Source organism: Bacillus silvicola (assembly GCF_050524305.1).
GTDB lineage: Bacteria > Bacillota > Bacilli > Bacillales > Bacillaceae_G > Bacillus_A > Bacillus_A cereus_AT.
In genome coordinates, this window is the sequence record NZ_JBNGVC010000001.1 from 979,832 (window position 1) to 1,037,502 (window position 57,671).

The window sequence follows — 57,671 nt, forward strand, 5'->3', positions numbered from 1 at the left end:
ATACTTTTATGTTATCAAGATGAGCTATTATATCAAATAGCTCCGAACGAACGGCACTTTCAACTGTAGCGAAAAACGTATGATATAAAGTATGTAACTCATGCTTACCAAAATACTCTTTCGTATCTGGATTATCAAATCCCCATCCCTCTATAAAATGGACTGAACCGATTACATAATCAAAGTCTCCTAATGCTAGTAACTCTTTTAACTCTTGTTCGCCGCCGATAAAATAATCCGCTTCAATTCCAAGTTTGAGCGTTACCCCTCGTTTACTCCATCGCTCTTTTGCCTCTTCAATCGCCTTTGTAAAATCATAAAGAGACGTTACTCTTACTTGGTCTAGCCACTCCTTCTGTAAACGACCGAGTTTCGAATCACTAATATCTACATATTTTTCATAATATCCTTTCGCCTCGTGAAAACGATATAAATGATCGACAATGCCAACTTCTTTTATCCCTTTTCGCAATGCCTCTTCTAAATATAAATCAATCCATTTCGATGTAAATGGGCCTTCCTTCACACGTTTTTGCAGGCGTTCTTGTGTTTTCATAAGCCAGCCTATTGAATGTTTATCCTCTTTAAGCGGTTCATAATATTGTAGTGCATCATTTATTTTAGCAAGCCAGCCTATTGAATAAGGCCCTTCTTCTAAATGAAGGTGATAGTCCACTTTCATCCATATTCCCCCTTATAATGTATCTATTTCTTTTCGATCTCCTACTCTCGAAAGCTTTCCATGTCTTTCTTTCACTTCTTGCATGACATCTTCTAATGAAATATTTTTTTCAGCTAATAGAACAAAACAGTGATAGAACACATCAACCATTTCTTTTACTAGTTCTTCTTTATCATTATTTTTAGACGCGATAATTACTTCGGTGCACTCCTCACCAATTTTCTTTAAAATTTTATCTTCACCTTTTGAAAATAAATAATTCGTATATGATTCAGAGAGTGGATTTTTCTTTCGTTCTTCAATTGTTTCAAATAATAACTTAAGGATATCTTCCATATGTACCCCCCTATATAATTTTATAGTGAAAACACGTTTTTTCTCCCGTATGGCAAGCAGGCCCTATTTGCTTTACGACAACAACGATTGAATCTTGATCGCAGTCTAAATAAAGTGACTGAACATATTGGACATTACCTGATGTTTCTCCTTTATTCCATAACGACCTTCTTGAACGAGAATAAAACCATGTTCTTTTCGTTTCTAGCGTCTTTTCATACGCTTCTTCATTCATATAAGCTAGCATCAAAACTTCTTTCGTATCCTCTTCGATGACAACTGCCGGTATTAATCCTTTTGAAAAGTTAGGTTTCATAACCGCACCTCAACATTTGCATTTCTTAATTTTCTCTTTACGTCCTGCACTGTCGCCTCACCATAATGAAAGATTGATGCCGCAAGTGCTGCATCAACTGTTGTCTTTTGAAAGACTTCTATAATGTGATCAGCATGACCACATCCGCCTGACGCAATGACTGGTACGGAAACACTTTTTGAAATTTCTTCTGTTAAACGAAGGTCATATCCGTTTTTCGTTCCATCTGCATCCATACTCGTTAATAAAATTTCGCCTGCGCCTAGCTCGGTAACGCGCTTTGCCCACCTGATTGCATCCATTCCCGTATCAACTCTTCCGCCGTTCACATATACATTCCACTTACCTTCTGCTACTTTTCTAGCATCAATTGCTACGACAATACATTGTGAGCCAAAGTGTTCTGCCCCTTCTTCGATTAATTTTGGATTTCGTACTGCTGCTGAGTTGATTGAAACTTTATCTGCTCCAGCTCTTAGTAAATTGTACATATCTTTAACACTTGAAATCCCACCGCCAACTGTAAGAGGAATAAATACTTTTGAAGCTGTTTTTTCTACAACATCTATAATGGTTTTTCGTCCTTCATTCGTTGCCGTAATATCTAAAAATACAATTTCATCTGCTCCCGCATCATTATATAAAGCAGCTATTTCAACAGGATCACCGACGTCTTGTAACCCTATAAAATTTACCCCCTTTACAACTCGCCCTTCTTTTACATCTAGACATGGAATAATACGTTTCGCTAACATAACTTTGTTACCTCTAACACTTCTTCTAAATCAATCGTTTTCTCGTAAAGAGCCTTACCAATTATGACGCCGTATATATTCATATCATTTAACTTTTTCACATCTTGAATAGATGCCACTCCTCCAGAAGCAATAAGACGAATAGCAACGCTTTTTTGTAGTAACCCCAATTGCTCTATATTCGGCCCTGCAAGTGTCCCGTCTTTCGAAATGTCTGTAAACACAATCGTTTGAACACCTACATTCTCCATTTGCTTTGCTAAATCAATGTAAGAAATTTCAGACACATCAAGCCAGCCTCTCGTTGCTACGAAACCATTTTTCGCATCAATACCAACAATGATTTTTTCTTTATATAGAAAAACTGCTTCTTCTAAAAATGCCTTATCATAAAGAGCAGCTGTTCCTAAAATCACTTTATCTACACCTACTGACAATAACTTCTCTACCGCTACAAGTGATCGAATTCCTCCTCCAACTTGCACAGGAATACGTACTGCCTTGCAAATTCTTTCAATAACGAGCAAATTTACTGACTCGCCAGCAATTGCACCATCTAAATCAACAATGTGTAGTGTTTTCGCTCCCAATTTTTCGAATATAATCGCTTGCGCAACCGGATCTTCATTCATTACTGTTTCTTTACTAAACTCTCCTTGATAAAGTCTAACGCATCGCCCCTCTTTTAAATCGATAGCTGGGAAGATTTCCATGCTTCTACCACCCCTTTGAAATTTTTCAACATTTGCATTCCTATGTCACCGCTTTTTTCAGGATGAAACTGTGCGCCGTATATATTTCCTTTGGCTACAAAACCAGGTACTTTCACTCCATATTCACTTATCCCATACACAATTTCATTCGAACAATCTGCATAATAAGAGTGGACATAATATACGAAAGAACCGTCCTCTACTCCATTCCAAAGCGCTATTTCTCCCTCTTTCTTTAACTCATTCCATCCCATATGTGGAATTTTATAAGGAACTTTTAATTTCCGAATGATACCTGGTAATAAATTCAATCCGTTACAGTCTTGTAACTCCTCACTTTTTTCAAATAAAAGCTGCATTCCTAAGCAAATGCCTAGAAGCGGTTTTCCTGAACTCCCAACTTCTTGTAACACACGCACTAAATCTTTTTCTTCCAATACATCCATCGCTTTTGGAAATGCACCTACTCCTGGTAAAATCACTCCATCACTTCTAAAAATCTCTTCTTTATCACTCGTTACGATGTACTCTGCTCCAATATATTTTAATGCTTGTTCTACACTACGAATATTTCCCATTCCATAATCTATAATAGCAATCAATTACAACATCCCTTTCGTTGAATTTACACCAGTAATGTTGGCATTTCTTTCGACAGCTTCTCTAAGCGCTCTACCAAACGCTTTAAATAACGCTTCAATTTTGTGATGTGTATTGCTTCCGTATAACATGCGAGCATGTAATGTAATATTGGCAGCATGAGCAACAGCTCTAAAAAATTCTTCTGTTAGTTCTGTATCAAAATCCCCTAGCTTCGGATTCGTTAATTCTCCTTGAAATACAATATATGAGCGCCCGCTAATATCAATTGCGACAAAACCTAAAGATTCATCCATCGGTACATATGCGGAGCCATAACGATTAATCCCCTCTTTATTTTGCAATGCTTCTTTCAAACAATTTCCGAGTACAATTCCAACATCTTCAACTGTATGATGCGCATCAACGAATACATCGCCTTCCGCCTCCACTTGTAAACCGAATCTTCCATGCCTTGCAAATAAAGTTAGCATATGATCAAAAAATCCAACTCCCGTTTGTACAGAAACGCTCTTGCCTTCATCAAGCTGCAAACTTAATTTTATTTTTGTTTCTGTCGTCTCACGTGTTTGACTGGACTCACGCATTATTCTTCCTCCTCAAATCTTATTTGAATTGCTCTCGCATGTGCATGTAGCCCTTCTTTATTGGCAAGTTCTACAATATGATGTTGTACATCTCTTAACGCTTCCTCCGTATAAGACAGAAAGCTTGATTTTTTCACGAAATCATCGACTGATAACGGTGAGAAAAACCTTGCCGTTCCACTTGTCGGTAACACATGATTCGGTCCTGCTAAATAATCACCGAGCGGTTCCGGTGCATATGGTCCAAGAAAGATAGATCCTGCATGTTTCACACAAGCCAGAGCATTCATCGGTTCTTTTATATGTAACTCTAAATGTTCTGGAGCGATTTCATTCGATAATTGAAGTGCCTCATCTAAAGAAGGAACGATAAAGATAGCTCCATTTCTATTTATCGATTCACGAGCGATTTCACTTCTTGGTAATGTCGCTAGCTGTCTTTCTACCTCTCTTTCTATTTCTTTTGCTAACCCTATACTCGTTGTAATGCAAATTGCTGTTGCTCTCTCGTCATGCTCCGCTTGTGATAATAAATCAGCAGCAATATATTTTGCATTGCCGGTTTCATCAGCAATAACTACAATTTCTGATGGTCCAGCAATCATATCGATATTTACTATTCCGTATACTTCTCGTTTCGCTAGAGCGACGTACAAATTTCCTGGTCCAACTATTTTATCCACTTTCGAAATCGATTCCGTCCCGTATGCTAAAGCAGCAATTGCTTGCGCACCACCTATCGTATAAATTTCATCTACTCCTGCAAGGCTTGCAGCAACTAAAATATGTGGATCAATTCCTCCTTGCCTTGGTGGTGTTACCATTACAATCTTTTTCACACCAGCGAGTTTTGCTGGCAATACATTCATTAATACTGACGAAGGATACGAAGCAGTTCCGCCTGGCACATATACCCCTACATTTTCTAAAGGCCGAATGATTTGTCCTCTAATGATGCCTTCACTCGTGCAGTCGAATATTGATTGCCTTTTTTGCTTTTCATGATACGAAATAATGTTTTTCTTCGCCTCTTTTAACGCTTCTAAAAATGAATTCTCTACAAACATACTCGCTTGTTTTATTTCTTCCTCACTTACACGAAACTCTTTAATCTCCACACCATCAAACTTTTTTGTATAAAAAGATAGGGCCTTATCTTTACTCTCCCTTACATTTTGAACGATTTCGCTTACACTTCTTTGAACAGTTCCTTCTATTATATTAGCGTTTTCTCGTAGCAATTTTATTTTCGATAACGCCTTTTGAAAATCTTCACAAACTATCTCCATTACAAGTCCCCCTATTTTCCTGACAAAATTTCTTGCTCCATCATATTTATAATACTGAATATTTCGTCTTTTTTAGTTTTTAATGCAGCCTTATTTACAATCATTCGAGCAGATATAGAACACATTTCCTCAAATACAATGAGTCCGTTTTCTTGTAATGTTTTTCCTGTTTCAACAATATCAACAATCGCATCTGCCAATCCAAGAATAGGAGCGATTTCTACAGAACCTTCTATTTTTATAATCTCTACATCCTCCCCTTTATCATGAAAATAGTTAGAAGTAATATGTGGATATTTCGTAGCAATGCGTTTCTTCCGGTAGCTCTTCGGATTATAAGTAGGAATAGAAGCAACACAAAACTTACACACGCCTACTCCTAAATCCAACATTTCATAAATATCTTTCTCGTTTTCCATTAAAATATCTTTTCCAACGACCCCAATATCAGCTACTCCATGTTCTACATAAGTAGCAACATCTACTGCTTTCACTAAAATAAATGAGATATCTGTATTTCTACTTTGAAAGACAAGCTTTCGTCCTTTATTTTTGAGCTCCGAACAATCAATTCCAATCTGCTCAAACAATGGAATCACATGCTTCTCTAATCTTCCTTTCGTTAACGCAATTTGAATGTTACGCATGAAGTTTCTCCCTCTTTCTGGAATACCCATTTCTCTTTCCATACATATTCCACTAATGATTCGTTCTTTGCCTCTACGACCGTTACTATTTTATTTTTTCTGGCAAATTGAAAGGTGTCGTTTAAATTAGGGAATAAAGATAGCTCTACTTTTTTCCCGTCCTTTTGAAGTAAATTTCGTAATCTTTCCGCTTCTGCTAATCTATTTAACTCATAATGAATCATAATATCTATTCTCTTTCGTTCATATGGTTCTTGCTGCTCTTGCAGCGCCTTCACAATTTGATTGACTTGCACCGCGAGTCCAACAGCCGGCAGCATCTCTCCAAAATTCCCAATTAACTCATCATATCTTCCTCCACTAACAATTTCTTCTCCAATTTCATATATATACCCTTTGAAAATAACACCTGTGTAATAATCCAAATGTTGAATCATACCTAAATCAATTGAGATGTAAGATCCATAGCCTAGTTTTTCAATTGCTTCATATATTTCTTTCACTCTGGCAATCGCCATTTTCATTTCATTACTTGAAGCGAGTTTTTCTGCTTCCTCAATAACTTCTAAATTTCCAAATAGCCTTGGCAATTTCTCAAGTAATCTTACTGTTTCATCACATCGATCTAATTTCTTTTCTCTAATAAAATTTGATAGAGCAGCATAATTTTTACTTTCAATATATGTTCTAAGCACACTCTCTTCTTCATCACGAATGGAGAGTTTTTTTACAATACATTTATATAACTGTACTTGCCCAATCTCAATTGTAAAAGATTGCACCTTTAACTTTTGAAGTGCCTGAATAACACTTATTACGCATTCAATTTCAGCTCTTACATTATCAATCCCGATAATTTCAATACCACTTTGTACGATTTCATTATATTTTCCAGAATGGGACTCATTCGCCCGAAATACATTCCCGCTATACGTCAGTTTAAGCGGAGTATCCCACCTCTGCGTTCCCATCACTCTCGCTAAAGGAATTGTCATATCTGGGCGTAATACGATAATCCGCCCCTTTTCATCAAAAAATTTATACATCTTTTCCTCATCTATCGGCCTGCTTTGAAATGCAAAAACATCATAAAATTCTATTGTCGGTGTCCTTATTTCTTCATAACCTCGCTCTAAAAAAGTACGCCTTAATTTTTGTTCTACTTCTTCAATTAACGTACATTCTTCGAATAAATAGTCTCTCGTTCCATTTGGGTTTGCCCGTTTCCATTTTGTCATCTAAATTCTCACACCTTTCCCTTTCTAATGTATGCCTATTTCATTCACCTAAACCGAAAATAAAAAGAGCCTTGTAGACAAAATACCTACAAGGCTCTTTAGTAGAGTGTAGGTACAACGGGAATAACCCTTGTACCTACACGTTTTCACGCTAGGTTCAAGGGTTTTATGTATGATGATGTAGTTGTGTAAGCATTTTAATAGATTGCACGATATTCATAATACTTACTCCCTTTCTCCTCTGATTTTTACATAGTATATAACACTTAATTCTGAATGTAAATACTTTTCGGAAATTCCGTTATTTCTTAATATAAAGCTAATTCCCTTTCATACTCTCCAATTTCTTGTTCATATTGCATCGTAATACTAATTTCGTCTAGACCATTTAATAATTTTTCTTTCCACATTTTCTCGATTGTAAAATGAAACCTGTGCGTATTCGTTGTAATTACCTCATTCTCTAAATCTACTTCTATTTGTTCTCTCACATCAGTTTTGGCAAGTTGTTCTCGCATTACTTTATCCATTACAATTGGTAACATACCATTTTTCATACAATTCATATAAAAAATATCTGCAAACCCTCCGGCGATAATAACGCGGAAGCCATAATCAACAAGTGCCCACGGAGCATGTTCTCTTGAAGAACCGCACCCAAAATTATCACCTGTAATTAATATACTTGCCCCTTTTCTTTCTGGGGCATTAAGAGGAAAATTAGGATTTTCCTGGCGCTCATTATCGTAACGCCACTCATCAAATAAATACTGTCCAAATCCCGTCCTTTCAATTTTCTTTAAATATTGCTTCGGAATAATTTGATCTGTATCAATGTTGTCATTCATAAGTACTGCGGCAGTGCCTTTATGAATACGAAATGGCTCCATCGTAACTCTCCTTTCTAATATCAACAAAATGACCATATAACGCAGCCGCTGCTGCCATTGCTGGGCTAACTAAATGCGTTCGTGCTCCTTTTCCTTGTCTTCCTTCAAAGTTACGATTTGAAGTAGATGCACAATGTTCCCCTTCAGGCACTTGATCCGGATTCATTCCAAGGCACATTGAACATCCAGGCTCCCTCCATTCAAACCCCGCTTCTTCAAATATGCGATGTAATCCTTTTTTCATTGCTGCTTCTCTTACCCTTTTAGACCCAGGCACAACGAGGGCTCGCACACCGTCTTTTACCTTTTTCCCTTTTACAACAGATGCGGCAATTTCTAAATCAGATAGCCTGGAATTTGTACAAGATCCAATGAAAACATGCTGAACTGGAATTTCAAAAGTGCTTTGTCCAGGACTCAATCCCATATACGAAAATGCTCTTTCATCATTTTCATCATGCTTTTCTGGTAATTTTTCATCAATGCGAACACCCATACTAGGATTTGTTCCCCAAGTAACATACGGTGCTAAATCCGTAACATCTATCGAAATATGTAAATCATAAATTGCATCTGAATCTGTATAAAGCTCCGACCATTTTCCCGTAAAAGTTCCATAGTCTTTCGGTGCATATTTACGCCCTTTTACATAAGAAAATGTTTTTTCATCCGGTGCAATGATACCAGCTTTCGCTCCTCCTTCAATTGCCATATTGCAAAGTGTCATTCTCTCTTCCATTTCCATAGCATGAATCGTCTCACCGTAAAATTCCATTACATATCCGGTTCCAACTGCTACGCCGTACTTTGAAAGGAGATGCAAAATAATATCTTTTGCGTAAACACCTTTCTGTAATTTCCCTTTTAGCTCAATGCCCATCGCTTTCGGTTTACGTTGCCATAACGTTTGCGTCGCCAATACATGTTCCACTTCACTCGTACCAATGCCAAATGCTAGCGCTCCGAAAGCACCGTGGGTTGCTGTATGACTATCACCACAAACAATCGTTTTCCCTGGTTGCGTGAGTCCAAGTTCCGGCCCGATAACATGAACGATTCCTTGCTCTTCATCACCAATATCAGCTAATCGCACCTTAAATTGTTTACAATTATCACGAAGTGTATCCAATTGCTGCTTCGCAATACGATCGGTAATATTCCAAACATCTTTCGTTGGAATATTATGATCCATCGTTGCAAATGTTAATTCTGGTCTCCGAACAGTTCTATTTGTAAGCCGCAAGCCTTCAAAGGCTTGCGGTGACGTTACTTCATGAACGAGATGAAGATCGATATATAATAAATCCAATCCATTTTCGTTTGTCGCAACTACATGTCTCTCCCAAAGCTTATCTAGTAATCTTTTTCCCATTATCGTCCCCTCCCTACTAGTGCTTGCTCTTCCATCTCTTGAATAACTGCCTTCGTAAATGAAGTTGTCGTCTCATCTCCCCCAATATCTGCTGTATATTTTCCAGATTGAAGAACTGCAGATATTGCGGATTCAATTGCATACCCTTCTCTCGTTAATCCAAATGATTGCCCAAGCATCATTGCAACAGAACGCATCATTGCAATTGGGTTCGCCTTATTTCTCCCCGCAATATCCGGTGCTGATCCGTGAATAGGCTCATATAACGAAGGACCATTTTCAGCGTGGCTTGCTGATGGAAGCATTCCTAACGATCCTGCTAATACAGAAGCCTCGTCACTTAAAATATCACCAAATAAATTTTCTGTTACGATAACGTCAAATCGACCTGGATTACGAATTAATTCCATAGCGGCTGCATCGACTAGAATATGTTCTAATTCAACATTTGGATAGCGAAGAGCTACTTCTTCCGTAACAGTTCTCCATAGTTTACTAGACTCTAAAACATTCGCCTTATCAATAGATGTAACTTTTTTCTTCCGTTTGCTCGCTAATTGAAAAGCATACGAAACGATACGTTCAATTTCATGACGATGATACGTAAGTGTATCGGTTGCTACTTCATCCGTTCGTTCTTTCGGATAAGAGAAATAAATACCGCCTGTTAATTCACGAACAACAACGAAATCAATTTCATCAGCATTTTTTAATGGCGATAAATGTGCAGTTGCGCTTTCTACCGTTACAGGTCGAACATTCGCAAATACACCAAGTCCTTTTCTTAAAGCTAATAATCCTTTCTCTGGCCTTTCTTTCGCACCATCCCACCGTGGACCACCAACCGCTCCAAGTAAAACCGCATCACTTGCTAAACAAGCGGCAAGTGTTCGCTGTGGTAATGGTTGCCCGGTTAAGTCGATAGCACTCCCGCCGAAGTACTCATCTTGTAAATAAAAATGATGTCCATATAGCCTCTCTACCATATGCAATACTTCCTTCGCACTTTCCATAATTTCCGGACCAACACCATCACCCGCTAAACAAACAATACGTTTTTCCAACTTCAACACTCCTTTAACTGAATTTTCAGAACTTTAATTTGATAAGTGAGGAAAATTCTCCTCACTTATCAAACATTTACTTCACAAGCGTTATAAAAGATTTCAATTTTCCAGCCGCATGAACATATGCTCTTGCTGATGCCTCTAATACATCTTGTGCAACACCAAAACCTGATACTTGATGAATTCCTTCTTTTAATTCAACGTGTACATGGGCCAGTGCATCTTGACCTTGCGTAATAGATTGTATGCGATAATCCGCTAAGTCACATTCTAATCCTAAAATTCTTTGAATTGCATTATAGATTGCTTCTATACTTCCAGAACCAGTTGCTGCATCTTCATACATATTTCCTTCCTCATCTTTTAGTACAACTGTTGCACACTGTGTACTATTGGACACGAAATGTACTTGTAATTGCGTAATACTATATTGTTGTGCCGAAAATGCTGCTTCGCCCAGCATAAGCGCGCGTAAATCTTCTTCTGTAATTTCCTTTTTACGATCAGCCAATTTTTTAAATGCTTCAAACACCGCATCTCGTTCTTCGTTTGTAAATTCATAGCCTAGTTCTTTCATTTTTTCCGTAAATGCATGACGACCAGAATGTTTTCCAAGTACAAATAGATTTTGAGATTCACCTATAAGCGCCGGTTCAATAATTTCATATGTCGTCACTTCTTTTAAAACACCGTCTTGATGAATACCTGATTCATGAGCAAATGCATTTGCTCCAACAATCGCTTTATTTTTTGGTACAACCATACCTGTTAAACGACTTACTAATGTACTTGTCGCTTTAATTTCTTTTAACGTCATAGAAGACTCTGCTTCATAGAAATCTTTTCTAATATGAAGAGCAACTGCGACCTCTTCTAGAGCTGCATTCCCCGCTCTTTCTCCAATTCCATTAATCGTTCCTTCTACTTGTAACGCTCCGCCTTCAACTGCAGCTAATGAATTCGCTACTGCCATCCCAAGATCATCGTGACAGTGACAAGAGAAAATTGCTTTTTCATACGAAGGAACGGATTCTTGTAAGTATTTAAAAAGAGAATAATATTCTTCTGGATTCGTATATCCAACTGTATCAGGAATATTGATTACATTCGCTCCTGCACGAATCGCCACTTCTACTGCTTCAGCTAAAAATGCTCTCGATGTTCTTGTCGCATCTTCTGCTGAAAATTGCACTGTCGGAAATAATGATTTCCCGAGCGTAACCGAGCGATGTATGCTATCTAATACATCTTCTTTTGACATACAAAGCTTATATTTCATATGAATGTCACTTGTAGCTAAAAATACGTGTAAACGAGGAGAGACAGCGCCTTTCACAGCTTCATAGGCTCTTCGAATATCACTTTCTTTCGCTCTAGCTAAACTCATAACCGTAGCATTTTGAATGGTATTTGCGATACGTTTTACCGATTGAAAATCGCCTTCAGAAGCTGCTGCGAATCCCGCTTCCATTACATTAATACCAAGTCTCTCTAGTTGCCTTGCAATCTTTAATTTCTCTTGTTCATTTAAATTAACTCCTGGTGATTGTTCGCCATCACGAAGCGTCGTATCCATGAACAAAATCTGCTTCATATTATTTAATCCCTACCTTTACTCGTGGCTGTACGAAAGGCATCATTTCACGTAATTTACGTCCAACTACTTCGATTTCATGTTCATTTTCTTTCTCATTTGTCGCCTGGAAATTTGGTCTTCCTGCTTTATGCTCTGCAATCCAGCCTCTTGCAAATGTACCATCTTGAATTTCTGCTAACACTTCTCCCATCGCTTTCTTCGTATCTTCAGTAACAACGCGTGGTCCTGATACGAAGTCTCCCCACTGCGCTGTATCTGAAACTGAATATCTCATATTTTCAAGTCCACCTTCGTACATAAGATCAACAATGAGTTTCAATTCATGTAAACATTCAAAATATGCAAGTTCAGGTTGATACCCTGCATCAACTAACGTTTCAAATCCAGCTTTTACTAGTGCAGTTACTCCGCCGCAAAGCACAGCTTGCTCTCCAAATAAATCCGTTTCTGTTTCTTCCTTAAACGTTGTTTCTAATACACCAGCTCTCGTCGCTCCAATTCCATCAGCATAAGAAAGTGCTTTTTCAGTCGCAACTCCTGTTGCATCTTGATATACTGCAAATAGTGCTGGAACAGCTCCTCCTTCAGCAAATGTACGGCGTACGAGATGCCCTGGACCTTTTGGCGCTACTAGAAATACATCTACATTCGCTGGTGGTTTCACTTGATCAAAGTGTACATTAAACCCGTGTGCAAAAATGAGAGAATTTCCTGCCTTTAAATTTGGCGCAATTTCCGCTTCATATACTTCTGGCTGCAGTTCATCCGGTAGTAAAATCATTACTACATCAGCCTGCTTTGCTGCTTCCGCTACTGTATATACAGAAAAGCCATCTTCTTTCGCTTTATCCCAAGACTTTCCTTTTCTTAAACCTACTACTACATCAAATCCGTTATCACGTAAGTTTTGCGCATGCGCATGACCTTGCGAACCATATCCAATGATTGCTACTTTCTTTTCCTTTAATACATTTACCGTTACATCTTTCTCATAATAAACTTTCGCCATTTTCATTTCCCCCTATATTTAAATGATTATTGAATTAACATAACTTGCTTATCTTGCTTTTTCATACTGCGTGTAAATGCTGTTACACCTGTTCTAGCAATTTCTTTCAAACCGTATGGACGAAGTAATTCAATTAACGCTTCTACTTTCTCCTGGGTACCTGTTACTTGCACCACTATGGAATCCTTTCCAACATCTATTACAGCGGCTCGGAACGGTTCAATTAAACTATATAATTCTGCTCTTGTTACACTTGAGGTTGCCACTTTAATAAGCGCAAGTTCTCTAGCAATCATTGCTTCTTCTGTAATATCAGATACTTTTAGGACATCGATTTGCTTATGCAGTTGTTTAATTAACTGTTCAACCTGCTGTTCACTTTCAACATGTACAACAATCGTCATCCTTGAAATGTCCGACGATTCCGTATGCCCTACTGAAATACTTTCAATATTAAAATGTCTACGTGTCATAACACCTGTAATTCGATTTAACACACCGCTTTGATTTCGAACTGTCGCTGTAACAATTCTCTTCACCTTTTCTCCACTCCCTCCATTTGGTGAACCCCTTTTCCTGGAGCAACCATCGGCATAACCTTTTCAGATTGAAGTACGCGGCAATCAATTACGACTGGCTCTTGTAATTCAATCACATGTTGTAATTGCTTCTTTGCAAGAAGTGGATCATCAATACGGACGCCTTTTATGCCGTATGCATTCGCAAGGGCAACAAAATCTGGTTGACATGGCAATAAAGAATATGAATATCTTTGATTATAAAACTCATCTTGCCATTGTCTTACCATTCCTAAAGCTTCATTATTTAAAATAAACACTTTAACTGGTAAAGAATGCTCTTTTAATACACTTAGTTCTTGCAGGGTCATTTGAAATCCCGCATCACCGACAATGGCAATAACTAATTCTTCTGGCTTTGCAATTTGTGCACCAATTGCTGCTGGAAATCCGAAGCCCATTGTTCCTAAGCCTCCAGAAGTTACCCATTTATCTGGATTTTTCAGCGGATAATATTGAGCTGCCCACATTTGATGTTGCCCAACATCTGTCGTTACAATCGCTTCCCCTTTCGTAATTTCATATAGCATATCAATTGCATATTGCGGCTTAATACATTCCGAATGCTCTTTGTAAGAAAGAGGGTATTTTTCTTTTCTACTATTCAATAATGAGAGCCAATCATTGTGATTTACTTCCCCTTCCTTAAAGTTGAGTAGAGCTTCTAATGCTTGCTTCGCACTCGCAACAATTGGAATTTCAGTCGGCACATTTTTTCCGATCTCCGCTGGATCAATATCTATATGTGCGACAATCGCTTCTTTAGCAAAATAAGCTAAATTTCCAGTAAGACGATCGTCAAATCTCGCTCCTATATTTATAAGTAAATCACATTCATATAACGCCATATTAGCCGTGTAAGAACCGTGCATTCCTCCCATCCCAAGAAATAATTTATCATCTGGCGGAAAACCACCAAGACCAAGTAATGTATGCACAACAGGAATTTGATATTTACGAGCAAAGCTTGTTAATTCTTTCGATGCCTTTGCATGCAATACACCTGCTCCAGCTAAAATTAACGGTTTTTTTGATGCCGCAATCGCTTGTAATAATTTGTTTATTTGTAGTAGATTCGGTTCGTAATTAGGCTGGTATCCTGGTAAATCCATTTGTACATCACTACATCGCTCACCTTTCTCTACTACCATATCTTTCGGAAGGTCAATTACGACTGGGCCTGGTCTTCCTGTTCTAGCGATATGAAATGCTTCTTTAATAATTCGGGGTAAATCCGATGCTTTTCGTACTTGATAATTATGTTTCGTCACCGGCATCGTAAGCCCCATAATATCAGCTTCTTGGAAAGCATCACTCCCGATTAACGTTGTTGCTACTTGCCCTGTAAATACAACAAGTGGCAATGAATCAATCATCGCGTCAGCTAGACCAGTAATAACATTTGTAGCACCAGGCCCGCTTGTTGCAATTACAACTCCTGGATTTCCTGTAATTCTTGCATATCCTTCAGCGGCATGAATTGCACCTTGTTCATGCCGCGTTAAAATATGCGGAATCTCACAATCATAAAGCGCATCATATAGAGGTAAAACAGCACCACCCGGATAACCGAAAATCACTTCTACCCTTTCCTTTTCTAACGCTTCTAACAATAGCTGTGCACCAGTTGCCAGTTTCTCTTCTGTTTTTGAAGACATTTTTCTTATAAGCCCCCTTTTTATACCCTTTATAAAATAAAAAAATCCTACGTCCACACTCCAGCTATGTGCTGAAGGGACGAAAGATTTCGCGGTACCACCCTTCTTCGCAAGAATACTCTTGCCTCAGTGACTCGGGATGAGTCTAGCTAATAACGGAGCTACCGTCTAAGCCTAGACAAATGCTTCAGCTTAGCACTCAAGGGCGATGTTCGTCGACGTGAACCATCGGTTTTCAGCAACCACCGACTCTCTGTGAGGCTTCACAATCAACTACTCCTCCCTATCAACGTTTTATCATGTCATAAAGGGTTATTATCCAACTTTATTTTCTTCGTAAATTTTCTCACCATCTTCTACAACTAATTTACGAAATTCTTCTAATAGACGATTTGTATGTGGACCTGTTTTTCCTAAACCAATCGTTCTACCATCTACTGTCGTAACAGCAATGACTTCAGCAGCTGTTCCTGTTAAAAATACTTCATCAGCTACATATACATCGTGCCTTGTAAATAATTCTTCTCTTACGTCATATCCAAGCTTTTCGCCGATTTCTAAAATTGCGTTTCGTGTAATACCTTCTAACGCCCCAGCAGAACTTGGCGGTGTAATTAATTTATTTCCTTTTACAATAAATACGTTATCTCCAGATCCTTCAGCTACGTACCCTTGATCATTTAACATAAGTGCTTCTTGTACTCCAGCTAATTTCGCTTCAATGCGAACTAAAATATTATTTAAGTAATTTAAAGATTTTACTTGAGGCGACAACACATCTGGGCGATTACGACGCGTTGCAACTGTTATAATTGGAATCCCTTTTTCATAATATTCTTGTGGGAATAAAGATAGTTGTTCTGCAATTACTACTACGTTTGGTTTTGTACAAGAATCGGGATCTAATCCAAGATTCCCTGGTCCTCTTGACACAACTAGCCGGATATATCCATTAGATAGTTTGTTATGTCGAATCGTTTCAACAACGATCTTCGTTGCTTCTTCTAACGTATATGGAATTTCTAACATGATGGATTTCGCTGATTCATATAATCGGACAAGATGCTCTCTCAAACGGAAAACATTACCGCTATACACCCTAATCCCTTCGAACACTCCATCGCCATATAAATAGCCATGATCATATACTGAAACTTTTGCTTCGTCTTTTGGAACAAATTCTCCATTTAAGAAAATCCATTGCTCGTTCACTGGAAAGCGCCCCCTATGTTCTATGAGTTTTTTATTGTTTCCTAGTTTACTCTCCTTTCTAAATAAATCAAGTGAATTTTTAGAAAATTTATAATTTTTAATCATACGTACATCTTTGATTATATTGATTTAACAGCATTGTTAACGTTTACAAAAAGTCAAAAAATTTTTTTCGCCAATTTCCACTAAAAAAAATATTTGTTTAAAAGAAGGATTTGTGTCAATTGATACGAATCTATTGTATTCAATAAACGGACGTCCGTTTTTATAAATTCGGGAATATACAACGACTTTTGCTGAAAAAGGGGGAAAATAATAAAAATAACGCTGTCTAAAAATAACATTCATATTTTTCATTTCGTAATCATAATCCTATTTTTAAAAAACAATTTGTCAAAATGAAGGAGGAAATCAATATGGCGTGTGTACAAATTAAAGGAACGAGACAAGAGGTAGTAGAAATGCTTCAACTATTTGATCTAATGGATACGAAAGGTTTTTGTAAATTCGATAATTATGTAGAGGTAGAACCAAATAATAAAGAACATAATAATTTTATTGCTTCAATCGACATTCATTCAAATACTTCTTCCGCCCAAGATACTTTAAACGATCAATTCGTAAGTCAAATGCTTACTGGTGTATATAACGACTAAACAAATATTCTCTTCCTACCATCTTTTCATAAATATATAGTAAAAACTTGAGCATACTAACGACTAGATGGTAGGAGGTGAGAATTATGGCTAGAATTGGCGTTGAAAACTCGTTAACAGATGTTCAACAAGCTCTTCAGCAACATGGACATGAAGTCGTTACACTTAACTCAGAACACGATGCACAGGGGTGCGATTGTTGTGTTGTAACTGGGCAAGATTCTAATATGATGGGTATTGCAGATACATCAATAAAAGGATCGGTAATTACAGCTCATGGTTTAACAACAGATGAAATTTGTCAGCAGGTTGAAAGTCGCATTTAAATTTTTACAAATCACAATACACAAAAGAAAGAGGGCTCCTTTTCAAAAGGAGCCCTCTTTTTTATATTCACCTAACGGGAAAGTAACATATACTGGATGAAAGCCCTACCTCTCTCTCATCATTACGGTTCCACTGACCGCTCCTTGATTCACTAGTATACATATAAAGCTTACATATACAATTTATAGGGTTTGTTCACAAAAGTTGTTGGTAAGACTACCCGATCTTTCGCAAACTTTTCGTATTATATTCATAAGATTTATTTACTTTACACTAGCTTTAACCGAGACACGAATTAAAATTATAACACCAATATAATAACTTGTCAACATTTTTTACAAATTAAAAACAGACATTAACGGTTTGTCTGTTTTAGAATGGGGCTTTTTCTTTTATTACATATACAACAAAACCGCTTACTAACATAAATAAGCCAACTACTAAGTTTTTGATATTAATCATAAATTCCTCTCCCTTATTCCACACATCATATATATTTACAGTTCAATTATTCCGATCATCCTAAAGCGCACTTTTTCTAATATATCATAATTCCTAAAAAATGCAAGTTCACTTGTGGCGACCATTTACAAATTTATCTACAGTGCTTGGTACAGTATTTAGAGCTTTTTCAATTAAATGTGTACTACTATTGAGATGCAATACTTGCACACCGTTAGAACCAACTACTAAAAAAGCAACTGGGCTAATAGAAACCCCAGCCCCGCTTCCGCCTCCGAATGGATGACTTTGCTTGTTCTCTTTATGCTGCCCTTGTCCGCCATTATGTTTTTCAGAAATAAAATCCCCTTTAAAGTCACTTCCACCAGCTCCAAAACCGAAAGCCACTTGAGACACTGTTAATACTACATTTCCGTCAGCTGTTGAAACTGGACTTCCAACAATCGTATTTACATCTACCATCTCTTTTAAATTTGTCATTGCTGTTTTCATTAAATTTTCAATTGGATGTTCCATTATGTATTGCACCCTTTCCTCATTATTCTTTTTTATACTTTCCAAAATAGAGGAAGTCATACTTAGTTTTCCTATTTTGAAAAAACATTTTTACTTTCCAATTGGATATTACTCCCTGTATAGGCTCGGATAAAGTGAAACTTTAATTAGCCCTCACCAATCGGGCGTTTACGGGCAGCCCGACTCCCACCTAACTTCTTCGCTCCATCCGAATTTTGAGGCGGGAGTCTTACTGCTCGCAAATAGTGGGATAAAAACAGTAAAGAGAAACATACTATTATTGAACCTTGTTATGAAAGGAGTCCTTACTTTGACTGAGAAATTTGATGAATATAAGAAAAGAGATCGAATAGATAGTGATTATAGTGACTATAAAGAAGAATACGCAGCTGAAGTTGCACCACAGCGTATTGATTATGATGATAAAGATAACGATGATGTAAGATCGTCTGCAGCTGGATCGACTGCTGGTTTTATTGCTCTTGCTTTAGCAATATTATCGCTATTTACATTCCCAACACTGTTTGGTCTTGTGTCTGTTTTACTCGGTATTTACGCATATAATCGTGGGGCTACTGTAACTGGCGGTATCGCTGCCATTGTAGGTGGTATCGCTGCACTCATTGCGATTTTATTCCGAGTGGCGCTTATTGGGTTATTGTTCTCTCTTTTTTAAAATGAAAAAGGTATCTCGCTTTATGCGGGATACCTTATCCTGTAAATACATCTTCTGATGGATATTTAATTTTTTGTTTCGCTGGTCGTGCCAAAGAGAAAACAAGTGTTAACGGTCCGATTAATCCACAAAACATAACAAACATAATAATACATTTTCCAAACGCCGATAGCTTCGCAGTAATCCCCATTGTTAACCCTACTGTGCCAAACGCTGAAATTGTCTCAAATAATAACTGAATAAAACTGAAGTCTTCTGTAAGCATTAATACAAATACCGCTGTGAAAATAAGTATTTGACTAGCAACGACAATCGCTAACGCTCTCGTTACTGTCGACATTTTAATCGTACGATGAAATAAAATAAAATCCTCTTTCTTTCTAAAGAAAGAAAGAACTGATGTAATTAAAATAACGAATGTCGTTAACTTAATTCCACCACCTGTCGATACACTTCCTGCACCAATAAACATTAGTATCATCGTAAATAATATCGATGACTCTTCCATTCCGCCATAATCTATCGTGTTAAAACCGGCTGTACGAGGTGTAATTCCTTGGAAGAACGAAGCCCATAACTTTTCATTTAAAGGTAGTTGTCCCAAAGTCTTCACATTATTATATTCCAATACAAAAATCACAATCATCGCAATAATGTTAAGTGCTATCGTTCCAACAATCATGATTTTGGAGTGAAGCGATAATTTTCGGAAGCTGCGGCTATACCATATATCAATTAATACCGTAAACCCTAGCCCTCCTATTACAATTAAAGAACAAATCCCAATATTAATAATAGGATCTCCTACATATCTTGTTAAATTATCTGACCAAAGCGCAAAACCGGCATTATTATATGACGCAATAACGTGAAAAATACTATAGTATAAACCTTTTCCAAATCCAAACTCTGGAATAAAGCGAATCGATAAAAAGATAACTCCAATTAGCTCGATACAAATAGAAAAAATAAAAACTCGTTTCACTAATTTCACAAGACCACCAATATTTGTTTGATTAAATGCTTCTCCAATTAATAATCGGTGACGTAAACCAATTTTTTTACCTAATACCCAAACAATTAAAATGGCTATCGTCATAAGACCGAGACCACCTGTTTGAATTAAAAACATAATAACTATTTCACCAAACATCGTAAATGTACTTGCAGTATCTACAACGCCTAAACCCGTTACAGTCGCTGCCGACGTAGCTGTGAAGAAAGCATCTACCCAACTAATATGTACTTTCGTTGCAAACGGTAACTTTAATAACAATCCTCCGACCACAATTAAACAAAAAAAGCCTAATGCTAAAATTTGTGGTGGATTTAATCGTATAAAACGATTATACAACCCTTGTTTTTTTGCTACTTCCATATCACTAACTCCCTTTATCAAGTGAAGCTTTTATCCCCTCATAAATAAAGACTCTTTAAGAGCCTACAAGTAGCGGGATAACCCTTATATTCTCATAATATAGTTGAGCATAATCCTTTTTTTCATAGATTTCAACTTTTATTTATATTCAGATTCCTATCATTTTACAAAAGAATATTTTCTATTATATCTCCACTTATACTATAACTCTTACATCAACAACTATTTTACCCCTTTTTCAAATTCCCATATCTTTCACGCCAAGTTCACACGAGGGTCACATATACCTTTTATAGTATACGTATCGGAGCTGTTCCTCCCTAATTTATAAGACATTCCCCAGTGTCTTGAACAGCTTTCCATCCCTAATTAAATTGACATAAATTGTCCCCTTCCCTTGGCCATCATGTGATGGTCTTATTTTTTTTACTCTCTCTTTCTTCTTACTTAAAACTCCCTCTTTCTTTCACTCTATGTTCACATCTAGGTCACATCTATCTTTTATAGTATATGTATCGAAGCTGTTCCTCCCTAATTTATAAGACATTCCCCAGTGTCTTGAACAGCTTTCCATCCCTAATTAAATTGACATAAATTGTCCCCTTCCCTAGGCCATCATGTGATGGTCTTATTTTTTTACTCTCTCTTTCTTCTTACTTAAAACTCCCTCTCTCTTTCACTCTATGTTCACATCTAGGTCACATCTATCTTTTATAGTATATGTATCGAAGCTGTTCCTCCCTAATTTATAAGACATTCCCCAGTGTCTTTGAATAGCTTCCATCCCTAATTAAATTGACATAAATTGTCCCCTTCCCTTGACCATCCTATGATGGTCTTATTTTTTATTCTCTCTACCTTCTTACTTAAAACTCCCTTTCCCTTTCACTCTATGTACACATCAAAGTCACATATATCTTTTATAGTATATATATCGAAGCTGTTCCTCCCTAATTTATAAGACATTCCCCAGTGTCTTGAATAGCTTCCATCCCTAATTAAATTGACATAAATTGTCCCCTTCCCTAGGCCATCATGTGATGGCCTATTTTGTTTTCCACATACATAATTTAACTCTCTTCGCTTATCTCAACAAAATCGGCCTATCTATATTCAAATAGATATTTCCGCACAAAATATTCAGAAAATATTGTCAAAATAGGTATTTTTTCGGTACAATTAATTTAGAAAGCAATTCCACAAAAACAAGGGGGGATTTTATTGAAACAAACAAAAGCAATCTTAATTGCATTATTTCTCGGTCTAGTTGTTGGACTCACTTTAAATTTAGCTGCTCCATCCATTTTTGAGCCATTAAATCAATATGTGTTCAATCCACTTGGTCAATTGTTTATTCGCCTCATTAAAATGCTAGTTGTTCCTGTTGTATTCATTTCTATCGTACTTGGGGCTGCCGGTCTTGGAGATCCGAAACAGCTTGGAAGAATCGGCTTAAAATCAATTTCATTCTTTCTCGTAACAACAGCAGTTGCCATCTCCATTGCGGTTACATTCGCACTTATTATAAAACCAGGGGCTGGCGGTAACTTTAAAACAGAAGGGCTTAAGTATGAAGGTGCAAAAACTGAGACATTTTTCGTTGATACATTGCTGAATATTGTACCAGATAATCCAGCAAAGGCGATGGCTGATGGAAACATGTTACAAATTATTGCCTTTGCCGTATTGATCGGACTCGGTATAGCTATTTTAGGAAAACGAGTCCAAGGTATCCATTCATTACTTGAACAGGGCAACGAATTAATGATGTATCTTGTTAATCTCGTTATGAAATTAGCTCCCATCGGAACATTTGGATTGCTCGCTTCATCCGTTGGTAAAATGGGTCTTGCAGGCGTCGCTGCGATGTTCAAGTATATGATTGTCGTTATGTTGGTACTCATTATTCACGGTGTCTTCGTATACGGCGGCTTATTAAAGGTATTGGCAAAAGAAAGTATTATTCGTTTCTTTAAACATTTTGGACCGGTAATGGCAATTGGGTTTAGTACATCTAGCTCTAATGCATCTCTTCCATTTGCAATGAAAACTGCACAAGAAAAACTTGGAGTTCCAAAAGCGATAAGCTCTTTTGTACAACCACTAGGTGCAACGATTAATATGGATGGTACTGCCATTATGCAGGGTGTCGCGACTGTATTTATCGCTCAAGTATACGGGGTTGAACTTACATTACCGCAATTAGCTATGGTCGTATTAACTGCAGTACTCGCTAGTATCGGTACTGCAGGTGTACCAGGTGTTGGACTAGTAATGCTTACGATGGTTTTAAATCAAGTAAATCTACCAGTAGAAGGTATTGCTTTAATTATTGGTATCGACCGCATTCTTGATATGTCGAGAACAGCTGTAAATATTTCTGGCGATGCAATTTGCGCAATGATTGTTTCAAAATCAGAAGAAAAATATAATACGGATCAATCTGCAGCATCTTAAATCAAAAAAGGAGTGAAATGATTCACTCCTTTTTTGATTTACTTCCTTTTTTCGAACGATATTCTTTTCCTTTGTTATCATTTCCAGTCTCAAATTCAGCACTAAACTCTTGCTGAAATTGCCCTGATTTCGGTGAGCCTTGATTTCCGCTCCCTTTACTACCATTTCGATTTGTCATATTTCTGTCCCCTTTCCTTTACTAGTAGTATGTTACATATTTTCTTTTTTATAATCTTTTACATACGAAAGAAGACCTTCCTCATATAAGGAAGGCCTTCTCCTTCACTACGTAAGCGTTTTCTCACTTGTAATGAATTAAATAAGTTTTTTAGAAATTGATATCATTATATTCATTTCTTCTTCTGAAAGTGTAGAGAATCTTTCTTGTAAATATTGTTTTTTTGCACCTTCCATTTTCGCAACTAAATCTTTCCCTTGTTCTGTAATCTCCAAATATACAACTCGGCGATCTGACGTAGAACGTGAACGAGTTACAAAACCTTTATTAATTAATTTTTCTGTGACAGCTGTAATATGACTATTCGACACATTTAACTCATTCGCTACACGTGATACCATTTCTTTATTCGTACGATTCAATATTCTAAGGACGATGAACTCATTCCACGGTATGTAACCACCAAATATTTTTCCGATATCATTACGCAACGTGCGGAACATAGCAAAAACATTTGTCGATAGTTCTTCCATTAATTGCTCTCGATTTTGAGACAACTTTGACAGCCCCTTTTATTTCATTTAGTTAAATAAAAACCTTATTAATAATTTTACATGAAATCTTACTTTTTGTCACCTTATTTTCCCATAATCCGTAGTTTTTTAACAGATATTTCATGGTACAATGAAATTGATTTTCCAGAAAAAGGAGTTGGGATAATGAGTGAAGAAGACAAAATTTCTAATCTCAGTCTAATAGATAAGACTATTATTATTAGTGTTGTTATTCTTATTCTCACTATATTCTTTGCATTTATATTCTTTGTATATGTAGGAATCTTTCAAATTACAGGTATAGAATATTCATCAAGAACAGCTCTCCTACTCTTTTTTTTACTTATTCTTTTATTAGATGGTATTACATATTTTATATTCATTTTCTTTAAAGTACTCCTACATCCAATGATGACAAGTATGCCCAATTCGCTCTCAATTGCTCTTCTCTCCATTATTGAAATTACACTAGATTGGTTCGTCATTCATACTGCTGACGACTGGATAGAGAGCATACAAATGTCAAATACAGCTGAACTATGTGTCGCACTATTTCTTTTCACACTAAATAAATTATTAAGCGATAAGAAAGAGTAAGAATACAAGCTTTTCTATATAAAAATTGGTACAATGAAAGCAAATCATACTAAAGAGGTGTTACTTATGAACTTACAGCAATGGGCTGATAAAGGCATGTCCTTTGATACATATGTGAATGAAATGAAAGTAAATCAATACGAGCTATTGCACATTTACAATAACTTTTTAATTCCAAATGAATTACTTCCTGTATTAGAAGAACGTCAAAATGATGGCTGGCGTGTTATCGTATTAACAGCTGATTGGTGTGGTGACGCTCTTTTATGCGTACCTGTTATGAAACGAATTTCTGAAGTTGCAAATATTGAGATGTCATTATTAATTCGCGATGAAAACTTAGAATTAATGGATCAATATTTAACAAACGGGACGGCACGTGCGATTCCAATCTTTATTTTCATTGATAAAGATGGAAATGAACAAGCCGTCTTTGGACCACGTGCTCCAAAAGTACAAGAGTTAGTAACTTCAATGCGCGCTACATTGCCTGAAAAAGAAGATCCAACATTCGAAGAGAAACAAAAAGAAATGTACGCTAATTTCCGTGCTACCTTAGCTGATGATACTTCTCTTTGGGAACATGTAATGGAAAGCATGATTGAAAAAGTAGTAAAATAAAAAGCATGCCGAATTCGGCATGCTTTTTATTTTACAAAATTACAATCCTTTTTTCTGAGAATATACAGCATCTACGCACTCTGCTAAACGTTCCATTTCACCCATGTATATTCCACGTGTCATCCATCCGGTCAACTTGTACATAATCTTATATAAAAAATTCTTCGGTTCAAATTCTACGATTAAAGTAAGCGATGTACCTTCTTCATCCTCTTCTAACATATAAGTTACGGCAGTATAACCTTGCTTCATTTCACATCCAATTGATACGATATAAGGTGCTTCACACTCTAAAATTTCCGCCTCAAACTCATATATTTTCTTACCCATCTTTTGCACAGATACATATTTATCACCTTCACGGGGATTGTTTATATCTACATTTGGAGGATACCTATTTTCTACCATAAAGGTACTCCATTCCATTATTTTCTCATCATTATTTACATAATCAAACACAACATCAATTGGTGCTGGAATTACTATTTCTATTGCAAAGCTCACTAAACTGCTCCTCTCAAATACCCTATAAATTTTATTTATATTAATATAACAAAATCATTATGTCATATTTTACATAGTGAAATACAAGTAAATGAGAGCAAAAATTTTATTTTCTCCTGCTATAAAAGAAATACCCTATAGAATAGACCTTCTTCAAGCGTCTAATCTATAGGGTATTTCCGATAATTTATTCTTACATAAGGAAGAAATAGAATACCGCTGCTAAAATGAAACGATAATAAGCGAACGGTGTTAGTTTTACACGAGCTAATAATTTTAAGAATGAAACGATTGCAAGCATCGCAACAACAAATGCTGTAATAAATCCAGTTGCAAATAATGGTATATCAGCCGTGCTTAAAATATCCCAGCTTTTAATTAAATCTAATCCACTTGCAGCTACCATCATTGGCACTGCTAAAATAAACGTATATTCCGCTGCCGCTGTATGTGAAACACGAGCTAGCAAACCACCACTTATTGTAGATCCAGAACGAGAAAATCCTGGCCAAAGTGCTAAACATTGGAACATCCCGATTGTAAATGCTTGCTTATATGTGATTTCATCTAACGTTCTCGCTGTACTTGGTTTTGAAAACTTCTCAGCAACAATCATTAAAATACCACCAGCTACTAAACTAATAACAACCGGTCCTGGACCGAATAAAACTTCTTTAATTGCACTATGGAATAATACACCAAGAATTCCGGCAGGAATCATCCCGATAATAATATGTAATAAATTTAACGATGGTCCATCTGTTACTTTCCCTATTCCGACTAATGACCATAAACGCTTCCAAAATATAACAACAACTGCTAAAATCGATCCCAATTGGATAACAACTTCGAAAACTTTCGCTCTCTCATCGTCAAATCCAAGTAAATGACCTGTTAAAATCATATGTCCTGTTGATGAAACTGGTAAAAACTCTGTTAAACCTTCAACAGCACCCATAATTATTCCAATTAACCAATCAGCCACAAGTAGTGCCTCCTTAATAACGAATATGTAATTTTTTCACACCTTATCATAATACCTTATCCCTTTTCAAAGTGCATCCTTTTTATTGATTTCATTTGTTGTATACGCGTATTTCTTTTCTATTTTTTGATTAAATTGTATGATAATAAGAGTTTGTTTTTTACGTTGAAAGGGGATTTTATGAAAGAAACTACTTCATTCTCACAAAAGTTAAAGCAATTTGTCTTACTCTTTTTCCCGATTTTTGTAACGCAAATGTCATTATTTGCGATGAGCTTTTTTGATACGACGATGTCAGGACATGCAAGTCCTACTGATTTAGCAGGTGTCGCTATCGGAACGAGTATATGGCTTCCAGTTAGTACGGGATTAACAGGAATTTTAATGGCTACTACTCCTATTGTTGCACAACTGATTGGATCAAAGAAAAAAGAGGATGTTCCCCACGTTGTTATACAAGCAGTTTATTTAGCAATTTGTGCTAGTTTCGTTGTCATCTTTATCGGTTTCTTCGTTGTTTCACCTATTTTAAACGGCATGCACTTAGAAGAACCTGTAGAACGTATTGCTGCACAATTTTTAAGTATTATCGCAATTGGAATTATCCCTTTATTTACTTACACTGTTTTACGTGGATTTATTGATGCATTAGGAAAAACTCGAACAACGATGATTATTACATTGCTATCATTACCAATTAACGTCGTATTAAATTACTTATTAATTTTTGGGAACTTCGGTTTCCCTAAACTCGGCGGTGTCGGTGCGGCAATCGCTTCTACAGCAACATATTGGTGCATTTTAATTATTACAGTCATTATTATTCGGACGAAAGAGCCTTTCGCATCATTTAATATCTTTAAACAGTTATACCGCCCTTCTCTTGCAAGTTGGAAAACATTTTTAAAACTTGGCGTCCCTATCGGATTTGCTATCTTTTTTGAAACGAGTATTTTCGCTGCAGTAACACTTATGATGAGTAATTTTAGTACAACAACTATTGCAGCACATCAAGCAGCTATGAACTTTGCTTCCTTGTTATATATGACTCCGCTCAGTTTAGCAATGGCAATGACGATTGCAGTTGGATTTGAAGTTGGTGCAAAACGATACAATAATGCAAAACACTATGGATTTATCGGGATTGGGTTAGCCCTTGCATTCGCTCTTTTGTATTCGATTTTTCTTTATTTCTTTGATGATGCAATTGCTTCTATTTATACGACAGATGCAAAAGTTCATCATTTAGCAAAAGAATTTCTTATATTCGCGATTTTATTTCAAATTTCAGATGCGATTGCAACTCCAGTACAAGGAGCGTTGCGTGGTTATAAAGACGTAAATGTTGCCTTAATTATGACATTGATCGCTTATTGGGTGATAGGCCTACCTCTTGGTTACATATTAGCAACTTATACTGACTGGGCCGCAAAAGGTTATTGGATCGGTCTTATTATCGGTCTGGCATTTGGTGCAAGCTTCCTACTTATCCGTCTCTTTCAAGTACAAAGAAAATATACAACACAAAACAGCCGCTAATGTTATAGCGGCTGTTTTCTTCATGCATATTTTTTCTTGTAACGTGTAACATAATGAAAAAGAAAGGTGGGTACATATGGACGAAAAACAAAAGAAACAATCATTCGATGAAGAATTCGCACCTGAAATTTCACCTGGATACAGGCAAGATGTACATAAGCCACCTAAATATAAAAACACCTCTTTTTTAATGGGCATTACCATTTTCGCAGCTGTATTACTCGTACTCATTATTTTCGTCTATTTTTAATGAAAGGTGGCTTATTATATGAAGAAACAAGAATCTGATCGTTCAAAAAGAACTGTTAAAACAGAAAAAGGATATGCAGGAGATTCTGTTCATACACTAAAACAAGTGGAGCAAGGAAACTTATACATTGCTCAAAAAGAACTTGGGCAACAAAATGAAAATCTTTAAGACCCCTCTGCTCTTTGAAGTGAGCCCGAATAGTAGTACATAAAAAACACCTCTGTTTAATTCGCATACTAAGTATGTAAATTAAACGGAGGTATTTTCGTTTGAAGGGAAGAGTACATTACCCAAAAGAAGTAAAGTGGCAAGTGATTGATTTGATATTAAAAAGACCGCACCATTTTAGTCCTATCTAAAAGGGTGCGGTCCGATTTATTTTCTAGTTAGTCACTTATTAAAAGTAACGCTGTTACGTTGTCTTACAAATTTTCTTCAAAAAGATTTGGTAAAAATTCACTGAACTGACTCATTTCTTCTACATTGTGTTTATATAAACCACTTAGATTAATAAATGGTGGTAATCCTTTCGGGAAAATGAATGTAGAAGTCATTACTGTACCGTTTTCGGATTTTTCGTATTGATGTATTACTTGTGAAATTACATCGTCATTATCATCTAAACATGAACCCATTAAAACATGGCTGTAATGGGTATTTATAGGACAATCTTTAGGATCTTCCCATCTAATTCTTAGCGGGAACTCTAGTCCATCCCCAGCAGATTCGATTGAAGCTGATATGGCTCCTACATGCCCATGCACTTTAGGATCAACTAGCCACTTAAAATCAACATGTTCTTCTGGGTGCCATAGTTTATATCGTTCAGAGTTATCAATATTATCCCACCACCAGTCAATCATTTCTGGTGTTACGTCATTCAATTCATGTTCAACTACTATTGATACTTGGTTTTTCATTTTTGTACCTCCTATTTTTTAACCAACATAGTGTCGGTTATTTATATTTATTATTATAGTTTGTGTATTTCATACGTTCAATAAACAGAAATAGCCGATCTGTTGTATTCTGAACACCTTATGAAAATATGTCTAAAAAAATTTAGGAGGAAAAAATTCACAAATTCATATACTGATTTACGTATAGCTCATACTGATCTATAAAGTGAAACTTTAATCAGTGAGGATTTTGCTCGTCCTCTACTGATTATTAGCCCACATCAATCGGGCGTTTACCGGCAGTAAGGCTCCCACCGAACTTCTCTGCTCCAGCCAAATTTTGAAGTGGGAGTTTTACTGCCCGACAAATAGCGGGATAAAACTACCGCTTTATATGAACAAACCAAAAGTGTTATATATATAGGGAATATTCTGATATCATAAACTGAAATACCCTAATTTTAACTTAGAAATGAGGAACAATTATGGACTCTTACAAACAGTATATAAAAGAAGCTCTGCCTAATCTTTCTATACACTCATATAAACAAAATGAAGAAGGCTGGGATAACATAGCGGCTATAGTAAATGATGAACTACTATTTCGTTTCCCGCGAAAACAAGAATGTGCAAAGCGAATTCCTTTAGAAAAGGAACTATGCAAACTGCTCTCTCATTCGCTACAAGAAATCGAGGTTCCACAGTATTGCCTATTATATAAAAATGATACTGATGCTGTTCCACTTTGTAGTTACTATACTCTCATTCACGGTGAACCGTTAAAAACAGAAATAGTTACGAAGTTAGAGCAAAAAGAACGGACAATAATTATTACACAATTAGCCACTTTCCTTGCGACTTTACATAGTATTCCTTTAAAACGTGTTGAAACGCTGGGATTCCCTAACGAAAAAACACTTACCTACTGGACAGAGCTACAAACAAAATTAAATCAATATCTTACTAACAGTTTTACTTCATTACAGAAATCAGCCTTAAATAGTTTATTCGAAAATTTCTTTGCCAATATAGCTAAATCTACCTTTCAAAATACAATCATTCATGCTGACTTTACACATCATCACATTTTATTTAAAAACCAAAGCAAAACCATTTCAGGTGTTATCGATTTTGGAGATGCCCAAATTGGCGATCCCGCTTTTGATTTTGCTGGACTATATTATGATTTCGGTCATGAGTTTACTACATCTGTATATGAACAATACAGTACACTTGTTTCTCACCATGATTCATTACTTATTCACCGCATCACTACCTTTTATCAATACAGCCCTTTATTACATAACTTGATTTATAACGCCGAAGCAAACAACAACGTAACATTAAAGAAGAATGAAGAACAGCTTAAAACAATACTACAGGGGCGAGATTAAATTCTCTCCCTATATTCTCTCTCCTCATACATCATTAACTTTTTATCCATTTCAACAATGACTTTATACAATTGAAATGCCTGTAAAATTTGCAGTTGAATTCCAAAAGGAGCATTTTGTTCTTTTAACCATTGAAATACTGCTGTTTCATCTCTCATTGATTATTCCTCCTCTTATTAAAATTCTGCTACAAATATACCGTAAATGATGAAAAGCTTTTCATGTCAATAATAAAAAGGATGCAAAATTGCATCCTTTAATGTACGATATTTTTCTTCTGCGATGTTTCCTCTTTTGCCTCTTCCACTTGGCATTCACTACGAAAGGCACAGCTCATGCACTCAGAACGAAAATTGCGCTCTGTGTAGTGCTCAGGTTGTTGCAGCATTTCTTTCATTCTAAATAAATCATCCATTCCAGTTATAATATCTTCTTGTTTTGGAATGTACTCATACTTAGTTCCTTCTATTAAATTAATAACTTCTATTTTTCCTGGAAGAATGCCGAAAGCTTTATAACTAAACACAGTCATTAGCTTCTGACAAAGAGCAAGCATTTCTTCATTCGCGTCGACAACATACTTTTTAATTACAAATGATTGTTTGCCCCACTCACCAACTTCAAATGTCAATGAAATATGAACACCTAACTCTTCCATATATGTTTGAAACTTCTCATATAAAAATAACGGCGGTGCCTGACTCTCATCTCGTTCAACAAACTGTAATAAGTGATCTGTTAACTTCGCTAAAACAATATAGTACTCTGCTTTGGAAGCAAACATATTAACCCTTACTTTTTTCCAATATTTCTCTATTAATATTAAAAGTAAAATTTTCGTTTGTTGGCCCGCTGGTAGTGTGTAATACTCGTTAATAATTTGATTCACAATCATTTGTGCTATTTGTTGCCATTCAAATGAAGATGGTTCTCTTCTTTTTATATGACGGAAATAAAATTTATGTGGACAACGCATAAAATCATATAAATGATAATCTGTCATCGTTTTAATTGAGATTCTCTCATGCAATTGCTCTTCATCTCCCTTCTGCCATTAAGAAAGGTGTTTTACAAATTCAGCTCCAAACTGTAAACATTTCTCTACATCTTCATCTTCTGGCGTTAATTCTACTTTTAGTCCTTCTAACACAACTGCTGCCCCGCGCTCCTGCAGCTTTTCTATTAAAATATCAACCGCTACACCGTATTTCGGATAAGCCGAGTCACAAGAACCGAATGCTGCTGCTTTTTTACCAGTTAAGTTAATCGCATCCATTGCATCATAAAAATCTAAGAAATCATCAGGAAGGTCACCGTCTCCCCAAGTATAAGCTCCTAAAATAATACCGTCATATTGTTCTAATATAGAAGCTTCTGGTGTATCCATAATATCAATGACTTCAATCTCATTTTCTGTTTCACGAATCGCACCCGCAATATGATCGGCCATTTCCTCTGTATTTCCACTCATACTTGCATAAATCATTATTAACTTACTCAACTGAATCTCTCCCTTTACTATGTATCGCTTTTTCTGTTTGACTTGCATTCTTCTCGTCTACATATTCAGAACGAATTACATTTCGTTGCCACTCAATATGCTTATCGACATCTTTATTTTTATTTTCTAATCCCCTTCGTAAAAGGTGAAATGTTTTTCTCATTAAAGTTCCTCATCTATCTAACTGATAATAATTATCAATTCCATCTACACACTTAGATTAATTGAAATTGATAATCAAAGTCAATAACTATTTTTTAAAAAATAGTTAAAATGTACAAGCTTGTCCGTTAGCTATTCATATACTATAAATGAGCATAGTTCTTTCTCAGCCCTCTCTGACGGAAAGAAATAGAAGCAACTGCGATAGAGCGCAGTTGCCTTTTTTTATTCTTTATACGTTTCTAGTAACCTTATAGTTGTCTCTAAAAATAGTTCAACTCCATAAATTAGGGCTGATTCATCCACATCAAATTTCGGATGGTGATGAGGATAACAAGTATTGATACTTTTATTTCCCGTCCCTATTTTAATGAAACAACCAGGTGCTTTTCTTAAATATGCTGAAAAATCTTCTCCTCCCATAGAAGGTTCAAGATGCACAATACGCTGATTTCCGAACAATTTCATCGCACTTTCTTCTACTATTTTCGTAATGTACTCATTATTAATAACTGGATCATATCCGTAACGATACGTATATGTATAATCCCCTCCATGAGCTTCTGTAATTCCTTTCACAATTTGCTCAACTTTCTCTTTTGCTTCCTCTCTTAATGTTTGATTAAAAGATCGAACAGTTCCCATTAAAGTTGCTCCATTTGGAATAATATTATCCGCCATTCCCCCATGAAATTGTGTAACTGAAACTACCCTTTGCATAAAAGCACTTGTATTTCTTGATACGATATGTTGTAAGTTTGTAACAATTTGTGCTCCAATAGCAATAGGATCTACCGTTTCTTCCGGCCGCGCCGCATGCCCTCCTTTTCCGTTAATTTCAACTGTAAACACGTCTGGTGCTGCCATCATCGGCCCATACACAATTCCAATCTTTCCGCTTTCCAATCCAGACATAACATGTAAACCTATTACATAATCAACACCATCCATAACACCTGCCTCAACCATTTCTTGTCCACCGCCAGGATATACTTCTTCTGCATGCTGAAAAAACAGACGAACTTCGCCTACAAACTCTTCCTTTATATTTGCTATCGTCTCTGCAACACTTAACAAAATAGCAGCATGTGCATCATGCCCACATGCGTGCATGATACCTTTATTGACCGATGCATAGGACTTTAGTGTCTCTTCTTGAATTGGTAATGCGTCTATATCCGCTCGAATAGCAACTACTTTTCCTTTTTGCACACTCCTTTTAATTGCTAGTACACTATACTTAGTCGGTCTTGTTACTTCAAAATAAGAAAATGAACATAATGTATCATATATAAATTGCGAAGTTTCTTTTTCATGAAATGATAATTCTGGATATTTATGAAAATGCCGTCTCCATTTAATAATGTTTTCTTCTGAAATCAGATCCTTCCACACGCTCTTCATCAGAAATTCCTCCTTTTAAGAAACTTTAGCAATTCATAAATTAACTATGAAAAATTCAAAGATACAAACAAATATTGCATTTCTATACATTCTCCCAGGCCACTTTTATACATTCACACAATCTACTTTCTATTTACATGTCAAACCCATTACAAATTCATGCTGAATGTAATATAATTGCTAAGTTAGGGATTTTCTTTTTTAGTATTTAGTGCTAATATCAAAAAAGAGCCTTTTGTCTTATTTTTACCTAAAATGTGGAATTTTGTTTTTTTCACAATAATGTAGGACATGATACCTACAAAGAGCTATTATTTCATTAAGAGAGGGAAAGACATGGAAAGATTAAAAGAGATATGGTCTCGACCACTCACACAATGGGTTGCAAAGACGGTTTATTACCTTGCAATTTTATTTGCATTACTTTGGTTGTATGGATTCCATGATACAAACACAAGTACATTTATTTACAATGAATTCTAGGGTGGGAACGTTATGAAGTTATTAGAACAAATTGAAAAGTGGGCTGCAGAAACGCCTGATCAAACCGCTTTTGTTTGGCGAGATGCGAAAATTACGTACAAACAATTAAAGGAAGATTCTGATGCGTTAGCACATTGGATTTCTTCTGAGTATCCAGATGATCGTTCACCAATTATGGTGTATGGCCATATGCAACCTGAAATGATTATTAACTTTTTAGGATGTGTAAAAGCTGGACATGCTTACATTCCTGTAGATTTATCTATCCCAGCTGATCGTGTACAACGTATCGCTGAAAATTCTGGTGCGAAATTACTTTTATCAGAAACAGAAGTAACTGTAACTGATTTACCAGTTCGCATTGTAAGTGAAGACAACTTAAAAGATATTTTCTTTACTCATAAAGGGAACATTCCAAATCCTGAACATGCGGTAAAAGGTGATGAGAACTTCTACATTATTTACACATCAGGAAGTACAGGTAATCCGAAAGGGGTTCAGATTACTTATAACTGCCTTGTTAGCTTTACAAAATGGGCTGTAGAAGATTTCAACTTACAAACAGGGCAAGTATTCTTAAACCAAGCACCTTTCTCATTTGATTTATCTGTAATGGATATTTACCCATCATTAGTAACAGGTGGTACACTTTGGGCAATCGATAAAGATATGATTGCACGTCCAAAAGACTTGTTTGCTTCTTTAGAGCAATCGGATATTCAAGTATGGACTTCGACACCATCTTTCGCTGAAATGTGTTTAATGGAAGCATCTTTCTCTGAGAGTATGCTACCAAACATGAAAACATTCTTATTCTGCGGTGAAGTGTTACCAAATGAAGTAGCTAGAAAATTAATTGAGCGTTTCCCGAAAGCAACAATTATGAATACGTACGGTCCAACAGAAGCTACTGTCGCTGTAACGGGTATTCACGTTACAGAAGAAGTGCTTGATCAATACAAATCACTTCCAGTTGGCTACTGTAAATCAGACTGTCGCCTTCTTATTATGAAAGAAGATGGCACAATCGCACCTGATGGTGAAAAAGGTGAGATCGTAATTGTCGGTCCAAGCGTAAGCGTTGGATATTTAGGAAGCCCTGAATTAACAGAAAAAGCATTTACTATAATTGACGGTGAGCGCGCCTATAAAACAGGCGATGCTGGCTATGTTGAAAATGGTCTTCTATTCTATAATGGTCGTCTTGATTTCCAAATTAAGCTTCATGGTTATCGAATGGAATTAGAAGAAATTGAGCATCATCTTCGTGCGTGTTCTTACGTAGAAGGAGCAGTTATTGTTCCAATTAAAAAAGGTGAAAAATACGATTATTTATTAGCGGTTGTTGTTCCTGGAGAGCATTCGTTTGAAAAAGAATTCAAATTAACATCTGCAATCAAAAAAGAACTCAATGAGCGTTTACCAAACTACATGATTCCACGTAAATTCATGTATCAATCTTCTATTCCAATGACACCAAATGGAAAGGTAGATCGCAAAAAATTATTGAGTGAGGTTACAGCATGACCGCATATGGATCATTTTATTTTTTCGCTATAGTGGGCATTTTATTAATACCTACTATCATAGCTGGATTAAAAGGTAAAATGTTGCGTAAATATAATGCCGTTTTAACATTAGTAATGATTGCTATTATCTTCTCTGATAAACCGAAGCAAGCAATGATGTTAGCTGCATTTATTATTTGGCAATACGCCCTTATTAAAGGCTATTTACTTTTAAGAAAACAAAATAATAGTACATTCACGTTTTGTATAGCTGTTATTTTATCAATTTTGCCACTTATTTTGGCAAAAATCGCACCGTTTGCATCCGTTTTACCTGAATTAAAACTTGTTGTTTTTCTAGGTATATCTTACGTAACATTTAGAGCAGTTCAAATGGTATTTGAAGTTCGTGATGGTTTAATTAAAGAACTTTCTTTCTTTAACTTCTGGGAATTCGTTTTATTCTTCCCTGCGATTTCAACAGGACCTATCGATCGTTACCGAAGATTCCAAAAAGATATTCAAAAGCCACCTAGCGCTGAAGAATATCAAAACTTACTATATACAGGACTAAATCGTATTTTCCAAGGTTTCTTGTATAAATTTATTATTGCTTACTTAATAAAGCAATATTTTATGGATCCAGCATTCGCTCAACACGATACAATCTTTTCAAATATGATTTATATGTATAGCTATAGCTTATATCTATTCTTCGATTTTGCTGGTTATAGCTCATTTGTAATTGGTGTAAGTTATATGATGGGAATTAAAACGCCAGAAAACTTTAATAAGCCATTCCTTAGTCGTAATATTAAAGACTTCTGGAACCGCTGGCACATGAGTTTATCATTCTGGTTCCGTGATTTTATTTACATGCGCTTCGTCTTTTTTGCAACGAAGAAAAAGTTAATTAAAAACCGCTACACAATTTCGTATATCGGTGCATTTTTAAACTTTTTCATCATGGGAATTTGGCACATCCAAGGAAGCGCTGTTGCTCAGTATATTATTTACGGTCTATATCATGCCGCACTGTTTATTTTATTCGATATTTTCGAACGAAAAAACAAAAAGCATAAGTTTTGGCCAAATAATAAATTTACACGCGTCCTTGCGATTGTAATTACGTTCCACGTTGTATGTTTCGGTTTCCTAATTTTCTCTGGACACCTTAACAGATACTTTTAATGCACTCTTCTTATTCCATTAAGAAGTTGCACATATAATATATTCGGATATAAAGGAGATTTTAAAAATGGCAGAATTCAAAGAGCAAGTATTAGATATTTTAGAAGAAGTATGTGAAAACGATATTGTGAAAGAAAACTTAGATGTTCAATTATTTGAAGAAGGTATTCTTGATTCTTTCGCTGTAGTATCTTTATTAGTTGAATTCCAAGAGCGTTTAGATATTGAAGTGTCTATTTCTGATTTTGACCGTGATGAGTGGGCTACACCAAATATGGTTATTAAGAAGTTGGAAGAAATCCGATGAACAAAGCAAAATTTGGTCCGATGCTTTTAGCATTGGCCCTTTTTGCTGTATTCTTACTTATTCCAACGCGCTTCCTACTTCCACTTTTAAGTGATGAAAAAGTAGAACAAGCTGCGACTTCTTTAAAAGAAGAAAAGATTCAAAGTATGATTTTACAGCAAAAGATGTTAGCAGACCCGAAATATCTTCCGATGTACGGTTCATCGGAATTCGCACGTATGGATGCTTTCCATCCATCGAATTATTTCAAAGTAAAGCCTGAAGGGTTCACACCATTCCTGCTTGGACGCGGCGGAACACAAGACCTTGTACATGTATTAAACTTAGCATCGACAATGGATCAATTGAAAGATAAAAAAATGATATTCGTTCTTTCTCCGCAATGGTTTGTACCACAAGGTATTGATGAAACGCACTTTGCACCTAACTTTTCAAAACAACAAGGTTACCACTTCATTTTCAACGATGATTTAAAACCTGAAATGAAAAAACAAATTGCGAAGCGTTTATTAAACTTTGAGATTGTTAAAAAAGAAACTTTACTAAAAATTTCGCTTGAAGGTATCGCCTACGATGATACAAAGTATAAAGTAAAAGCACTTGCTGCTAAACCTTTCGCTTATATTTATCGTAACATTTTAGATCGTAAAGATTTATTTACAGCAATGTTTGATATTAAGCCGCATAAAGAAACGCTTGATCCATCATTGAAACAAATGAACTGGGAAGAAGCTCGTAAGCATGCTGATCAAACAGGTGCAGTAGAATCAGGCTCTAACGAATACGGTATCGAAGATGATTACTTCAATAGCAAAATTAAGAAGAAATTAAAGCAACGTGAAGGTTACTTAAAAAATGATGCTTATGACCAATCACCAGAGTATGAAGATTTACAAATTGTACTTGATTTATTAAAACAATCTGGTGCAAAACCACTCTTCATTTCTGTTCCTGTAAAAGGTCCTTGGTATGATTACGCTGGCTTCCCGAAAGAAAAACGCGAGTTATACTACAATAAAGTTCATGAGCAAATTAAGAAAGCTGGCTATCCAATTGCTGACTTCTCAAATCATGAATATGATAAGTACTTCTTAAAAGATCATATGCACTTAGGTTGGAAAGGCTGGGTTTACATCGACGAAGCTATCCAACAATTTTATAAAGCAAACTAACGAAAAGACCGCTTGAATTATTCAAGTGGTCTTTTTCTATATACATTTTGTAATTGTTCGATTACATTCTCCGCTTCATTCATGACACGTTTCACTACGTGCTGAGCTGATTCCGTTCGTGCTAATGATGATGCTTGTCCCGCCCAAAGCGACATATACTCTTCCTTATTTTGCTTCGCTGCTTCTTGGCGTATTTTAGAAGTTAATACGTTTTGCACTGGATACATCGGTAAATTCTCTTCTCTTCCTTCATGCTTCTCAATAAATTCATTACGAATACCCCGTGCATATTTCCCGGAAAACGCACGGGTTACAGTTGTGCTCGTATCTGTACTATGCAAAATCGCTTCTTTATACACATCATGCGTAATACTTTCTTCACTCGTTAAAAAGGCTGATCCCATTTGAACAGCTTCTGCCCCTAATGCAAATGCCGCAACAAGCCCTTGCCCATTCATTACACCACCTGCTGCGACAATCGGGATATGAGGTACTTCTGCCACTAATTGCGGAATTAACGCAAACGTACCAATCATAGCATCACGTTCTTTCCCAATAAACGTTCCTCTATGCCCTCCTGCCTCGCTACCTTGTCCGACGATAATATCTACGCCTAACTCGGCGAGTACTTTCGCTTCTGCTACATGGGTAGCTGTGCCGATAACTTTTATTCCTCTTCTTTTTAATTCCTCTATTTCTTCTTTTTCTAACGTTTGAAATGCAAAGCTAACGACCGGTACTTTTTCCTCTAATAATACTTGTAATTGCGCTGTATAACTTTTCGGCAGCTTTAACGTCTGCTCTCCCTCTATACCTAGTTCTCTATTCACCGATTCAAGTAATACGTTCGCCTCTTTTACCTTTTCTTCTTCTATCTTTACCTCTTTTGTTAAAAGTAAATTAACACCATATGGTTTATCTGTTAACTCCCTTATCTTATAAATAGCTTCACGAATTTGTTCAGGACTCATATAGCCAGCTCCAAGCGTACCTAATCCTCCTCCATTACTTACAGCTGCAACGAGCTCTGGCGTTGTAATAGCACCTGCCATCCCAGCTTGAATGATAGGATTCTTCACTTGTAATATTTCTGTAACTCGGCTTGTAAACATCATTTTCCCTCCTACTCTCCTTATACTTTCTTTATGTGGCATGTTTTCCCCTGCTTTTGCAAGGATTGAACCATCACCGCTCGAATATATTGAAAGAGAAGGAGGGAATACAATGATTTATCCAAATGCATTAAAACACGGTGACACTGTAATGGTTATCGCCCCATCAGGCCCACCAACGCTCGAAAATGTTTTAAAAGGTGTGAAAGTACTACAAGAGATGGGATTATCCGTATTAATTGGAAAGAGTGTTTATGAGAAGTATGGCTATTTAGCTGGAAGTGATCAAGTTCGTCTTGATGATATACATGAAGCATTTGCAAATACTAAGATCAAAGCGATTTTCTGTGCACGGGGTGGTTACGGAAGCGCTCGCCTTCTCCCTTACATTCAATATGAAATCATTCAACAAAATCCAAAGATTTTTTGGGGATATAGCGATATTACGGCTTTGCATACTGCCTTTTCACGTTATGCGGAGCTGGTTACTTTTCATGGTCCAATGATTGAAGAATTAGGAAAAGGTATAGATTCTCTCTCTTTATCTTCCTTCAATCAACTCTTCCATCCGTATTCATCTATCTTATCTGCATCAAAATGTATCGTACCTACCTCTCCATGTACAGTTACAGGCACATTAGTTGGAGGGAATTTAACTGTGTTAACAAGTATAATTGGCTCGCCCTATGAGATAAATACGGCAAATAAACTTTTATTGCTTGAAGATATTGGTGAAGAACCTTATCGCATTGACCGGATGTTAAATCAACTACTTTTATCTGGACAGTTTAATGAATGCAGTGGCGTTATTTTCACAAGTTGTCACGACTGCACCCCTTCTAAACCATCCCAATCATTGCAAACAATATTATATGAATATTTCACACCATATAATATACCTGTGCTATTCGGTTTACCAATCGGACATATAAGCCCAAATATTGGTATTCCCCTCGGAGCTACAGCAACAATAAATACAAATAACAAAACTGTTTCTATTTCTTCTGGTATAACCACTCCATGTTCAAATTAAAAAGGAAAAGCTACTAAGCTTTTCCTTTTACTTATAATAATTAAAGATTCGTCCTGATGCTATATCTGCAATTTCTTCTGGAATAAATGTTTTACTCATATCTGTTCCAACATTTAATACAGCTGTCGCATCTTTCTCGATGCTACCAAATAATTCTTTTCCACGTATCGTAATAAGGGGTGTCCCTTCTGGCAACACATCTTTTACAAATTCCACTTGTGTAAAGAATGGAACGATCCATCTATCTTCTCCTTGGAAATGACGTAAACGAAGTGTGCCTTCTGTTGCCCCGTCCTCTGCTTCTAATGAACCAGCAACATAAAAATCAGTTGTTAAGAGCAATTCATAAAATTCCTTTTGTTTTTGTTTATTATCCCCTGCTAAAACTAGTACTTCTTCTATTTTCTTTACTGGAATTTTCTTCATATGATGCCACCCCTATTTTTAAAATGATTATACTTAGATTATACGAAATATTCTTATTTTTTTCTACATAATTCCGTAATTATTTTTTTAAAATAATTTTAAGGCTTCTTCAGTCGTAACAATCTTAGCAAATTCATCATGTAAGTTTACAAGCGTCATATTGTGAATGTCCTCTGCACTATACTCTATTTCGTCTGGACCTATACGATTAAAAGTAGCCGTCGCATCGCTCACTAAATACGTTGTAAATCCTAAATTACCTGCCATCCGTGTTGTAGTCTCCACACAATGGTTTGTTGTTAATCCTACAATCACTACCGTATTACATTTTTGCTCTCTTAATTGTTCTTCTAAATTTGTCCCAATGAACGCGCTATTAACGGATTTCTGGATAATTATTTCATTTAGCATTGGTTGCACTTCTTCTTTAAAGTCCACCGTTTCCGCATATTGATAAAACATCGACTGAACATCTTCTTTATTTACATGTTGAATATGAAAAACTGGTAGTTTCCTTTTTCTCCACTCTTCTAACAAACTTTTCATATTTTCTTCCGCAAAAAGGTTATTCCTCATGCCCCAGTACGGCAAGTTGAATGCTTCTTGTACATCAATGATTATAAGTGCTACTTGATTAAGCATACTATCCTCCTATTTAATTGGGCTGTAATTGAAACAGAAAACCAAGTTGCTGCGACGCGGTAATAAAACAAATATAGGCACAAAGCTCTACAATTTCTTTTTCCGTCCAATATTGTTTTAATATATGAAACATATTATCATCTATCGCCTTTCGGTCATGAACAAATGTATGCGTAAAAGTAACTGCTACACTAATTTCTTCTACCTTTTGCATATCATCAGGTCTTCCCTTTGCCATACAGTACGGACATTCATTCCCATACGCTAATGTTCGTCTCACTTGCTCCTTCAACTCTGCTGAAAGAGTTCCTTTATTGTACATTGTATCCTCTAACGCACTCCACGAATGTAATATATCCGGATTATGACCTAATAACTTTTGAAACTTTGTATCTCCTACATTTGATAATGAAATCCTCTCCATCATTTCCCCTCCTATTTCCTTCTGTTTTATTGTAAAATAAATAAGGTTCACTTTACATTTCATATGAATCTTAATTTATATTTTTACTTTACAAAAAATATCATTTTACTGGAGGTTTATTTACAAATGCAACTAGACCGTGTTGATCGAAAAATTTTAAATGAATTATATAATGATAGTCGACTTTCGATGCGAGAATTGGCAAAGCGAGTAAACTTATCCGCTCCGTCTACTACAGAACGTGTTCGTAAACTTGAAAGTGAAGGAGTTATTCAAAAATACACTATCGATATCGATTATAAAAAAGCAGGACTTGTTTTAGATTGTATTTTAGAAATCACTTTAAAAAATGGTGATACAACACGTATGCAACAGTTTATTCAGTCTTATCCCTCTGCAAGTTTTTGTTACCGAGTAACAGGAAGCTTATGCTACATTGTAAAAATTTCTGTTCCTTCGCTCGTAGAACTTGAAGAATTTATTAATGACGTTTCTTCATATGCAACGACAGTTTCTCATATCGTATTATCAGAAGTAGCTCTTACTCCAGACATTGAACATATCTTCCCAGAAGATTAATTTATTTTTATTCATAAAATATTAAAAAACCCCTTACAATAAGAATAAAAATAATATATTATGTATTAAAATACATAAAGTTCGAGAAAGGGGCTTTACATTGAAAATCTGGTTTTATGAAAAAACGGCACAATTAGATGACTTGCTTGGTATTTGGGACAATGTTCCGACCATCCCTCGAATTGGTGAAAAAGTTGAACTTCTAAAAACAGTTCGGATCGTTACAGATATTAAATATGTAAAGAACGGTAATAATTTTCGTGTAGAGATTATTACAAATTAAAAAGTAGCTCTTTAGGAGCTACTTTTTAATTATCTATTATACGCTTTCTTTATAACAATTTTATCTTCTTCTACAGAAACTGTTACATAATCATTTTCTTCTAACCGAAGCTTATTTACAGCTTCATCAGGCAGCTCTACAGCCATCAATCTATCTGTTACTATCACTTGGCTATATATTTCATTTTCTTCTGATGTATTCACTACTTTTTCTTCATTTATGAAACGAAGCGGTGGCACACCTACTTCTTTTACCGTACGCCATTGTTTCCAAATGTAAGGGATTAACCAAAGTAATCCAACAATCACAAGTCCAATGCCAATCCATAAATTACTTTGTGCCTGCAATTCCGCAATTGAGATTGTGTCACTTCCATCTCCACTTGCCAATTGCATAGTCGTTGCAATCAAATTATTTAAAGCATGCACAGCAATATTCGTCCATATATTTTTTGTCTTTATGTATAGAAGACACATAATAACACCAAACATGAAAGCACCGATAACATCAAAATGTCCTAATCCAAAAATAAGAGAGGATATAATGACCGCTCGTTTAATCCCCCATTTGTATGCCATTCTCTGTAAGAAAAAACCTCTAAAAATAACTTCTTCCATTATTGGAGCTAATACACATGCTGAAATGAAAGTGAATATCGTCATATATATATTACTCGTATTAATTACATTTCCATCTTCTAACATCGTAACTAAAAAATCAGGTAAAGTATGTGCTAAAATATAAAATTGAATTTGGGATATACCGACTGAAAAAATCATTCCCATTATCGCGGCTAATACAATTAACCCCCAATGTAAACGTCTGGGCTTATCAAAAAAACTTTTAAAAACGACATTATTTTTACTTGTTTTTAAATATAGCCACAATAGTGGAAATACGAAAAATATTGATATTTGTGACATGAATTCTATCGTATTATCAGAAGCACCTGATAAACTTAATGGAATCATCGTTAGGAACATCCCTATAATCATCCATCCAAAAAAACTACGTAGCCTTATACGTGAAAATGCATATTGCATATTGAACACCTCCAAAGATAGTAAAAAGCAAAATATTAATCAGGGTTTTATAGGAAACCCCTCTCCTACAAATGGCAGGATAACTAAATTATAATATGAATATAGTTGAAAACCTTCCTTTTTTTCTCAATTACTTCCGAACAGCATATCTCTTAACATATATATAACGACTTTACTGGATATACCATATCACCGTTCTTCAACTTCATTACAATTTACATTCGCTCCCCTTAAAGACTATATGACCCAAGATTAGCTGGAGAAGATCCGATATTCTATGGCTGACAGCATCTCTAATTAAAAATACAGAATACTAGGAACGTAAAAAACTATGTAATAAAAATCCCCATTTTTACAAGCGGGGATTTCTTTTATTATAATACGTCACGCTTTTGGAATAATACACTTGATGCTACAAGTAATACAGCAAAATACGCGATGACAAGTAATACTGAAGTTGTAAACGTAAATTCTGTAAATGTTGGCTCTGCTCCGCCACTAACTAATTTATTACTATCGTAAACACTTAAATTCAAATGGAAGAATACTACAAACTTCGCTACACCTTTTGCAAACATCATAAGTAACATCGTAATTGCCGGTTCTAAGAAATATAAAAATAGAGTAATAAGTAATGGCAATACAGAATTTCTAAATACGTTTGCAAAGAAGAATGCAAGCGTTGCGAAGAAAAATGGTGATACAAGTTGATATAAAATTGTTTTTAACACAATCGCTAACGTTAATTCTGTTTTACTACCGTCCATTACAAAGCCGCCAATAATCATCGCAATTAGTGTACTAGCAAATACGATAAATAACATCGTTAATAATACCGTAATATATTTAGAAAATAAAACTGTAATTCGTTTTCTTGGTCGAATTAATAATTGCTTAATTGTTCCTTTTTGGAATTCATCTGTAATTGTGCGAGAGGCTATTGTAATTCCAAAAATCGGTGTGAATATCATAATTAAAACAATATTTGAACTCGCAAAATCTAAGTAAGTTCCACTCAAGCTACCAGGTTCACCCCATTTTGCTTTGACTACGGCTCCTAAAATCTCCAATAAAGCAATCACACCGATTAAAATATACATACCTTTTTTCGCATGTAACTTTAAAAATTCATTTTGAATTAATTTAAACATTACGCTTTCACTCCCCCTGTAATCGCTAAGAACTCATCCTCTAATGTTTTATTTTGAACAGCAACTCCGTATACAAGCACATCGTCATTTACAAGTTTTTTTACAAGTTGTGGAATTTCCTCTTTCATTACAGATACTACAATTACATTTCCTTGCGTCTTACCTTTAATGATTTCATTCGCTTTCTGAACTTCATCTACTTCAAACGCTACAACTACTGCCTCATCATGTTTCGCTTGTTCATGCAAGTTATACTCTTGTACAAACTCACCTTGTTTAATAATAACAACGCGGTCACACATCAATTCAATTTCACTTAATAAGTGACTTGATACAATGACCGCAATATTTTCTTCTTTCGCTAAACGTTGTAAATAATCACGAATTTGACGAATACCAGCTGGATCTAATCCATTTGTCGGCTCATCTAAAATTAAGATTTTCGGCTGATGCAGTAATGCCTGTGCAATTCCTAAACGTTGCTTCATACCAAGTGAATATGTTTTCACCTTTTTATGAATCGCATGCTCCAATTCAACAAGCTTTACAATTTCATTAATGCGCTCTTTACTAATTGGAGTAATTGCCATGTTTGCAAAATGCTTTAAGTTTTGCATTCCTGTCATATAATCATATAGTTCAGGGTTTTCTACAATCGCTCCAATTTGCTCTAACGCCTTTTCACGCTCCGTGCGAATACTATGACCACAAATTGTAATATCGCCCTCTGTCATTGATATAAGACCTGTCATCATACGAATTGTCGTCGTCTTACCACTACCGTTCGGTCCAAGGAATCCGTACACTTCCCCTTCACGAACCTCAAATGATAAACCACGGATAATTTCTGTTCCACCAATCCTTTTTCGAACATTTTCTAATTTTACTACTACGTTTCCCAATGCTGATTCCTCCTTTAGACTTCTAGTTTTTTATCGATTATGCGACCTGTTATATAAACAAGTAGAATAAATATTCCTATAGAAAAACTAAAACTATATAGATTCATAAATTTTTCAGGATATAAATAAACCCCGTCATAAAACGATTCATCTATATATAATAATTTATCTATAAAATAACCTCTTGGTACGAGCTTACCTAATGTCGCGTATATCAGGCTCATTGCTTTACTTAATGTAAAAAACAAAGCAAAGATAACACCGTATTCAATTTTCTTCTTAAGAGAAAATACCTTCACACTCGCTGTTACAAAAAGTAAAATAAGTAACAGACTAACCAAATTAAATACAAACAAAACTGAAGATACTATTTGCTGAAACGGTTTTTGAGTTAAACCAATAAATGCTTCATACATTTCAGTACCTTTTATTAATTTAATAGAAATACTATATAAGAATATTGTACCTAAGAGTTCAAAAATAGCTAAATAGATAAAAGCAAATAACAATATTGCTAAAACAATTTTTCTACCTGATGTCGGTGTTAACCGAAATAATGTACTTTCAATCATTTTTCCGAAAGCAGACATCGCTTGAATGAACATCATTACTACAAAAATTATATATACAAATATAACTAACGCAATTATGATTGTTTGGTTTATTTCTCCCGATTCCTTCTTAATATAATTGCCCATACATACAAAGGCAACAGCCACAACAAATATAAATGATAACAACGAAATAACAATCTGTTTTTTATTCATATTGTACATATATATTAAGCTCGACTTCATCTACTAAACACCTCCTTAAACACATCCGTGACAGCTTTCCCTCTCTGAAAACGTAACTCTTCTACATTTTCATACAATACAATTTCTCCATCTTTTAAAAAGATTACCTCATCAAAAATATTTTCAACTTCATTTATTAAATGAGTTGAGATTAGTATGGTACAATCTTCTCTATAAAATTTTAAAATGAGATCTAATACGTGTTCTCTAGAAACAAGATCAATTCCGCCAAGTGGTTCATCCAGTACATATAACTTCGCTTTTCGAGAAAACGTTAAAATAATTTGAAGCTTTTCCACCATCCCTTTTGATAATGCTATAATTTTTTCTTCTAACGGTATTTTAAATTCCGCAATCGTATCTACTGCTTTTTGAATATCGAAATCTTTATAAAAATCTCGATAGAAAAATAATGCATCTTTTACAGTCATCCAATCATCAAAGACTGGCTTGTCAGACATAAATGAAACGATTTCTTTCGTCTCTAACCCTACTTTTTTACCATTAATTACTATGCTGCCTTCAGAAGGATGTTGTAGACCTGCAATCATTTTTAATAACGTCGTTTTCCCGCTTCCGTTATCTCCAACAAGCCCAACGATTTTTCCTTCTGTAATCTCTATATTTAACTCACGGATCACTGCTTTTAATCCGTATCGCTTCCATAAGTTTTCTATTTTTAATAACTCTGTCATTCGTTCTCCTCCCTTTTCTCATGTAATGAAGAACGAAGGATTGTAAGAATTTCTTCTTCTGAAAAACCTAAATTGTCCATTCCATCTATAAAAGAATGAAGTAATTCTCTCGCCATATCTTTTCGCAGCTCCATAATTTTCTCCCCTTCATTCGTTACATATCGTCCCATTCCTCTACGCGTTACAACAACTCCATCCCGCTCTAGTTCTTGAAATGTACGTTGAATCGTATTTGGATTCACTTGTAATTCACTCGCTAATTCACGTACAGAGGGAATTTTATCGCCAGGCAATAAATGACCCGTTACAATTTCTTTTTTTATGTATTCCATTACTTGAATGTAAATTGGTGTGTTTGGAGAAAACTCGATTTTCATTTCTCCCCTCCTGTCTTAGTGTGTTAGTTAAATAGTACACCAAGACAAATTACATGTAAATACTTACAACAAAAAATGTAATAAAAAGGCAGTGTAACTTTTTCGTTACACTGCCTTCCTGTAATACAATATAAGTAAATCTATTCTAATTATAGTTTCAATCGTTTGAATTCACATATAACATTATACGAAATTTATTTTACTTGAGTTAGCACAGATTTAAACGTATTAATAACTGTATCTACTTCTTCATAACTAATTGTAAGGGATGGTTCAATACGAATTGTTTTTGAGTTAATTAATGTTCCCGCAACAAGAATACCTTGATCAAACATCGCCTTTGACACTTCATAACCAATCTCGTCTTTATGGAATTCAATCCCAATCATTAAACCTTGACCACGGATTTCAAAGATTTTATCTTCGTGTCCTTCTGCTGCTTGTTTCAATCCTTTTAAGAAATACTCTCCAACTTCCATCGCCCGTTCCGGTAATTTCTCTTCCAATAATACATGGATTGTTGCAATTGCAGCAGCACATGCAAGAGGATTCCCGCCAAACGTTGTTGTATGCATAAATGGATTTTCAAACCAACTTTGGAATACTTTTTCTTTCGCAACAATAGCTCCCGCTGGCATTACACCTCCACCAAACGCTTTCGCAAGACAAATAATATCCGGTACAACATCATATAAATCTGCTGCAAACATTTTTCCTGTACGGCCCATTCCAGTTTGCACTTCATCAAAAATAAGGAGTGATCCAAACTCATCACAAAGCTCTCGCACTTGTTTCAAATAATTTTCTGGAGGTAAAATAATGCCGCCCTCCCCTTGAATTGGCTCTAAAATAACTGCTGCAACATCTTCTCCCACTAATGCACATGTCTCAAATGTTTTTCTCATCATATCAATATCGCCAAATGGAACATGGCGGAAACCCGGAATTAATGGTAAAAATGGCTTACGGAACATTCCTTTTGCCGTCCCAGATAAAGCACCAAGGCTCTTACCATGGAAAGCACGGGTTGTAGAAATGAAAGTTGTTCGTTCACTATACATTTTTGCTAGTTTTAATGCTGCCTCTACGCTTTCTGTTCCACTATTTGTGAAGAAAGCATATTTCAAATCACCAGGTGTAATATCCGCTAAAATCTTTGCAAGAATTGCTCGAAGTGGATCTAGTAAATCCTGACTGTGTAATGCTTGACGCTTTAATTGATCTGTTACAGCTTTTACTACTTTCGGATTACGGTGACCAACATTATAAATTCCGAATCCACCTAAACAGTCAATGTATTTTTTACCATTAATATCCATAAAACAAGATCCTTCATCAGACCATTCTACTGCTGCAAATTGTCCATCTTTTGTTACTGTTTTTCTATAAGCAAGAAAACCAGGATTCACATGCTCTCTAAATCCGTCTACTGTTTCTTTTTGAATCCAATTTGCCTCTTCTTCAGATACTTTTTCTTTTTCAATTAACTGTAGTACTTTCGTAATATACTCATTTACATTTGATTCTTTCTCATTCAATTTATTTTTCACGTTCGTTTCCATCTAATTCACCTCTACATTTTTTTTATTTGCAAACCAACCAATAGGTTCTACTTCTAGATTTATATTAATCTGCTTAATTTCTTGAAATTCTTCTAAACCAAACGTTCCTAGACTACGACCTATACCACTTTGCTTATATCCGCCCCAAGGCGCCTCATTGTATGTTGGATGATAGCTATTAATCCACGTAATGCCTGCGCGAAGCTTGCGAATTACGCGCATTGCTTTTGCACCATCAACCGTAAATACCCCTCCAGCTAAGCCATAATCCGTACCGTTTGCTAACTCAATTGCTTCCTGTTCAGTTTTAAACTTTTGAATTACCACAACAGGACCGAAGATTTCTTCCTGGACAATGCGCATATCAGGTTTTACATTGACAAAGACTGTTGGTTCAATAAAGAAACCATCACCTTTTCCATCCTCCATTATTCGTCTACCTCCGCAAGCAACGTTTGCACCTTCGTCTTTTCCAATTTCAATATAACGTAATACTTTTTCCATATGTTCTTGACTTACAAGTGGCCCCATTTCTGATTCAGGATGATCACCAGGCCCAACGTTAATTTGCTGTGCTCTCTCTACAAAACTATTAACAAATCTATCATAAACGCTTTCCTCTACAAGGATTCTCGACCCTGCTGAACACACTTGTCCGCTACCTGCATAAATACCGAATAGAGCATAATCAATAGCAGTCTCAAAATCTGCATCTGCAAAAATAATATTTGGAGATTTCCCTCCAAGTTCTAACGAAATCTTTTTCATATTATCTGCTGCTGTTCTCATAATGTGCTTACCTGTTTTTGTTCCACCTGTAAAGGAAATCATATCGACTTTATGACTCGCTGCAATTTCATTCCCTACTATTGGACCGGCCCCCATTACCATATTGGCAACACCTTTTGGTAGCCCTACTTTTTCAAGGATTTCGAATAGCTTTGTTGCAGTTATTGGTGTCACTTCAGAAGGTTTAAACACAATTGTATTTCCAGCTGCTAAAGCAGGTGCAATTTTCCATACACTCATCAATAGCGGATAATTCCATGGAACAATTAATCCACAAACACCAACTGGCTCTCTTACAACCATCGCTTGCATCGGATCGGCTACATGATATGTTTGACCATCTGGCTTTGTAATCAATCCGGCATAATAGCGAAAACAAGCCGCTGCATCTCCAATATCTCCTTCTGCCTCACGGTATGTTTTTCCATTATCCATTGTTTCAAGGTATACTAATTCTTCCATATTTTTATCAATTTCATCTGCTATTTTAAATAAATATGATGCCCTTTCAGCAGTAGATGTTTCTGACCAAATTCCGCTATCAAAAGCCGCTCTTGCCACTTCTATTGCGTATTTTGCATCCTCAATCGTTCCCTCAGGTGCATATGCTATACCCTTGCCATTAGCAGGGTTAATAATCGTTCTTTTTTCTTGATTACTAGAGTCTCTCCATTCACCGTTTACATACATTTTTAAATCTAGCACTATATTGAATCCCCCTTTATCGATCGTTTATATATTTATAAGCAAATTTCATGCCAATATTTAAAATTCAAAAGAATCCTACATAAAGTGAAACTTTAATCAGTGGGGGTTTTGTTCATCCCCACTGATTATCAGCCCTCACCAATCGGGCGTTTACAGGCAGCAGGGCTCCCACCTAACTTCTTTGCTCCACCTGAATTTTGAGGTGGGGGTTTTACTGCCCACAAATAGCGGGATAAACTGACTATTTTCTTAAAAATAACAAACATTTTATGCATTTCCGCATACACTATTCCATTTTGCATAAAGTGAAACTTTAATGATTTCCGCTACCGCCCTCACCACTCGGGACTTGAATCCCAGAGAATATGTACATGCTAAGCGCACACAAAAAGGAGAAGTCTATGTGACCTTCTCCTTTTTTAGGAATAAGAGATGATATCAGCCGCTATCCCTTTTTCACTAACAATTTTTTGATATTTACGACTCACTGAAGATTGGCTGATTCCAAGAACTTTTGCAGCCTTAGTCGTTGTTTTATACTGCTTCATTGCAAGCAAAATCAATTGTTCTTCTACAGAATGTAGCGCTTCTTGTAATGGTAATACTCTTGTAATAACTGGTTTTGCTTTATTAAAGTCATAACCGGGTGTTAAAAACTTACTAACAAACTCCGCTTCAATTACTGGATCATCTGCTGATACAACTAAACGTTCAATCATATTTTGTAATTCACGGACATTTCCTGGCCATGAATAGAACTCTAGTAAGTTAAGTGCATCTGGAGTTAAATGATAATTTTTATTATATTTTTCATTTAACTGTTGTAAGAAATGAAAGGCAAGTACCGGAACATCTTCCATTCGCTCTCGTAAAGAAGGAACTCGCAGCGGAATTACATTGAGGCGATAAAATAAATCTTCACGAAATGTTCCAGATTCGACCATCTTTTCAAGACTCTTATTTGTAGCAGCAATAATTTGTACATTTATTTTCGTAGGTGTTGTACTTCCAATAGGAATTACTTCTTGTTCCTGCAGGACTCTAAGCAATTTCACTTGCAAATGTAAAGGCATTTCTCCAATTTCATCTAAAAATAAAACCCCTTGATCAGCTCGCTTAAAATATCCTTCTTTTCCATTTTTATCGGCTCCTGTAAAAGCACCTTTCGTATAACCAAATAGTTCACTTTCTAACAACGTTTCTGGAATTGCACCACAATTTAATTTTAAAAATGGCTTTGAAGATCGGTTCCCAAGTTGATGAATTGCCTGGGCAATTACTTCTTTTCCGACACCAGATTCTCCAGAAATAAGAACATTAGAAGAAAAATCTGCTATTTTTTTAGCTTGGTTAATAATTTGTTCCATTTTGGGACTACAGTAAATAAGCTTCTTAAGAAAACGATCTTTATTTTTAAAGTCATCTAACTCCTTCTTATATTGCTCTGATATCTTCTTTATTTCATGTAATTCCGTCTTTAATCTCGTTGCTTCGGTGATATCCCTTGAGGCAATAATAATACGATGAAGCTCTCCGTTTTCATTAAATACAGGGTTTCCAACTGCTAATATTTTCCTTCCGCTTTTTGTTTCTTGTACAACTGATACCTTTTTTTGTTTTTCCAACACTAATCGCGTAACCGATGGACTAAATAACCCTTTCTTTTCTAGTTCTAAAAGATTTTTCCCTAACAAGTCCTTCAAATTACTCCCCCAAAAATCATTGATAACAGTTTCACTATAACGAATTAATTCCCCTTTATGATTAACAACTAATATTTCATCATAAATACTGGACAAGATTGCATGTAAATCTTTATTTAAATCCTTTATATATTCAATTTCCATCGCCATGTCCTCGACCATCGGCAAATCTTGCACAATAATAACCATTCCTTCAATACTTTGATCAAAGTTTGGAATCGGACTATAGTCAACTAATACACCCATTTCATTTGTGATTTGTAATTGATTCAAGATCGTTTTTCCCGTTGTAAATACATTATTAATGTGTTCTCCATTAAAAATCAGTTCTGCTGGTACATTCATAACTCTTTCAGGAGTCGATTTAATCATCTTCAAACCAGACTCATTGCAATTTACAATTTTCTTTTCACGATCTACTACAAAAATCCCCATTGGAATAGACGTTAAAATAATTTTCAATATATCAACACTCTGATTTTCTTGTTTAAATAGTTCTGCAAAAACATCCTCTCTTCTTATATATCCTGTTAGCTCATCCATTTCATTTTTCACTATGGCAATCGGCGCCCCAATAATTTGAAAAAGAGCTGTTAAAGAAATATCTTTACTAAGATGACATATTGTATCTAGTGAAACAGCATTTGAAAGTAATAGCTTAGAAGTTAATTCCTTACTATTTGATAGCAGATCCTTCACATGAACGTATGCAAATAATTTCTCTCCTCTTTTTAAAAATAGAAAAGATTCTTTTATATTTTTAACATCTATATTCCATTCCTTTTCAGATTGATCGATAGGTAGAGAAACTATGGGTCTAATTTTTGTATGAGCGATGGAAAACATTCTGCTATTCCTCCTTTAAACTATTTAATTTGTATTGTATCATTAAATACAAATTTTTTTAATTAATCTGAAAATAAAACATTTCTTTCTTTATTTAATGAAAAAAGGAAGATGAGTGCCTCCATCTTCCTCATAGTTCTATCATTAATCACTACCACTAACGAAAAGATCTTCTTGAATATAAGCTAATACCATACCTGGAATTACTTTATCGCCCGCTTCTACTTCTAAAGATTGAACTTCTCCACTACATCCCATCTTAATTACTTCCAGTTTACCATTCATATCTTTAATAGAGAATAATGGCTCCCATTCATAAATTCGAGAATCCTTATCGATAGACACTTTTTCAATTATTCCATAACACGGACTCGTAATAATATCATAATACATAATCAATCATCCCTTTCTTTTATTCTATTAATATTGTTCTTCTAACCTTTGTGACTGAAGAATCATATAGAAAAAGCTTTGAAACTCTTCTATGTCCTCTACCTCAATTCCTAGATTTGTTGCCCAATATTGTTCCTCTCCAATATCTTCTTGGCTTAATAAAACCATTCTCCCATTTTGAATTGAGGTAACCATTGCTTTTCCAAGAAACTGTTGTGAATACGTAACAGCTATATCGTAACGATGACTATTCGACACAATACAGTAATAACCGATTTGTTGTCTCTCCACTTCTTCTAATAAAATATCCAGTTTCATTTTAGCCCTCCCTTTAGGTTAAAAATGCAACCAACCTCTTAGGCGTGATGCTTCTACAACCTTGCGAACCCCTTCAATATAAGCAGCAATTTTCATATTTACTCCAAAGCGTTTAGAAGTATCAAGTACGTTAGAAAAACTAGATGTAATTTTCTCCTTTAAACATTGATCAACATATTGCTCCGTCCAGTAATATCCTTGGTTATTTTGACACCATTCAAAATATGAAACAATCACGCCACCAGAGTTTGCCAAAATATCTGGAACAACCAAAATTCCCTTTTCTTCTAACATGGTTATCGCCTCTTTTGTTGTTGGTCCATTTGCAGCCTCAATGATAATCTTACATCCAAGCTTTCCTGCATTATGTTTTGTAATGACTCCTCCAATTGCCGCCGGAATGAGTACATCACATTCTTTTTCTAACAACTCCTGATTAGAAATTGTTTTACTAAAGAGATTCGATACTACACCGAAAGAATCTCTGTTTTCTAGTAAATAAGGAACATCTAGACCGTCTGGATTATAAATTCCTCCTATAGCATCTGATACCCCGACTACTTTCACACCAATATCATATAAGTATTTTGCCAAATAACCTCCAACATTCCCAAACCCTTGAATAATAACTCGCATATTTTGCAAGGGAATTTGTTTTAACTCACTTACTAACTGAAGTGTATACAATACACCTTTAGAAGTCGCTGTTTCCCGCCCTTGTGATCCTCCTAGCATTAATGGCTTCCCGGTTATAAAGCCTGGAGAGTCAAACTCCCTAATATGGTCATATTCATCTAGCATCCAAGCCATAATTTGCGCATTTGTATACATATCAGGTGCTGGAATATCTTTCGTCGGTCCCACAATTTGACTTACTGCTCTTACATACCCACGACTCAGTAACTCTAGTTCTCTAAAACTCAACTCCTGTGGATTACAAATAATCCCGCCCTTTGCGCCTCCATATGGCAGTCCTGTCACTCCACATTTCAAGCTCATCCAGCCAGCAAGTGCTTTTACTTCTTCTGCCGTAACATCTGGATGAAATCTAATACCACCTTTTGTTGGCCCTGCTGCGTCGTTATGCTGAGCGCGATACCCTTGAAATACCTTTGTTGTTCCATCATCCATGCGAACAGGAATGCTTACTTCTAAAAAACGCATCGGTTTTTTCAGAAATTCGAATACTTCGTCTGGATAACTTAAAAAATGAAGCGCCTCTTTTAATATAGATTGAAATTCCTCTAAAGGATTTTCAACTTCAACTGTATTTGTATGTTTTTCTGATTGAATCGGCACGATAACACCCCTCTTTATATTTTTACTAATTGTACAAAGCAATAATCGTGCCAAGTGAAAATACTATGTTAATCCGATCTGTTATCCTCCTACTTATGAATCTTTGAATGACTTATGCAATGCTGCATGATTATCAAATATAAAAAAAAGACATCGGAACTTATCCGATGTCTTTTTTTATATTTCCTGTGCTTCTTCAAAATGCATTTGCGGAGGAGCTAAGCGGAACATATTTGTAACATATAGAAGGTACCCAATTCCAATAGCAGCCCAGCAAATCCCTAGAATAAGTGAATGAATATTGAGGTTAAACCATAGTACTGCCACAGTACCAGCACCTAAAATAGGCATCACTAAGAAATTCAAACAGTCTTTTATCGTTTTATATCTTTTTTTCTTAATTACATAGTAGGAAATTACAGATAAATTAACAAATGTAAATGCAATAAGCGCTCCAAAATTAATAAGAGATGCTGCCGTTTCTAAATCAATGAATATAGCGGAGAGCGAAATCATTCCTACAATAACAATGTTATATACCGGCGTTCTCCAGCGGGGATGAATGTATCCGAATATTTTCTTCGGAATTACATTGTCTCGCCCCATTACGTATAATAGTCGAGATACACTTGTATGAGAAGCTAAACCAGACGCAAGTGTCCCCATAAGCGTCCCTACTAAAAAGAAAGCTTGAAATAGTTTTCCTCCAACATATAGCGCGATTTCTGGAGACGCTGATTCTTTATCTTTAAATACAGATGTATCTGGAAAGAAAGATTGTGTAAAATACGTAGTTGTAATGAATAAAACTCCACCAATTAAAGCAGTTAGAAAAATAGCTCGTGGAATTGTCTTCTTTGCGTTTGGTGTCTCTTCCGAAAATGTAGTTACTGCATCAAAACCTAAAAATGAAAAACAAAGAATTGTCGCACCTGCAACTAACGGTGATATTTGTATATCCGATTGAAAAAACGGCTGAATGGAAAAAACTTCTCCTGTTCCCTCTCCCGCTAATAAACCTTTTATAACTAGAAAAACAAACACCGCCATTACTAGCACTTGAAATATTACTAAAAAAGTATTGAAGTTAGCAGTAACATTCACGCTAATAATATTTATAAGTGTAACCAGTAGAATAAAACCGATGACCCATATCCAACTAGGAACACTTGGAAAAAATGCTGACAAATAAATTCTCGTTAATAGTGCGTTCACCATCGGTAGAAACAAATAATCCAATAACGCGGACCATCCAACAAGAAATCCAAGCCTTGCACTAATTGTCTTCTGTGTATACGTATAAGCTGATCCTGCGGTAGGAAAAACCTTTACCATTTTGCCGTAGCTTGCAGCGGTAAACAACATCCCTGCTAATGCAATAAGATAAGCTCCTGGAACATGACCGCCTGTTTTTTCAGAAACAATTCCAAATGTATCAAACCCAACCATCGGTGTCATATACCCGACCCCTAGCATAACAATTGACCAAAGCCCTAATGAACGTTTTAAACCAACTACTTTTCCCACCTATCATTCCTCCTACTTTCTCTATCTAATTTCCATTTAAAAATCGACAGTTAAAAGGAAGCGTTTTCAAATGACTATATATCACACCGAGTATTACCTCCCTTTTTGTTACTTTTTAAATATTCATGCAATTTTCAAGCCAAAATTTCTAGAGTTTAAAAATTCAATATTAAAAAGAACGTATAGGTGGAATTGGACCTGATTTCTTCTCATTTTTTATTCATTTTTACATAAGTTATTCAATCTCTCATACTACTAAATATGAAAATAAAACTTTAACCCGTGTATTTTCTTTATCCCCACTTCCTCATAAACTGGGCTTTTACAAGATTAAAATATTTTCATGAAATAATAACATTATGTAAACCATCCATATAAAAAAGCTGTCTTTTCTATAAAGACAGCTTTTTCTATAACACTATATTAAAAATTGAATGCGAAGTCATCGTCTGATAACTTTTCAACATTCGTTGCTTTTACGTAACCATTTCCTTTTACAGAGAAGAAATCATGGTTTTTCGTATCTGTACGTAAACCATTTAAAACGATTGGGTTAATTTCTTCTTCTTCAAACTTCGGTTCAAGCCCTAAGTTCATAAGTCCTTTATTCGCATTGTAACGAACGAAACGATTTACATCTTCTACAAGACCGATAGAAGTGTAAATTTCTTCTGTATATGCCATTTCAATTTCATATAGTTCCATTAATAATTCTTGCGTTTCTTTTTGCACTTCTTGTTGATCTTCTGCAGAAAGTTCTGCGAAGAGTTGTTGTGCTAAAATACCGACGAATAC

Annotated in this window: 68 protein-coding genes and 1 other annotated feature (2 of these 69 running past the window's edge); of the genes, 18 read left to right on the forward strand and 50 right to left on the reverse strand. The window is 35.7% G+C overall.

The features are described 5' to 3' along the window. The 19 genes from ACP6L7_RS05150 to ACP6L7_RS05240 all read right to left on the reverse strand — a co-directional run. A protein-coding gene (locus tag ACP6L7_RS05150) for a histidinol phosphate phosphatase domain-containing protein (protein ID WP_097831787.1) crosses the window boundary here: on the reverse strand, positions 1-682 show its 5' portion. The gene continues 338 nt to the left of window position 1, outside the view; 682 of the gene's 1,020 nt are visible here — the first part of the coding sequence; the start codon lies at positions 680-682; its stop codon lies beyond the left edge, outside the window. 12 nt (positions 683-694) lie between these two features. Beyond that, positions 695-1,018: a phosphoribosyl-ATP diphosphatase gene (gene hisE / locus ACP6L7_RS05155; RefSeq protein ID WP_097831788.1), complete on the reverse strand. Its 324-nt coding sequence runs from the start codon at positions 1,016-1,018 to the stop codon at positions 695-697. 10 nt (positions 1,019-1,028) lie between these two features. After that, positions 1,029-1,334: a phosphoribosyl-AMP cyclohydrolase gene (gene hisI, locus ACP6L7_RS05160; RefSeq protein ID WP_097831789.1), complete on the reverse strand. Its 306-nt coding sequence runs from the start codon at positions 1,332-1,334 to the stop codon at positions 1,029-1,031. Further along, on the reverse strand, positions 1,331-2,089 hold the full coding sequence (gene hisF / locus ACP6L7_RS05165) for an imidazoleglycerol phosphate synthase cyclase subunit (RefSeq protein WP_097831790.1): 759 nt from the start codon (positions 2,087-2,089) through the stop codon (positions 1,331-1,333). The genes hisI and hisF overlap by 4 nt, the downstream gene beginning before the upstream one ends. Then, on the reverse strand, positions 2,083-2,802 hold the full coding sequence (hisA, locus tag ACP6L7_RS05170; RefSeq protein WP_098361685.1) for a 1-(5-phosphoribosyl)-5-[(5-phosphoribosylamino)methylideneamino]imidazole-4-carboxamide isomerase: 720 nt from the start codon (positions 2,800-2,802) through the stop codon (positions 2,083-2,085). Before hisA ends, hisF begins: the two co-directional genes overlap by 7 nt. Beyond that, complete coding sequence (gene hisH / locus ACP6L7_RS05175; RefSeq protein ID WP_097831792.1) at positions 2,775-3,404, reverse strand: imidazole glycerol phosphate synthase subunit HisH; 630 nt, start codon at positions 3,402-3,404, stop codon at positions 2,775-2,777. Before hisH ends, hisA begins: the two co-directional genes overlap by 28 nt. Beyond that, entirely contained in the window at positions 3,405-3,989 is a 585-nt protein-coding gene (hisB, locus tag ACP6L7_RS05180) for an imidazoleglycerol-phosphate dehydratase HisB (RefSeq protein WP_097831793.1), read from the reverse strand. Continuing rightward, positions 3,989-5,278: a histidinol dehydrogenase gene (gene hisD, locus ACP6L7_RS05185; protein WP_097831794.1), complete on the reverse strand. Its 1,290-nt coding sequence runs from the start codon at positions 5,276-5,278 to the stop codon at positions 3,989-3,991. The genes hisB and hisD overlap by 1 nt, the downstream gene beginning before the upstream one ends. An 11-nt stretch (positions 5,279-5,289) precedes the next feature. Then, a complete protein-coding gene (gene hisG / locus ACP6L7_RS05190; RefSeq protein WP_097831795.1) occupies positions 5,290-5,925 on the reverse strand; it encodes an ATP phosphoribosyltransferase in 636 nt (211 codons plus the stop codon). Beyond that, positions 5,901-7,163: an ATP phosphoribosyltransferase regulatory subunit gene (gene hisZ, locus ACP6L7_RS05195; RefSeq protein WP_097831796.1), complete on the reverse strand. Its 1,263-nt coding sequence runs from the start codon at positions 7,161-7,163 to the stop codon at positions 5,901-5,903. Before hisZ ends, hisG begins: the two co-directional genes overlap by 25 nt. Positions 7,164-7,471: 308 nt before the next feature. Next, positions 7,472-8,053, reverse strand: coding sequence for a 3-isopropylmalate dehydratase small subunit (leuD, locus tag ACP6L7_RS05200; RefSeq protein ID WP_097831797.1), 582 nt, complete (start codon positions 8,051-8,053; stop codon positions 7,472-7,474). Continuing rightward, positions 8,031-9,425, reverse strand: a complete 1,395-nt coding sequence (leuC, locus tag ACP6L7_RS05205; protein WP_097831798.1) for a 3-isopropylmalate dehydratase large subunit — start codon at positions 9,423-9,425, stop codon at positions 8,031-8,033. Before leuC ends, leuD begins: the two co-directional genes overlap by 23 nt. Further along, positions 9,425-10,489, reverse strand: a complete 1,065-nt coding sequence (leuB, locus tag ACP6L7_RS05210) for a 3-isopropylmalate dehydrogenase (protein ID WP_097831799.1) — start codon at positions 10,487-10,489, stop codon at positions 9,425-9,427. The genes leuC and leuB overlap by 1 nt, the downstream gene beginning before the upstream one ends. 76 nt (positions 10,490-10,565) lie before the next feature. Next, a complete protein-coding gene (gene leuA, locus ACP6L7_RS05215) occupies positions 10,566-12,086 on the reverse strand; it encodes a 2-isopropylmalate synthase (protein ID WP_097831800.1) in 1,521 nt (506 codons plus the stop codon). Position 12,087: 1 nt separating this feature from the next. Beyond that, positions 12,088-13,098, reverse strand: a complete 1,011-nt coding sequence (gene ilvC, locus ACP6L7_RS05220) for a ketol-acid reductoisomerase (protein ID WP_097831801.1) — start codon at positions 13,096-13,098, stop codon at positions 12,088-12,090. A gap of 26 nt (positions 13,099-13,124) precedes the next feature. Beyond that, positions 13,125-13,637, reverse strand: a complete 513-nt coding sequence (gene ilvN, locus ACP6L7_RS05225; RefSeq protein ID WP_000822951.1) for an acetolactate synthase small subunit — start codon at positions 13,635-13,637, stop codon at positions 13,125-13,127. Continuing rightward, positions 13,634-15,334, reverse strand: coding sequence for an acetolactate synthase large subunit (gene ilvB, locus ACP6L7_RS05230; protein WP_097831802.1), 1,701 nt, complete (start codon positions 15,332-15,334; stop codon positions 13,634-13,636). The genes ilvN and ilvB overlap by 4 nt, the downstream gene beginning before the upstream one ends. Before the next feature lie 72 nt (positions 15,335-15,406). Further along, positions 15,407-15,633: a binding site (T-box leader), on the reverse strand. Positions 15,634-15,649: 16 nt separating this feature from the next. Continuing rightward, positions 15,650-16,546 carry a branched-chain-amino-acid transaminase gene (gene ilvE, locus ACP6L7_RS05235; protein WP_001005501.1) on the reverse strand — a complete coding sequence of 299 codons (897 nt, stop codon included), beginning with the start codon at positions 16,544-16,546 and terminating at the stop codon, positions 15,650-15,652. 141 nt (positions 16,547-16,687) lie between these two features. Further along, complete coding sequence (locus ACP6L7_RS05240; protein WP_141533334.1) at positions 16,688-16,903, reverse strand: hypothetical protein; 216 nt, start codon at positions 16,901-16,903, stop codon at positions 16,688-16,690. A 59-nt stretch (positions 16,904-16,962) separates the two neighbouring features. On the opposite strand from ACP6L7_RS05240, the gene ACP6L7_RS05245 reads away from it, so the two are divergent. Further along, a complete protein-coding gene (locus ACP6L7_RS05245) occupies positions 16,963-17,202 on the forward strand; it encodes a DUF3911 family protein (protein ID WP_000752504.1) in 240 nt (79 codons plus the stop codon). An 86-nt stretch (positions 17,203-17,288) separates the two neighbouring features. Further along, a complete protein-coding gene (locus ACP6L7_RS05250; RefSeq protein WP_002149532.1) occupies positions 17,289-17,528 on the forward strand; it encodes a YkuS family protein in 240 nt (79 codons plus the stop codon). Positions 17,529-17,901: 373 nt separating this feature from the next. On the opposite strand, the gene ACP6L7_RS05255 is transcribed toward ACP6L7_RS05250, so the two are convergent. Together ACP6L7_RS05255 and ytfJ are read right to left on the reverse strand one after the other, a co-directional pair. Then, positions 17,902-17,991, reverse strand: a complete 90-nt coding sequence (locus tag ACP6L7_RS05255; protein ID WP_000608227.1) for a hypothetical protein — start codon at positions 17,989-17,991, stop codon at positions 17,902-17,904. A 108-nt stretch (positions 17,992-18,099) separates the two neighbouring features. After that, positions 18,100-18,567 (reverse strand): GerW family sporulation protein, encoded by a 468-nt coding sequence (gene ytfJ / locus ACP6L7_RS05260; RefSeq protein WP_097831804.1) that lies wholly within the window; start codon positions 18,565-18,567, stop codon positions 18,100-18,102. A 250-nt stretch (positions 18,568-18,817) separates the two neighbouring features. On the opposite strand from ytfJ, the gene ACP6L7_RS05265 reads away from it, so the two are divergent. Beyond that, on the forward strand, positions 18,818-19,183 hold the full coding sequence (locus ACP6L7_RS05265) for a hypothetical protein (RefSeq protein ID WP_000136552.1): 366 nt from the start codon (positions 18,818-18,820) through the stop codon (positions 19,181-19,183). Between the two features lie 34 nt (positions 19,184-19,217). On the opposite strand, the gene ACP6L7_RS05270 is transcribed toward ACP6L7_RS05265, so the two are convergent. Then, positions 19,218-20,561, reverse strand: a complete 1,344-nt coding sequence (locus ACP6L7_RS05270; protein WP_098361684.1) for a TrkH family potassium uptake protein — start codon at positions 20,559-20,561, stop codon at positions 19,218-19,220. Between the two features lie 1,221 nt (positions 20,562-21,782). On the opposite strand from ACP6L7_RS05270, the gene ACP6L7_RS05275 reads away from it, so the two are divergent. Further along, a complete protein-coding gene (locus ACP6L7_RS05275; protein ID WP_097831806.1) occupies positions 21,783-23,018 on the forward strand; it encodes a dicarboxylate/amino acid:cation symporter in 1,236 nt (411 codons plus the stop codon). Positions 23,019-23,040: 22 nt separating this feature from the next. Here ACP6L7_RS05275 and ACP6L7_RS05280 read toward each other — a convergent pair whose 3' ends face one another. Next, positions 23,041-23,196: a hypothetical protein gene (locus ACP6L7_RS05280; RefSeq protein ID WP_000184931.1), complete on the reverse strand. Its 156-nt coding sequence runs from the start codon at positions 23,194-23,196 to the stop codon at positions 23,041-23,043. A 137-nt stretch (positions 23,197-23,333) separates the two neighbouring features. Then, complete coding sequence (locus ACP6L7_RS05285; protein ID WP_000081439.1) at positions 23,334-23,753, reverse strand: MarR family winged helix-turn-helix transcriptional regulator; 420 nt, start codon at positions 23,751-23,753, stop codon at positions 23,334-23,336. A gap of 162 nt (positions 23,754-23,915) precedes the next feature. Between ACP6L7_RS05285 and ACP6L7_RS05290 the strand changes: the two genes are divergently transcribed. Continuing rightward, complete coding sequence (locus ACP6L7_RS05290) at positions 23,916-24,347, forward strand: regulatory YrvL family protein (RefSeq protein WP_097831807.1); 432 nt, start codon at positions 23,916-23,918, stop codon at positions 24,345-24,347. A gap of 33 nt (positions 24,348-24,380) precedes the next feature. After that, on the forward strand, positions 24,381-24,968 hold the full coding sequence (locus tag ACP6L7_RS05295) for a thioredoxin family protein (protein ID WP_141533333.1): 588 nt from the start codon (positions 24,381-24,383) through the stop codon (positions 24,966-24,968). Positions 24,969-25,007: 39 nt separating this feature from the next. On the opposite strand, the gene ACP6L7_RS05300 is transcribed toward ACP6L7_RS05295, so the two are convergent. Beyond that, complete coding sequence (locus tag ACP6L7_RS05300) at positions 25,008-25,472, reverse strand: SRPBCC family protein (RefSeq protein ID WP_097831809.1); 465 nt, start codon at positions 25,470-25,472, stop codon at positions 25,008-25,010. A gap of 193 nt (positions 25,473-25,665) precedes the next feature. Beyond that, on the reverse strand, positions 25,666-26,457 hold the full coding sequence (gene uppP, locus ACP6L7_RS05305; protein WP_071744808.1) for a bacitracin resistance undecaprenyl-diphosphatase: 792 nt from the start codon (positions 26,455-26,457) through the stop codon (positions 25,666-25,668). 180 nt (positions 26,458-26,637) lie between these two features. Between uppP and ACP6L7_RS05310 the strand changes: the two genes are divergently transcribed. The 3 genes from ACP6L7_RS05310 to ACP6L7_RS05320 all read left to right on the forward strand — a co-directional run bounded on the left by ACP6L7_RS05310 (position 26,638) and on the right by ACP6L7_RS05320 (position 28,414). Then, complete coding sequence (locus tag ACP6L7_RS05310) at positions 26,638-27,996, forward strand: MATE family efflux transporter (protein WP_097831810.1); 1,359 nt, start codon at positions 26,638-26,640, stop codon at positions 27,994-27,996. Between the two features lie 76 nt (positions 27,997-28,072). Then, entirely contained in the window at positions 28,073-28,246 is a 174-nt protein-coding gene (locus tag ACP6L7_RS05315; RefSeq protein ID WP_000343684.1) for a hypothetical protein, read from the forward strand. Between the two features lie 18 nt (positions 28,247-28,264). Then, entirely contained in the window at positions 28,265-28,414 is a 150-nt protein-coding gene (locus ACP6L7_RS05320) for a hypothetical protein (protein WP_097831811.1), read from the forward strand. 254 nt (positions 28,415-28,668) lie between these two features. Here the strand turns inward: ACP6L7_RS05320 and ACP6L7_RS05325 are convergent, their stop codons facing one another. Next, complete coding sequence (locus ACP6L7_RS05325; protein WP_097831812.1) at positions 28,669-29,166, reverse strand: DAPG hydrolase family protein; 498 nt, start codon at positions 29,164-29,166, stop codon at positions 28,669-28,671. A 464-nt stretch (positions 29,167-29,630) separates the two neighbouring features. On the opposite strand from ACP6L7_RS05325, the gene ACP6L7_RS05330 reads away from it, so the two are divergent. Beyond that, positions 29,631-30,539 carry an aminoglycoside phosphotransferase family protein gene (locus ACP6L7_RS05330; protein ID WP_430528905.1) on the forward strand — a complete coding sequence of 303 codons (909 nt, stop codon included), beginning with the start codon at positions 29,631-29,633 and terminating at the stop codon, positions 30,537-30,539. Here ACP6L7_RS05330 and ACP6L7_RS05335 read toward each other — a convergent pair. The 5 genes from ACP6L7_RS05335 to ACP6L7_RS05355 form a co-directional block, all read right to left on the reverse strand. Further along, a complete protein-coding gene (locus ACP6L7_RS05335) occupies positions 30,536-30,697 on the reverse strand; it encodes a hypothetical protein (protein ID WP_097831814.1) in 162 nt (53 codons plus the stop codon). The two genes, ACP6L7_RS05330 and ACP6L7_RS05335, sit on opposite strands and share 4 nt — an antisense overlap. 98 nt (positions 30,698-30,795) lie before the next feature. Continuing rightward, on the reverse strand, positions 30,796-31,569 hold the full coding sequence (locus ACP6L7_RS05340) for a hypothetical protein (protein WP_097831815.1): 774 nt from the start codon (positions 31,567-31,569) through the stop codon (positions 30,796-30,798). Positions 31,570-31,593: 24 nt separating this feature from the next. Continuing rightward, entirely contained in the window at positions 31,594-32,040 is a 447-nt protein-coding gene (locus ACP6L7_RS05345; protein WP_097831816.1) for a flavodoxin, read from the reverse strand. Then, a complete protein-coding gene (locus tag ACP6L7_RS05350) occupies positions 32,033-32,203 on the reverse strand; it encodes a hypothetical protein (RefSeq protein ID WP_097831817.1) in 171 nt (56 codons plus the stop codon). Before ACP6L7_RS05350 ends, ACP6L7_RS05345 begins: the two co-directional genes overlap by 8 nt. A gap of 224 nt (positions 32,204-32,427) precedes the next feature. Continuing rightward, positions 32,428-33,606 carry an amidohydrolase gene (locus tag ACP6L7_RS05355; protein ID WP_097831818.1) on the reverse strand — a complete coding sequence of 393 codons (1,179 nt, stop codon included), beginning with the start codon at positions 33,604-33,606 and terminating at the stop codon, positions 32,428-32,430. Between the two features lie 336 nt (positions 33,607-33,942). Between ACP6L7_RS05355 and ACP6L7_RS05360 the strand changes: the two genes are divergently transcribed. The 5 genes from ACP6L7_RS05360 (at position 33,943) to dltD (ending at position 38,267) form a co-directional block, all read left to right on the forward strand. Beyond that, complete coding sequence (locus ACP6L7_RS05360) at positions 33,943-34,089, forward strand: teichoic acid D-Ala incorporation-associated protein DltX (protein ID WP_000440293.1); 147 nt, start codon at positions 33,943-33,945, stop codon at positions 34,087-34,089. 12 nt (positions 34,090-34,101) lie between these two features. After that, on the forward strand, positions 34,102-35,616 hold the full coding sequence (gene dltA, locus ACP6L7_RS05365; protein ID WP_097831819.1) for a D-alanine--poly(phosphoribitol) ligase subunit DltA: 1,515 nt from the start codon (positions 34,102-34,104) through the stop codon (positions 35,614-35,616). Beyond that, positions 35,613-36,788, forward strand: coding sequence for a D-alanyl-lipoteichoic acid biosynthesis protein DltB (gene dltB / locus ACP6L7_RS05370; protein ID WP_097831820.1), 1,176 nt, complete (start codon positions 35,613-35,615; stop codon positions 36,786-36,788). Before dltA ends, dltB begins: the two co-directional genes overlap by 4 nt. 67 nt (positions 36,789-36,855) lie before the next feature. Further along, positions 36,856-37,095: a D-alanine--poly(phosphoribitol) ligase subunit DltC gene (dltC, locus tag ACP6L7_RS05375; protein ID WP_000807310.1), complete on the forward strand. Its 240-nt coding sequence runs from the start codon at positions 36,856-36,858 to the stop codon at positions 37,093-37,095. After that, entirely contained in the window at positions 37,092-38,267 is a 1,176-nt protein-coding gene (gene dltD, locus ACP6L7_RS05380; RefSeq protein WP_097831821.1) for a D-alanyl-lipoteichoic acid biosynthesis protein DltD, read from the forward strand. Before dltC ends, dltD begins: the two co-directional genes overlap by 4 nt. A 17-nt stretch (positions 38,268-38,284) precedes the next feature. Here dltD and ACP6L7_RS05385 read toward each other — a convergent pair whose 3' ends face one another. Then, a complete protein-coding gene (locus ACP6L7_RS05385) occupies positions 38,285-39,421 on the reverse strand; it encodes an NAD(P)H-dependent flavin oxidoreductase (protein WP_141533332.1) in 1,137 nt (378 codons plus the stop codon). Positions 39,422-39,491: 70 nt separating this feature from the next. On the opposite strand from ACP6L7_RS05385, the gene ACP6L7_RS05390 reads away from it, so the two are divergent. Then, complete coding sequence (locus ACP6L7_RS05390; protein WP_097831823.1) at positions 39,492-40,412, forward strand: S66 peptidase family protein; 921 nt, start codon at positions 39,492-39,494, stop codon at positions 40,410-40,412. Positions 40,413-40,439: 27 nt separating this feature from the next. On the opposite strand, the gene ACP6L7_RS05395 is transcribed toward ACP6L7_RS05390, so the two are convergent. The 3 genes from ACP6L7_RS05395 to ACP6L7_RS05405 all read right to left on the reverse strand — a co-directional run bounded on the left by ACP6L7_RS05395 (position 40,440) and on the right by ACP6L7_RS05405 (position 41,967). After that, positions 40,440-40,838 (reverse strand): SseB family protein, encoded by a 399-nt coding sequence (locus ACP6L7_RS05395; RefSeq protein WP_097831824.1) that lies wholly within the window; start codon positions 40,836-40,838, stop codon positions 40,440-40,442. A gap of 87 nt (positions 40,839-40,925) precedes the next feature. Continuing rightward, complete coding sequence (locus tag ACP6L7_RS05400) at positions 40,926-41,480, reverse strand: cysteine hydrolase family protein (protein WP_097831825.1); 555 nt, start codon at positions 41,478-41,480, stop codon at positions 40,926-40,928. 13 nt (positions 41,481-41,493) lie between these two features. Beyond that, on the reverse strand, positions 41,494-41,967 hold the full coding sequence (locus tag ACP6L7_RS05405) for a carboxymuconolactone decarboxylase family protein (RefSeq protein ID WP_141533331.1): 474 nt from the start codon (positions 41,965-41,967) through the stop codon (positions 41,494-41,496). Positions 41,968-42,030: 63 nt separating this feature from the next. On the opposite strand from ACP6L7_RS05405, the gene ACP6L7_RS05410 reads away from it, so the two are divergent. Together ACP6L7_RS05410 and ACP6L7_RS05415 are read left to right on the forward strand one after the other, a co-directional pair. Then, complete coding sequence (locus ACP6L7_RS05410) at positions 42,031-42,483, forward strand: Lrp/AsnC family transcriptional regulator (RefSeq protein ID WP_001175507.1); 453 nt, start codon at positions 42,031-42,033, stop codon at positions 42,481-42,483. A gap of 100 nt (positions 42,484-42,583) precedes the next feature. Further along, the gene (locus ACP6L7_RS05415) at positions 42,584-42,766 is read left to right on the forward strand and encodes a DUF3913 family protein (RefSeq protein WP_000707108.1); all 183 of its coding nucleotides are present in this window, start codon (positions 42,584-42,586) and stop codon (positions 42,764-42,766) included. Between the two features lie 29 nt (positions 42,767-42,795). Here the strand turns inward: ACP6L7_RS05415 and ACP6L7_RS05420 are convergent, their stop codons facing one another. The 14 genes from ACP6L7_RS05420 to nrdF form a co-directional block, all read right to left on the reverse strand. Then, the gene (locus ACP6L7_RS05420) at positions 42,796-43,809 is read right to left on the reverse strand and encodes a CPBP family intramembrane glutamic endopeptidase (protein WP_097831827.1); all 1,014 of its coding nucleotides are present in this window, start codon (positions 43,807-43,809) and stop codon (positions 42,796-42,798) included. Positions 43,810-44,183: 374 nt separating this feature from the next. After that, positions 44,184-44,960, reverse strand: a complete 777-nt coding sequence (locus ACP6L7_RS05425) for an ABC transporter permease (protein ID WP_097831828.1) — start codon at positions 44,958-44,960, stop codon at positions 44,184-44,186. Then, positions 44,960-45,862, reverse strand: coding sequence for an ABC transporter ATP-binding protein (locus ACP6L7_RS05430; RefSeq protein WP_097831829.1), 903 nt, complete (start codon positions 45,860-45,862; stop codon positions 44,960-44,962). The genes ACP6L7_RS05425 and ACP6L7_RS05430 overlap by 1 nt, the downstream gene beginning before the upstream one ends. Before the next feature lie 14 nt (positions 45,863-45,876). Continuing rightward, entirely contained in the window at positions 45,877-46,659 is a 783-nt protein-coding gene (locus ACP6L7_RS05435) for an ABC transporter permease (protein WP_097831830.1), read from the reverse strand. Next, positions 46,656-47,354 (reverse strand): ABC transporter ATP-binding protein, encoded by a 699-nt coding sequence (locus ACP6L7_RS05440; protein WP_097831831.1) that lies wholly within the window; start codon positions 47,352-47,354, stop codon positions 46,656-46,658. The genes ACP6L7_RS05435 and ACP6L7_RS05440 overlap by 4 nt, the downstream gene beginning before the upstream one ends. Then, a complete protein-coding gene (locus tag ACP6L7_RS05445; RefSeq protein ID WP_097831832.1) occupies positions 47,351-47,731 on the reverse strand; it encodes a GntR family transcriptional regulator in 381 nt (126 codons plus the stop codon). Before ACP6L7_RS05445 ends, ACP6L7_RS05440 begins: the two co-directional genes overlap by 4 nt. A gap of 194 nt (positions 47,732-47,925) precedes the next feature. Continuing rightward, positions 47,926-49,293 (reverse strand): putrescine aminotransferase, encoded by a 1,368-nt coding sequence (locus ACP6L7_RS05450; RefSeq protein ID WP_097831833.1) that lies wholly within the window; start codon positions 49,291-49,293, stop codon positions 47,926-47,928. Further along, complete coding sequence (locus ACP6L7_RS05455; RefSeq protein ID WP_097831834.1) at positions 49,294-50,787, reverse strand: aldehyde dehydrogenase family protein; 1,494 nt, start codon at positions 50,785-50,787, stop codon at positions 49,294-49,296. 422 nt (positions 50,788-51,209) lie between these two features. Next, a complete protein-coding gene (locus tag ACP6L7_RS05460; RefSeq protein ID WP_097831835.1) occupies positions 51,210-53,339 on the reverse strand; it encodes a sigma 54-interacting transcriptional regulator in 2,130 nt (709 codons plus the stop codon). Positions 53,340-53,483: 144 nt separating this feature from the next. Beyond that, the gene (locus ACP6L7_RS05465) at positions 53,484-53,732 is read right to left on the reverse strand and encodes a biotin/lipoyl attachment domain-containing protein (protein WP_000291043.1); all 249 of its coding nucleotides are present in this window, start codon (positions 53,730-53,732) and stop codon (positions 53,484-53,486) included. A 27-nt stretch (positions 53,733-53,759) separates the two neighbouring features. After that, positions 53,760-54,050 (reverse strand): SAV0927 family protein, encoded by a 291-nt coding sequence (locus ACP6L7_RS05470; RefSeq protein WP_097831836.1) that lies wholly within the window; start codon positions 54,048-54,050, stop codon positions 53,760-53,762. Between the two features lie 18 nt (positions 54,051-54,068). Continuing rightward, a complete protein-coding gene (locus ACP6L7_RS05475; protein WP_097831837.1) occupies positions 54,069-55,349 on the reverse strand; it encodes a Glu/Leu/Phe/Val family dehydrogenase in 1,281 nt (426 codons plus the stop codon). Between the two features lie 177 nt (positions 55,350-55,526). Further along, positions 55,527-56,876, reverse strand: coding sequence for an APC family permease (locus tag ACP6L7_RS05480; protein ID WP_097831838.1), 1,350 nt, complete (start codon positions 56,874-56,876; stop codon positions 55,527-55,529). A 423-nt stretch (positions 56,877-57,299) separates the two neighbouring features. Beyond that, positions 57,300-57,671 carry the end of a class 1b ribonucleoside-diphosphate reductase subunit beta gene (nrdF, locus tag ACP6L7_RS05485; protein ID WP_097831839.1) on the reverse strand. The gene runs 597 nt beyond the window's last position, so only the last 372 of its 969 coding nucleotides appear in the window; its start codon lies off the right edge, out of view; it ends in the stop codon at positions 57,300-57,302.

What these genes read in the sequence shown, in the direction of transcription:
- hisZ (WP_097831796.1), bottom strand. Translation starts at nt 7,163, where the DNA reads ATGACAAAATGGAAACGGGCAAACCCAAATGGAACGAGAGACTATTTA.
- leuA (WP_097831800.1), bottom strand. Translation starts at nt 12,086, where the DNA reads ATGAAGCAGATTTTGTTCATGGATACGACGCTTCGTGATGGCGAACAA.
- ACP6L7_RS05360 (WP_000440293.1), top strand. Translation starts at nt 33,943, where the DNA reads ATGGAAAGATTAAAAGAGATATGGTCTCGACCACTCACACAATGGGTT.
- ytfJ (WP_097831804.1), bottom strand. Translation starts at nt 18,567, where the DNA reads ATGACTTCCTCTATTTTGGAAAGTATAAAAAAGAATAATGAGGAAAGG.
- ACP6L7_RS05280 (WP_000184931.1), bottom strand. Translation starts at nt 23,196, where the DNA reads ATGACAAATCGAAATGGTAGTAAAGGGAGCGGAAATCAAGGCTCACCG.
- ACP6L7_RS05390 (WP_097831823.1), top strand. Translation starts at nt 39,492, where the DNA reads ATGATTTATCCAAATGCATTAAAACACGGTGACACTGTAATGGTTATC.
- ACP6L7_RS05325 (WP_097831812.1), bottom strand. Translation starts at nt 29,166, where the DNA reads ATGAAAAACCAAGTATCAATAGTAGTTGAACATGAATTGAATGACGTA.
- hisD (WP_097831794.1), bottom strand. Translation starts at nt 5,278, where the DNA reads ATGGAGATAGTTTGTGAAGATTTTCAAAAGGCGTTATCGAAAATAAAA.
- ACP6L7_RS05310 (WP_097831810.1), top strand. Translation starts at nt 26,638, where the DNA reads ATGAAAGAAACTACTTCATTCTCACAAAAGTTAAAGCAATTTGTCTTA.
- ACP6L7_RS05450 (WP_097831833.1), bottom strand. Translation starts at nt 49,293, where the DNA reads ATGGAAACGAACGTGAAAAATAAATTGAATGAGAAAGAATCAAATGTA.
- ACP6L7_RS05470 (WP_097831836.1), bottom strand. Translation starts at nt 54,050, where the DNA reads ATGAAACTGGATATTTTATTAGAAGAAGTGGAGAGACAACAAATCGGT.
- ACP6L7_RS05315 (WP_000343684.1), top strand. Translation starts at nt 28,073, where the DNA reads ATGGACGAAAAACAAAAGAAACAATCATTCGATGAAGAATTCGCACCT.
- ACP6L7_RS05240 (WP_141533334.1), bottom strand. Translation starts at nt 16,903, where the DNA reads ATGAAAAATATGAATGTTATTTTTAGACAGCGTTATTTTTATTATTTT.
- ACP6L7_RS05460 (WP_097831835.1), bottom strand. Translation starts at nt 53,339, where the DNA reads ATGTTTTCCATCGCTCATACAAAAATTAGACCCATAGTTTCTCTACCT.
- ACP6L7_RS05295 (WP_141533333.1), top strand. Translation starts at nt 24,381, where the DNA reads ATGAAAGCAAATCATACTAAAGAGGTGTTACTTATGAACTTACAGCAA.
- ACP6L7_RS05385 (WP_141533332.1), bottom strand. Translation starts at nt 39,421, where the DNA reads ATGCCACATAAAGAAAGTATAAGGAGAGTAGGAGGGAAAATGATGTTT.
- ACP6L7_RS05440 (WP_097831831.1), bottom strand. Translation starts at nt 47,354, where the DNA reads ATGACAGAGTTATTAAAAATAGAAAACTTATGGAAGCGATACGGATTA.
- ACP6L7_RS05410 (WP_001175507.1), top strand. Translation starts at nt 42,031, where the DNA reads ATGCAACTAGACCGTGTTGATCGAAAAATTTTAAATGAATTATATAAT.
- ACP6L7_RS05420 (WP_097831827.1), bottom strand. Translation starts at nt 43,809, where the DNA reads ATGCAATATGCATTTTCACGTATAAGGCTACGTAGTTTTTTTGGATGG.
- ACP6L7_RS05335 (WP_097831814.1), bottom strand. Translation starts at nt 30,697, where the DNA reads ATGAGAGATGAAACAGCAGTATTTCAATGGTTAAAAGAACAAAATGCT.
- leuD (WP_097831797.1), bottom strand. Translation starts at nt 8,053, where the DNA reads ATGGAGCCATTTCGTATTCATAAAGGCACTGCCGCAGTACTTATGAAT.
- dltC (WP_000807310.1), top strand. Translation starts at nt 36,856, where the DNA reads ATGGCAGAATTCAAAGAGCAAGTATTAGATATTTTAGAAGAAGTATGT.
- hisG (WP_097831795.1), bottom strand. Translation starts at nt 5,925, where the DNA reads ATGCGTAACATTCAAATTGCGTTAACGAAAGGAAGATTAGAGAAGCAT.
- ACP6L7_RS05405 (WP_141533331.1), bottom strand. Translation starts at nt 41,967, where the DNA reads ATGAAATGTAAAGTGAACCTTATTTATTTTACAATAAAACAGAAGGAA.
- ACP6L7_RS05395 (WP_097831824.1), bottom strand. Translation starts at nt 40,838, where the DNA reads ATGAAGAAAATTCCAGTAAAGAAAATAGAAGAAGTACTAGTTTTAGCA.
- ACP6L7_RS05245 (WP_000752504.1), top strand. Translation starts at nt 16,963, where the DNA reads ATGGCGTGTGTACAAATTAAAGGAACGAGACAAGAGGTAGTAGAAATG.
- ACP6L7_RS05270 (WP_098361684.1), bottom strand. Translation starts at nt 20,561, where the DNA reads ATGGAAGTAGCAAAAAAACAAGGGTTGTATAATCGTTTTATACGATTA.
- ACP6L7_RS05320 (WP_097831811.1), top strand. Translation starts at nt 28,265, where the DNA reads ATGAAGAAACAAGAATCTGATCGTTCAAAAAGAACTGTTAAAACAGAA.
- ACP6L7_RS05290 (WP_097831807.1), top strand. Translation starts at nt 23,916, where the DNA reads ATGAGTGAAGAAGACAAAATTTCTAATCTCAGTCTAATAGATAAGACT.
- ACP6L7_RS05435 (WP_097831830.1), bottom strand. Translation starts at nt 46,659, where the DNA reads ATGAAGTCGAGCTTAATATATATGTACAATATGAATAAAAAACAGATT.
- ACP6L7_RS05255 (WP_000608227.1), bottom strand. Translation starts at nt 17,991, where the DNA reads ATGATTAATATCAAAAACTTAGTAGTTGGCTTATTTATGTTAGTAAGC.
- dltA (WP_097831819.1), top strand. Translation starts at nt 34,102, where the DNA reads ATGAAGTTATTAGAACAAATTGAAAAGTGGGCTGCAGAAACGCCTGAT.
- ACP6L7_RS05250 (WP_002149532.1), top strand. Translation starts at nt 17,289, where the DNA reads ATGGCTAGAATTGGCGTTGAAAACTCGTTAACAGATGTTCAACAAGCT.
- ACP6L7_RS05400 (WP_097831825.1), bottom strand. Translation starts at nt 41,480, where the DNA reads ATGCTTAATCAAGTAGCACTTATAATCATTGATGTACAAGAAGCATTC.
- dltD (WP_097831821.1), top strand. Translation starts at nt 37,092, where the DNA reads ATGAACAAAGCAAAATTTGGTCCGATGCTTTTAGCATTGGCCCTTTTT.
- hisA (WP_098361685.1), bottom strand. Translation starts at nt 2,802, where the DNA reads ATGGAAATCTTCCCAGCTATCGATTTAAAAGAGGGGCGATGCGTTAGA.
- hisB (WP_097831793.1), bottom strand. Translation starts at nt 3,989, where the DNA reads ATGCGTGAGTCCAGTCAAACACGTGAGACGACAGAAACAAAAATAAAA.
- ACP6L7_RS05425 (WP_097831828.1), bottom strand. Translation starts at nt 44,960, where the DNA reads ATGTTTAAATTAATTCAAAATGAATTTTTAAAGTTACATGCGAAAAAA.
- dltB (WP_097831820.1), top strand. Translation starts at nt 35,613, where the DNA reads ATGACCGCATATGGATCATTTTATTTTTTCGCTATAGTGGGCATTTTA.
- ACP6L7_RS05330 (WP_430528905.1), top strand. Translation starts at nt 29,631, where the DNA reads ATGGACTCTTACAAACAGTATATAAAAGAAGCTCTGCCTAATCTTTCT.
- ACP6L7_RS05465 (WP_000291043.1), bottom strand. Translation starts at nt 53,732, where the DNA reads ATGTATTATGATATTATTACGAGTCCGTGTTATGGAATAATTGAAAAA.
- ilvB (WP_097831802.1), bottom strand. Translation starts at nt 15,334, where the DNA reads ATGTCTTCAAAAACAGAAGAGAAACTGGCAACTGGTGCACAGCTATTG.
- ilvC (WP_097831801.1), bottom strand. Translation starts at nt 13,098, where the DNA reads ATGGCGAAAGTTTATTATGAGAAAGATGTAACGGTAAATGTATTAAAG.
- hisF (WP_097831790.1), bottom strand. Translation starts at nt 2,089, where the DNA reads ATGTTAGCGAAACGTATTATTCCATGTCTAGATGTAAAAGAAGGGCGA.
- ACP6L7_RS05355 (WP_097831818.1), bottom strand. Translation starts at nt 33,606, where the DNA reads ATGAAGAGCGTGTGGAAGGATCTGATTTCAGAAGAAAACATTATTAAA.
- ACP6L7_RS05445 (WP_097831832.1), bottom strand. Translation starts at nt 47,731, where the DNA reads ATGAAAATCGAGTTTTCTCCAAACACACCAATTTACATTCAAGTAATG.
- hisI (WP_097831789.1), bottom strand. Translation starts at nt 1,334, where the DNA reads ATGAAACCTAACTTTTCAAAAGGATTAATACCGGCAGTTGTCATCGAA.
- ACP6L7_RS05350 (WP_097831817.1), bottom strand. Translation starts at nt 32,203, where the DNA reads ATGAGAAAAACATTTCACCTTTTACGAAGGGGATTAGAAAATAAAAAT.
- leuC (WP_097831798.1), bottom strand. Translation starts at nt 9,425, where the DNA reads ATGGGAAAAAGATTACTAGATAAGCTTTGGGAGAGACATGTAGTTGCG.
- hisE (WP_097831788.1), bottom strand. Translation starts at nt 1,018, where the DNA reads ATGGAAGATATCCTTAAGTTATTATTTGAAACAATTGAAGAACGAAAG.